This window comes from Collinsella sp. TF09-1AT (assembly GCF_003436895.1).
Taxonomy (GTDB): Bacteria; Actinomycetota; Coriobacteriia; order Coriobacteriales; family Coriobacteriaceae; genus Collinsella.
Genome location: NZ_QSRC01000001.1, coordinates 339,988 through 391,377, shown reverse-complemented (window position 1 = coordinate 391,377; position 51,390 = coordinate 339,988). Strand labels below are relative to the sequence as shown.

Below are 51,390 nucleotides of genomic sequence, written 5' to 3'. Positions count from 1 at the left end.
CCTATTTGCTCAATGTGTTCGGCTGAGATCGGAAATCAACCACCAAAATCAGAATCGGATGCCCAAAAAACCAAAATAACGTACTCTCATTTTAATGAACCCCAACAAGAACGGCATTTACATGAGCACCGTCACGCATCAATACGCCCTCATCGGGGACACGGTATTCCAATTCAAGGAAGCAGTCGTTCATGTATCTGAGCCGCACGGCCAAATCGTCATCTGCAGCAATGGCCCAGACATCCGTTACGCAACGCTCGAAGAATGGGAGAAAGCTGGCACATCTTTCGATAGACGGACGCAGGTCGAGGGTATCGTCACCAGTGCGAGTCCAGCGCGCGACAAACTCGAGCTCTTTCGCAATCTCTTTACTGGCCGCAAAGATGTTTACGCCCATGGGTACCGCAGAAAAGACGGGGGAATCGGCTATACGCCCGCTTGCGCAAACGAGTGGAAGTCAGGCATTTGTCCCAAAGCAAATCGTCAGAAAACCAAATGCGCTGAATGTGGCAACCGCGTCTTCCCCGAGTTGAGCGATACCGCGATCATCTCCCATTTCAAGGGCAGTGACGACAGACTCCGAGACGTCATAGGTCAATATGTTCTCGATAATGACAGCAACACAAAAGTCCTGGTCATCGACTTTGACGGAGCCGATTGGAAAGAAGCGACAAACGCCATTCGGCGTGTCGCAAAAAACCATGGAATCGATGCTGCGGTCGAGCGATCGAGATCAGGTAACGGCACACATGTCTGGTTTTTCTTCCTAGAGCTCACCAGCGCAAAGATCGCACGAGAATTTGGAAGCAGCCTTATCACCGAAGCAGCGGCGCTCAACAAGACAATCACCTTTGAAGCTTTTGACCGGATGCTGCCCGCGCAGTCCACCATTCCTGAGGGCGGCTTTGGAAATCTCATAGCACTGCCTTTTCAAGGAAAAGCGCAGCGAAAAGGGAACAGTGTATTTGTTGACGAGCAATTTGAGCCCTTTCCCGATCAATGGCTTTACCTTTCGCAAATTCAGCTGATTCCACATGCAACAGTGCAAAAACTGATTGAGAGCATCGACAATAAACCGCATGGAATATCTGCTGCAGTGGTGGGAAACACCGCCGCGCCACATTCTCAGAGGCCGCGAAAGCGGCTTCCGCTCACGCCGCAGGACTTCCCGTCATCGCTGTCCGTCACGCAGGCCGATATGCTCTATATCCCCGAAAAATCTCTGAGTCCCGCAGCTCAAATGGAAGTTCGCAGGCTTGCAACATTTGCCAACCCAGAATTCTTCCGCGCGCAATCTATGCATCAATCGGTATTCGGCAAACCGCGGTACATAGACCTCAGCGAACTTAGAGACAGCTGCGTCGCGATTCCCAGAGGCTGCAAGGCTCAGCTTGAGTGGCTGTTTCAAGAAGCCGGCGTTGCTGCCCACTATTCTGACAAGCGCAAGTCTGGCAATCCAATTGTGATGGCATTTAAAGGGACTCTTCGCCCTGAACAGCAAATTGCCGCCGAACAGATGCTCGGCTATGAAGACGGAATCATGTCTGCACCGACGGGTTTCGGCAAAACCGTCATCGGAGCCTATCTTATTGCTACCATCGGTCTTCCAACGCTCGTCATCGTTCCCAAGACTGCGCTCATTGCCCAATGGAAATCCCAGCTCGAACGGTTTATCGACATTACTGATAACAGAAAGCCAGTCCGAACCCCAAAAGGACGAATCAGTAAAAGGCAGCCGCCGCTCATTGGCCAAATCGGAGGAGGTAAAACCGCCATAAGCCATCTCATCGACATTGCTTCATTCCAGTCTCTGTCCAGCAAGGACCCCCAGACCGGAGAACCAATAGCCAAGGAGTTCGTTCGTGATTACGGCCTCGTCATCTGTGATGAATGTCACCATGCAGCCGCACCACAGCTTGAGCTTGTCCTCAAGTCCGCTCCAGCCAAATATGTATACGGCCTTTCTGCGACGCCCGAACGCTCGGACGGACTCACGCGAGCACTCTCAATGCTCTGCGGCCCGCTTCGCCATGTCATTGATCCAAAAACGCAAGCAATCCAACAGGGAATTCAGCGCGTTGTTAGGCCGCGTTTTACCGGAGTTCGACTACCCGCCTACAAACCAGGGGCGTCCTTTAATCAGGTTCTCGATCTCCTGTGTGCGCACACAGCGAGAAACGAAGCAATTGTCGACGATGCCCTCGATACCGCGTCAAACGGTCGACATTCGCTTGTGCTATCCAAAAGGAAAAAACATGCCGAAGAGCTATATAGGCTGCTTCAAAGCCGCGGACACGAACCCATACTCTTAACCGGAGAAATCGACGCCAAAGAAAGAAAGGCAATACTGAACAGCCTTCCCGGCTTCGAGCATGAGCATCGAATTATCATCGCAACCGAAGGCCTTCTGGGCGAGGGCTTCGACCTGTCTTACCTTGACACTCTGCTCATTGCCACACCGATATCTTGGGACGGCAGCATAACGCAGCAGGCAGGCAGACTACATAGAAGTCACGAGGGCAAGCAGCGGGTTGAGATATTCGACTATGTTGATTTGTCGATACCCATGCTCGCGCGTATGTACCAGAAGAGACTCAAGACCTATGCCAAGCTGGGGTATGAAGTCTTTGCAGCAAATGACAACAAACAGGCCGATCGAAACATCCTCGTTAGGTCGGCAACAGCCGTGGAGGCTTTAGCGGACGACATCGCAAGCGCAACGAAAAGCATTTTTATTGCCGCGCCCTACGCATCCGCCGCATGCCTCGCGAAGCTCGCCGCCGCGCTCACGAGCGCTATTGTCCGTGGGATTGCCCTTGAGATTTCAATTGCCTCGACTCCGCGCGATGACGTAAAAGCGATTTTTGCCGAGATGAACGTCGACTATTCCATCAAAGCCGAAGGGCGCCTGTGCGCGTCAGTAATTGACGAGGAAACCGTCTGGTACGGAGCTATTCCATTACTGGCTTTTCCTAAGAAAGAAGACTGCAGCATCCGTTTCAAAAGCAGCGAAGTTGCAGCCGAGCTTTTAAGCGAAATCCAGCGAAGAGGAGAACCGGAGGTCGCAGCCACGAACGGGACGTCCCCAGCTGTTGCGGTGGAATAGGAGCTGCCTTGCTCAATCGCTCGTGAATCAATTACTATTCCCTCGCGAATCATAAGCGAGCAATCAGCCGTGCGAACCCTGAAACAGTTCGTCATGCGAGCCCATTCTGACCAACCGGATCACAGGATTAGTCTTATGCGGCAAATAGAGAACGACCACGTCGACCAAGCCATCGGATAGATGGAAATCGATATGACCGTTGTAGTTGCCGCCCGGGTTTGAAAGCTCGTGGGCACCATATTCCGCGGGAAGCGAGCCGTGAGCCGCAAGCTCTGCAACTGCCGCCTTAAACTCGGTTTTTAGCTGCGGATGGATGCGCATCGTCCGTTTGTAATCCGCCTTAAACTGAGCCTCGATTTCAATCTCAAACATCGCTAGCCCTCATCGAGGAATGATATAAGCTCATCAGCGTTATTGAATGACGGGCTGTCGTCTGGCAGAATCCCCAATTCATGAGCCTCGGCGATCACCATGGCACGCCTCGTCGCCTCGTTGGGCACCTCCGCCCTTCCTACAATCTCAAAAGGAATCTTTCGCTGATTTACAAGCTGCCGAACGGCAAGATTGAGATAGGAATTGAGGCTGAGGCCGACCGAATCCAAGAACTCGGTCGCCTGCTCCTTGAGCCCCTCTTCGATGCGAACCGTCGTAGGCTTAACCGTTGCAGTAGACATACGCGACCTCCTCGCCCTCGTCTTTTGCATCAGTATACCCAATATAAATGGCAACCTGACGTTAGAAAGCATCAGATTGCCATGCATATTCATGTCGCGGTGGGCACGATTGCTCTACATCAACCCGCTGAGCGCAATGTCGACGGCTTCGTTGAGGTCGTCGGTAATGTGTACTAGATCCGGATCGAGCGGACTGATCATACCGGCGTCCATCACCGGGCCGTTGAGCCAGTCGAACAGGCCCTGCCAGTACTCGCTGCCCACCAGCACGAGCGGCATGCGCTTGACCTTGTGCGTCTGCACCAGCGTAAGGACCTCGAACATCTCGTCGAGCGTACCAAAACCGCCGGGGAACACGATGGCGCCCGAGCTGTATTTGACGAACATGGTCTTGCGCACAAAGAAGTAACGGAAGTCCATGCCCAAGTTCACGTATTTGTTGAGCCCGTGCTCGTGCGGGAGCTCGATCCCCAAGCCGACCGATTTGCCGTTGGCGCTCGCCGCTCCCCTATTGGCTGCCTCCATGATGCCGGGGCCGCCACCTGTGATGACCGCCACGCCACGTTGCGCGATCTTGCGCCCGACGGTACGTGCCGCTTTGTAGAGCGGATCGGTCTTGGGCGTGCGGGCGCTACCGAAGATGGTCACCGCAGGTCCGAGCTCGGCAAGCGCGCCAAAGCCGTCGACAAACTCGGCCTGAATGCGCAGCACGCGCCACGGATCGGCATGCAGCCAGTCGGTCGACTCCTCGGGTGCCAGCAGGTTGGCGTAGGTGTTGTCCTTAGGAATCATGGGGCCGCGCATGACCACGGGACCGCGGCGGTACGTCTCGTCGTAGGCAGGCTCGCCCTCGACGTTCTCATTTTTAATCATGCGTACTCCTATCGAGAAAAAGAAAACGGGCGGGGTCGACGCCATGCGCCAAACACCCGCCCGAACATCAACCATTCGGTATGGTACCCACGATGCATCAAGTGCTTGCAAGCCATCGGTCAGCGGTCGCGCAGCCGATGCCAGCGAATGCAATGCCCGGCGCCGGCCGCGAACAGCTCGTAAGCGAGCCCGGAGCTCTTAGTAATCCACCGCCGCAGGGCTGTTCATCCAGTCGCTCACAAACGCACCGTAACGGCCCTCGATAATGGCCTGACGAGCCTGCTGCATAAGGTTGAGCAAGTAGTAGATGTTGTGCATCGAGAGCAAAATGCCGCCGAGCATCTCCTTTTGCGTGACCATGTGGCGGATGAGCGCACGGCTGTAGCCGCCCGTGCATACCGGGCAGGTGCAGGTGGGATCGATGGGGCCGTCGTCGTGCGCAAAGCGGGCATTGCGGAAGTTGAGGCGACCCTCGCTCGAAAACGCCGTGCCCATGCGGCCGGTACGCGTCGGCAGCACGCAGTCGAACATGTCGATGCCCACGCCCACGCCGCGCACGAGGGTGGTGGGGTTGCCGACGCCCATCAGGTAGCGCGGCTTGTGCTTAGGCATGTACTCGGAAGCCAGCGGCGCCAGCGTCTCGAACATGGTCTCGTGGTCCTCGCCCACCGAGTAGCCGCCGATGCCATAACCCGGAAAATCGCCGCACTCCTCCAGATGGCGCAGCGAGCGAAGGCGCAGGTCCAGGTGCATACCGCCCTGAACGATGCCAAAGAGCGCCTGGTCATCGCGGGTGTGAGCCTTATAGCAGCGCTCGGCCCACATGCTCGACAGCTCAACGGCGCGCTCAACGTAGGCGCGCGTGGCGGGATAGCCCGGGCACTGGTCGAGCTGCATGCAGATGTCGGAGCCAAGCTTCATGGCGATTTCCATGTTGTCCTCGGGCGTCCAGAACACGTGGCGGCCGTCGTAATCGTTGACGATAAAGCGCACGCCCTCGTCGGTGAGCTTGACGGCGTCGTTGTGGCTGAACACCTGGAAGCCGCCCGAATCGGTGAGGATGGGACCATACCAGTTCATAAACTTGTGCAGTCCGCCCAGCTCGGCGATGGTGTCCTCGCCGGGACGCATAGACAGGTGGTAGGTGTTGGCGAGCACGATCTGCGCACCGAGCTGCTTGACGGTCTCGGTGGGGATGCCCTTGACGTTTGCCTTGGTGCCCACGGGCATAAAGATCGGTGTCTCGATGTCACCGTGCGGGGTGTGCAGCACACCGGCACGCGCGTGCGTCGTCGGATCCTCGGCGATCAGGTCGAATTTAAACAGGTTTTGATCCATAAACTGGAACTCCTTGGTTGCGGCTCATACGCAAACCATTATACGGGCAACCCGCAAGAAGCACCGACTCGACAGAAACTGGTGCATTAAACGACTAGTCGTTGGGGACGTTCTTAAACGACTAGCTGTTGGGGACAGTCTTCAGGGCAGCCTGACAAAGGAGTGCCCCAATCTGCCGGCACTCAGGGACTGTCCCCAAGTGCCGGCAAGAGCGTCCCTTTCGACTAGTCATTTAAGAACGTCCCCAACGACTACATCCAGCGAAAACCCGCCAAAGTGAGCAAGGTGCCTTCAAGCAAAATGGCGCCGCAGGTTGAGCATAAGTCAGCGAGCGGGCCGCATTTGAGGCAAGGTGACGTGAAACGAAAGGGCGCTGACCTTCTGGTCGCGCCCTTGAAGTTGAACGTCAGATTGTCCAAATGCGGCCCGCGCAGCGTCGAGCTGTTACGCAGTTTGGTAAAACCGCGTAACCCTACGGCCGCTGGCCCATGCCGCCCTCGAGGGTGACGGTCTCGCCGTTCATGTACTTAAAGTCGGGGCCGCAGAGCTGAACGACCACGCGGCCGATCTCCTTCTCGACGTCGCCGTAGTGGCCCGCCGGCGGCATGTGGACGTTGGCCTTGAACGCCTCGGGATAGGCATCCTGGAAGTTCTCGAGCGCAGCGGTCCAAGCAAGCGGGCACACGATGTTGACGTTGATGCCGTCGGGACCCCACTCATTGGCGGCGACGCGGGTCAGGCCGCGGATGCCCTCCTTGGCGGCAGCATAGCTGCACTGGCCATAGTTGCCAAACAGGCCGGCGCCCGAGGCAAAGTTGACCACGGAGCCCTTGGTCTCCTTCAGGTGCGGATAGGCCTTCTGCATGTACAGGTAGGTGGCATACAGGCCAGAGTAAATGGCCAGGTTGAACTGGTCCATAGTGTGGTCGGCGATGGTCACACCCGAAGCGCTGGCCTGAGCGTTGTTGACGACGGCGTCGATGCGACCGAACTCCTCAATCGCCTTGTCGATAACGTTCTGCACGACGGCCTCGTTGTCCTGACCAGCCGAGACATCGGCCTGAACAGGCAGCACCTTGACGCCGTACTCCGCCTCGAGAGACTCCTTGGCGGCCTCGAGCTTGGCAACGTTGCGGCCGGTAATGACGAGGTTTGCGCCCTCCTTGGCAAATGCGATATCGATGCCGTAGCCGATGGAGCCAGCGGAGCCGTCCTTAAGCGTGGCCTTGCCGCCGCCGGTGACGATTACGGTCTTACCAGTGAAAAGTCCCATATAAAGTCCTTTCAAATCGCGGCGGACACGCCCGCCGACTGCGCGCATCCAAATTCACGCGCCAAAAGCTGGAATGTAACTTTAGCGTGTTCAAGCGAAAATAAAAGACCGCGGTAGGCGAACGGCACCACGTCGTTCGGCGAAGGGATTGTCAAGTAAAAACTGGATAAAGCGGCCGAGTTATTGTTATCAGATCGAGCCATCGAACACGTTTTGAAACTTTGCTGCGGCGCGTGGGATGTCGGCGCGAAACTTTATCATAGGGTGACAAACAACGATGAGGAGCACATGCCTATGACAGACGAGCTGGACCCCCAGACTCAACAGCATATTGATGATTCAGCAGACGCCGTCGACGACTGCGATACTCCTACCTGCGTCGACGTCTCCACCGATGCGCACGCCGGTGCAGACAAGGCAACAGACACAGACGATACTGTCGAGCATGACGAAAGCGAGCAGCCGGAGCTGAGCCATGCCGAACCCGACACGGGACCCGCACCACAGGCGGCGGGCCCCATCGAGGTGTCTTCGGAAGAAGAGCTCGATGCCGTCATGGACTCCATGATGGATGCTGTCAAAGCGATGAAAGACGCCGTCGCCGATGCCGACGTGGACGCCGAGGAAGAGGAGGCCGCCGAGGCGGCCTCGACCTTCGTGCCCGGCGAGACTCCGGTCGCCGACCAGGGCAGCACCATGCCCTCGTTTCTGCAGCTCGAGCACCCCACGATTGGCGCCGACGCGGTCGATCCGCACGCAGCAGGCTTTTCTGTGGTCGAGGGCGGTACCGGCAATATCGCCGCGCCGCAGGCTGCCGATGCGGATGATGCCGACACCGCTCGCCCGACCGCCCCGCATTCCCCTGCCGCGAGCCGCGATCTGGGGACCGCTGTCTCGAACACTGCGAACGCCGTGGGCACCTTTATCGCCCAGGGCGCCTCGGCCATGCGTGAGATGAACGCCGCGAAAAAGGCACTTTCCGACGCCCGCGCCCACTTGGCCGAACTTGAGCAGCGCATTGCCGATCAGGCCGAGGAACTCGAGACGCGCCAGGATATCGCAGGCCGCTACGACCAGATCGTCGCCGACCAGCGCCAAGCGATTGCCACGGCCCAAAAGACTGCAGCGGCCGCTGAGATTGACCGTGATGCCCACGCCGCCAAGGCGACAGAGCTCAAGGGCCAGCTCGAACAAATGAAGACAGAGGATGACGCGACTGAACTCCGCTTGAAGGCCGCGCTCGACGCCGTGGAGGCCCGCGAGGCGAGCTCGCGCGAGACCGGCAACCGCCTCGTTCGACGTCTTGAGGATTCCAAGCGCATCCGCGACAAGGTGAAGACCGAGCGAGACGCCGGCATTGCGGCCGCACAACAAACCGTCGACGCCACGCGCGCCCAGCTCGAGACGCTGCGTCATGAGTATGCCGAGCTGCAACGCAATCCCTCGGCAAATCCCGCCAACTATACGGTGCGCACCAGCGAGCTCTCGATGCAGATCTCCGACACGGCAGATGCCCTGCGTAAAGCCGAAGAAGATGTCCCGCGTATCACCGCCGACCTTGAGCACTCGCTTGCCGCAGCCGAGCAGGCCGTCGAGCAGGCTCAAGCCCCTATCGCCGACGCAAAGCGCGCGCACCAAGCCGTGACGACCGAAGCCGATGCCGCGCGCGACGAGCTGCAGACGGCGAAAACGGCCGCCGCGACTCGTCAGCGCGAGCTGCGCGAGAAGATCACTGCCGAGGACAAGGCACGCCGTGACCAGGAGCAGACCATCGCCAATGCCCAAGCAGATGCCGCACATGCGCAGTCGATCATCGAACAGGCGACCGAGGTGCACGACCACCCAGAGATCACTGAGTCGCTTGCAGGATCCTTGGCCCGAGACAAAGCCGAGCACGCCGAGACCGAGCGAGAAGTCGCCCAGCTCGAGGCCGCCGAGGACGCGGTGCGCGAACGTACCCGCGACTCCCGCATCAAATTCACCGGCGCCATCGTCTGCATCGTCGCCGCAATCCTGGTGATCATCCTAGTCTGGCTGTTCGCAAGCAAGTAGGCAGGGCACCAAGTAGTCTTTGGGGACGTTCTTAAACGACCAGTCAAACAAGAACGTCCCCAACGACTAATCAATGATGAGAGTGGATAATCTCCCACTTTGAGCCCGCAGAAGGGCCAAAAACGGGAGATTATCCACTCTCATTCCGCAGGTACTCATTTAAGTACGTCCCCAATGAGTGCCACATTGACAGCCAAGGCAAGGCCGATGCTTTGGCAGCGTCAGGTGGTTACGCGGTTCGTAGAACCGCGTAACTAACAAATGAGCATCGCGTCGCCAAAGCTGAAGAAGCGGTAACGCTCCTCGATGGCGGCGGCGTAGGCATCCATGATCTGGTCGCGGGAGGCAAGCGCGCTCACGAGCATCATGAGCGTAGAGCGCGGCACGTGAAAGTTCGTGATCAGCGCGTCGACCACGTGATAGGTCGAGCCGGGCATGAGGTAGAGCTGTGTCGTCGCATTCTCGCGCACCACGATGTCACCGCGGCCGAGCGTGTCGGCGCCGTCCTCGCGGCCTTCAAAATAGCGCGCCGTCACAGCCGGATCGAACACCGGGGCATCCGCATCAAAGGCGCTTTCGAGCGAACGCACTGCGGTGGTGCCGACGGCGATCACACGATGACCCTCGGCCTTGGCCTTGTGCACGGCGTCGACAACCTCCTGCGACACGTGGTAGCGCTCGGTGTGCATGACGTGCTGCATGGGGTCGTCCTCCTCCACCAGACGGAAGGTATCGATGCCCACCTCGAGCTCGACAGCGGCGAACTTCGCACCCTTGGCCTCGATAGCAGCCATGAGCTCGGGGGTAAAGTGCAGGCCCGCCGTGGGGGCGGCAGCCGAGTGCTCCTCCTTCATGGCATAGACGGTCTGGTACTTCTCGGGATCGCCCTCGTAATCGGTAATGTAGGGCGGCAGCGGCACGTGGCCGGCAGCATGGATGGCCTCGTCGAGCGTGCGCGGGTCGCCGGCGGCATTGCAACCGGCCGGCTCAAATCGCACCAGGCGTCCGCCGCGGCTATCGGTAACAAAGTCGACGACCTCGGCCGTCAGCACCACGGGAGCCCCCTCGGGCGCATGGGCGCCACCGGCACGATACTCAATCTGAGCGCCGGGCTTCAGACGCTTGCCAGGCTTAACCAGGCACTCCCACACGTGACCCAGTGGATCCACGTCCTCGCGGCGCTTAAGCAGCAGCGTCTCGACCACGCCGCCCGAGCCCGCCTTGCGACCGATCAGACGGGCCGGCATCACGCGCGTCTGATTGATGACGAGTACGTCGCCCGGCTCGATATAGTCGATGATGTCACGGAAGATACGGTGCTCAACGGTACCGCCGTGCTCCAGCGGCGTTCCCGCCTCAGATCCCTTGCGATTCACCACCAGCAGGCGGCAGGAGTCACGCGGCTCGGCAGGAGCCTGGGCGATGAGCTCTTCGGGCAGGTTATAGTCAAAATCATCAGTACGCATAGACACGTCGGATTCTCCTTATATAGCTAAAGTCCGCTTACATCCTAGCAGGCTGCCAGCTCAAAAGAACTACTATTTGGAAGCTTTGCGCTCGTCACGGATGCGGGCGCGGTCCATGGCCGCCTCGACGGCCGAAAAGCGGCAGCCACAGTAGTTCTGCCGATACATGCCCAGCTCGCGCGAACGACGCGTGGCCTCGGGATAATACGGGCGAAAATCGCGAATCACCGGCGTGAGCCCGCGGGCGGCAGCCAGGCGCTCGAGCACATCATTGCACGTTTCGAACAGCTGATAGGGCGAGACAGCGAGCGTCGTGCCTACATATTCAAACCCGCGCTCCTGAGCCACACGGCATGCCTCGGCCAGGCGTAGGGCATAGCACGTGCGACAGCGACGGGGCCGATCGGCGCCCAGCGGGGCCACGCCGGCCTCCCAGCGCTCACGGTCCTCTCCGGCCTCGATAAGCTCGATGTCGCCGTCGGCACACCACCGGCGCAGCTCGTCCAGACGCCGCCGCCATTCATCGTGCGGCTGAATATTGGGGTTAGTCCAGCAGATCGTGGGCTCAAACCCCTCCTCGCGCAGCAGGCGAACCGGCTCAAGCGAGCACGGCGCGCAGCAAGCATGCAGCAACAACGGCTTCATGGACATCTCCTCCCAATCTTTGCCCAGGGTAGTCTTTTTGGGACGGGGCAATTTTGACTACTTTTGATGTAAAGCAGTTCCAAATATCTGCATCAACAGGAAAGTAGTCAAAATAGCCCCGTCCCAAAAAGACTACTTTGCGAAAAAGCGTACGCCAAAGGACGTGTCCTCGCAGGCGGCAATGCGGCGGTCGCGCAAAATGGTCCACACGTAATACCAGTCGCCCACACAGCCCGACAAATGCAGGCCAGCCGCCAGGTAGCACAGCAGCGGATAGCCCGAAAATGCTAACCCCAAGGCAAACGCCGCCGTCAGGATCACCGTGGGCGCCAGGCAAATGGCAATGTAGCGCCGGCGCGAATACACAACGCCCTCGGCACAGGCGTAGATCATCGCCGTCTCGCGATTCGCCCCAAAGGTCACATGCGCGCCCGCAGGCGCCAACAGCTTAAAAAACGCGGCGTGTAACAGCTCGTGCACGGCAAATGCCGCCGCCGAAACCGCAGCTAAGCCGACTATCCAGCCCACGACTCCCGTCCAGCCGCCCGCTTCAGCCGCATCCAAGTCCGCAGGCCCGCCCAGCAGCATAAACACCGGCACCAAGCACACGGCAAATACGCCAAGCACGGCCATCCCCCACACGAAGCAGGCGTGCAGAAAATCCTCGTCCTCAAACGCATGTATGTTGGAAATCTCATTCATAGCATCTTAGGATAGCGCCCCTGCCACGCACCTACCCGCATGTGCGATAATGTCGAACGATATGCACGAATTGACCACCGCGCCGCCAGGCCTTGCGCCAGCCGCGCTTTCACCTATGCGAAGGAGTCCCATGGCATCTAAATACTCCATGAACGACCGTCCCAGCTGGCCGCGCCGCGCCATCGTTACCGCTGGCGAGCCCTACGGCAACAAGGGCCTGCACTTTGGCCACGTCGGCGGCGTCTTTGTCCCGGCCGACTTCTTCGCCCGCTTCCTGCGCGACCGCCTGGGCCGCGAGAACGTCATCTTCACCTCGGGCACCGACTGCTACGGCTCGCCCATCATGGAGAGCTACCGCAAGCTCAAGGAGAACGAAGGCTACGACAAGTCCATCGCCGAGTACGTCGAGTCCAATCACTCCCGCCAGGCCGCGACCCTCAACAACTACAACATCAGCTGCGATATCTACGGCGGCTCGGGTCTTGAGCCTGCCGCGCAGATTCACAACGAGGTTACCGCCGAGATTATCGAGCGCCTGCACGAGCAGGGCACCATCTCCAAGCGCTCCACGCTGCAGTTCTACGACGCCAAGGCCGGCACGTTCCTCAACGGCCGCCAGGTGATCGGCCGCTGCCCCATTCAGGGCTGCAAGTCCGAGAAGGCCTATGCCGACGAGTGCGACCTGGGCCACCAGTTTGAGCCCGAGGAACTCATCGCGCCCAAGAGCCAGCTCACCGGCGAGGTGCCCGAGCTGCGCCCGGTCGACAACCTCTACTTTGACCTGCCGGCCTACCTCGACTTTATGAAGACCTATACCGCCAAGCTCGCCCAGAACCCGCAGGTTCGCTCCGTGGTCTCCAAGACCATGGAGGAATGGCTGCTGCCGGCTCAGCTCTACATTCAGAATAAGTTCCGCGAGGCCTTCGATGCCGTCGAGGATCAGCTTCCCGAGCACACCGTGCTGGAGCCCGAGGGCAACAAGAGCAGCTTTACCGTCACCTTCCCCAGCTGGAAGGAGCGCGACGATGCCCACGCAGTGCTCGCCAACGGTGGCGTGCGCTTCCGCAGCGGCAAGGCGCTCGTGCCCTTCCGCATCACCGGCAACATCGACTGGGGCGTTCCGGTGCCCGAGGTCGATGGCGTCTCCGACGTCACCTGCTGGTGCTGGCCCGAGAGCCTGTGGGCGCCCATCAGCTATACGCGTACCGTGCTCGCGCGCGATGCCAAAGCCGCCGGCGTGACCGAGGGCGTTGCCGCCCAGGATGCCGCCCTCATGGGCGAGCCAGCCGCCGATTCCACGCAGGTCCCCGTGCCCACCTACCAGCACAGCTCGCTCGACTGGCGCGACTGGTGGTGCTCTGACGACGCTCAGATCTACCAGTTCATCGGTCAGGACAACATCTACTTCTACTGCATCGCGCAGACCGCCATGTGGGAGGCCCTGGGTTGGGACCTCACGCAGAGCACCGTCAGTGCCTGCTACCACCTGCTCTACATGGGCAAAAAGGCCAGCTCGTCCTCGCAGACGCCTCCCCCGCCGGCAGACGATCTGCTCAACCACTACACCTGCGAGCAGATGCGCGCGCATTGGCTGTCGCTCGGCCTGTCCGAGAAGCCGGTGAGCTTTAGCCCCAAGGCATACGACACGCGCGTGACCGGCAAGGACAAGGACGGCAACGAGGTGCGCGCCTGCGACGACAAGCGCGTTATCGACCCGGCCCTTAAGGAGAGCGCGCTGCTGACCGGCGTGTTCAACCGCCTGGCCCGCAGCTGCTTCTACGGCGTTGCCGTCAAGGAAGGCGACGAGAGCCCCTATCGCAACGGCTGCATTCCTGCCGGCGCGGCCTCTGCCGCCGTGGTCGAGGCTGCCGAGCAGGCCGCCCTTGCCTTTGAGCAGGCCATGTACAAGTTCGAGACACACCGCGCGCTCGCCGTGTGCGACGACTACCTGCGTGCCGCCAACAAGCGCTGGAGCGACGCCTCCAAGGCCGCCAACAAGCTCGAGGGCGCCGAGGCCAACGCCGCCATGACGCAGGCCCTCATCGACGCCTTTACCGAGCTGCGCGTGGCGACCGTCCTCATGCACGGCATTGTGCCGGCCGGCTGCGAGCTCATCTGCGAGTACTTCGACGTCGACCCGGTCGCCTTCTTTAGCTGGGATAACATCTTTGCCTCCACGGACGAGTTCGTAGAGAGCCTGGGCGAGAAGCCCGGCGAGCACCGCGTGAAGCCGCTGCCCCCGCGCTTCGACTTCTTCAGCAAGCACGAGAGCCAGTACTAGACAACCGGCAAGGCGCAGTAGTCAATTTGGGACGGGGCTTTTTTAGCTACCCGTCCCATCCTTGGCTGCAGCGCTTGCCAAAACAGACGGGATAGCTAAAAAAGCCCCGTCCCAAATTGACTACTTGAGTGGAACAGGAAGGAAAGACGGATGTCCAAGCCGCGTCGTCGTAAGCAGAAAAAGCAGGTTAAGCCTGAGCTCAAGCTTAGGCAGTTTGCTGCCACCGAGCTTTCCGACCAGCTTGCCGCCCAACCCTCCGCCGTCGACCTGCCGCGCTTTATGGTCGACACGGTCGCCGGCGCCTATGCGCCCGCCGATGCCGACCTCATGATCGAAGGCTTTGGCGCCGCAGCCGCACGCCCGGTCACGCTGCGCGCCAACACGCTCAAGGCAACAGCCGAGGACATCGCTGCGGCGCTCGACGCAGCCGGCATCGCCCACAACCCCGTCGCCTGGTACCCAGACGCCTTTATCCTGCCCGAGGCTCAGGTATCCGATCTGTGGGACCTCGACATCTACCGCGACGGCAAAATCTATCTGCAGAGCCTGTCGTCCATGATGCCGCCGTTGGTCCTGGGCGCCCAGGCAGGCGAGGACATCCTGGACATGTGTGCGGCCCCCGGCGGCAAGACGACGCAGATCGCCGCCCTCACGCAGGGACAGGCACACCTCACCGCCTGTGAGATGAGCATCCCCCGCGCCGAAAAGCTCGAATCTAACCTCCATCGTCAGGGCGCCAAAAACGTGCCTGTCATGCGCATTGACGCGCGCGAGCTTGACGAGTTCTTCCGCTTTGACCGTATCCTGCTCGACGCCCCCTGCACCGGCACGGGCACCGTTATCAGCGACAACGAAAAGAGCCTACGCGGCCTCACCGAGCAGTTGCTCAACAAATGCGCCCGCTCGCAGCGCGCGCTTCTGGACCGCGCCTTGGGGGCCCTCAAACCGGGTGGCACGCTGGTCTATTCAACCTGTTCGATCTTGCCGCAGGAAAACGAGGATGCCCTGCAAGAGGCCCTCGACAAGCATATGGACTGCGAGCTCATCCCCCTCGACGGCACGCCAAGCGAAAGTGAGGCACGCCGCGCCCAGGAAGCTGGTGAGGAGCCACGTATCGAGTCCAACGCTCTCACCGAGGCCATCGCCGCCGGCCATGTCTCGTCCGTCGCCAACGGTATGCCCGGCACGCTCACCATTCCGCCTAGCCGCGACTTTGAGGGCTTCTACATTGCCCTGATCCGAAAACGCAGCTAGCGCACGAATCCAAAACTCAACAAGCTATCTCCGTGCGCGTTTGCCCCGCTGGTCGCGATGCTGTTTAAGCATCGCGCGCTCCTTGCGTTCGGCCCTTTTACCCTTAATGGCCGTGACCACAAAGTAGATGACCGCGGCGGCAACGATTGCGCCCACACACAGGCCAATCGAGCCCAACATTGCCGAGAATTCCATACCGCGTCACCTTTCTTTTGCATACGGGACTTTCAAGATAGCACCTCGATTCCCGCCACCACAGCTCCTTCACGTTCGCCGGCCCTTCGGTCTAACGGATGACGCGGCGGGGAAAAATCAACTCGTCAAACGATTTAGCAAGCACAGTGCTGCCGGCACCCTGCCGGCCGTCATCACATAGAATCGAGCCTCCATGGATACCCTCAACGATCTAAACGAGCGCGTCGACGCCTTCGTCGGCACCAGCTCCTTCGACACGCCCACCGCGACAAACGACCAAGCCCCAATCGATGTTCCCGCCGAGGTTCACGAGGACATCGTCGCCTCGGTCGATTTTTCCGAGGTTGAGCTTGCGGACGAATTTACCGAGCCCCAGGTAGCCGTAACTCCCAATGGCCTTTTGCCCATGGAGCCGCTGCCCATCGACGGGCGTCTGCGCAAGGCGGCCCTCCGCATGCCCGATGAGATCGAGGAGGCCAGCGGCTTTACGCTCTTTGGCCGCCGCATCAAGTCACTCATTTACACCACCGATGTCGCGGTTATCCGCAACTCCAATGCCGATGCTGTCTTTGCGGTCTACCCTTTCACGCCGCAGCCCGCCATTACGCAGGCGCTGCTGACCGTCGCCGAGTGCCCGGTCTTTGTAGGCGTGGGCGGTGGCACCACCACCGGCAAGCGCTCCGTGCAGATGGCAGCCGTCTCCGAGATGCAGGGCGCGGCGGGCTGCGTGGTCAACTCCCCCGCCACCGCCGAGATGGTCGAGCACATCACTAACATCGCCGACATCCCCGTCATCGCCACGGTCGTTCGTTGCGACGACGATGCTCACGCCAAAGTGCGCGCCGGCGCCAAGATCCTCAACATCGCAGCCGGTAAGAACACGCCGCAGGTCCTGCGCGAGCTGCGCGAGCACTATCCCAACCTGCCGCTCATCGCGCCGGGCGGCAAGACGCCCGAAAGCATTCGCGAGACCATCGCCGCCGGCGCCAACGCCATCATCTGGACGCCGCCTTCGGCACAACAGCTACAGACCGACATGATGCAGCGTTATCGCAAGATGAAAGAAGACGCCACGCCCGTTATTTCGCGCGAAAATGTACCCATTATTGATCAGGTCGCCGCCGCCGAGGTCAGTCAGGTCGAGAATATGAATCCCGACGTGCCAATTCCCGACGAGGTCATCGAGCGCGTCGCCTCGATCCACGAGCGCGTTGAGGAACGTCGCGCCAACCGCGGCCTCAAGCCGTCACTACACGGCTTTTTCTTCCGCGGAAAGAAACGCTAGCAAAACAACTTGGCCCGCCCCACAAACGTAAGGCGGGCCGTTTTCGTTTGAGCAATCATGCGGCGACGTGATGGGGCAAATTAATCCACGCGCTTGTCGCCCATAAAGAAGAGCGCCACCGTACCAGGCCCGGTGTGCGAACCAATCAGAGCACCGATACTGTTGATCTCAATCTTGCCTTTGAGCTGCGGAACCTGTTCCTCAATCAGAGCCGCAACTGCCTCGGCATCCTCTCGGCACGCCGAGTGCGACATGATGCACTTACCCGAATAATCCGCACCGTCCTGCACGTGTGCCAACATGGTCTTAGCCATCTCGGAAATCGCGCGCTTCTTAGTGCGTATCTTTTCACGTGGCGACAGCCTACCTTCGCAATCGACCGTCATAAGTGGGCAAATCTTAAGCGCCGTGCCGATGATCGCGCTCGCAGCCGAAATGCGACCGCCGCGCAGGTAGCTCGACAGATCGGTCGAGAAGAACCAGTGGTGCAGGTTGAGCTTGTGCTCCTCGATCCAGGCAGCCGTCTCATCGAGTGAAGCCCCGCTATCGCGCACGTCGGCGGCATATTCCAGCAACAGGCCAAAGCCCGAAGACGCCGCCAGCGAATCGATGACGCGCACCTTGCCGCCCTGAGGATAGCGATCCGCGAGCATCTGTGCCGCAACGCAGGCCGATCCATACGTGCCCGAAATACCCGACGACAACGTCAGGTGCAGCACGTCTTTACCCTCGGCAACAATCGGCTCCCAAAACTCCTCATACTCACCCACGCTCACCTGAGACGTCTTGGGCATGGCACCCGCGGCAATCTGGGCAAAAAACTCGTCCGGCGTAATTGACTGATACAGATCGTCCGTATAGACAACATCGTCGATCTCGTAATGAAAACACACGACAGGGATATTGCGCGACGCAAAGAACTCCCGAGTTCGGTCGGCGGCAGATTCACAGGTCAGGACAAAATCACTCATATGAGGCTCCTTACTCATTGCTGCGCAAATTATCGCACAGTGAGCCTACATACGGTACATATGTTCACTATTTACCAAATAGAGCCAGAGGTAGTGAACATCTTTACCGTCATCATCTCTATCGACCCCAGCGGCATGCGTCTGTAAAAACGACCCTACGTCTCCACCCAACCGCCATATCTACCTCAACTAAATCGATTTATCAAACCGTTCGGCCAACAATTCGGCCGCCTATCCCCAATCGAAACAAAAGCGGCGCATACTGATAAACATTTGACGCTGTTTATCAGTTTTACCAACCACATCGGAAGGTGTTTCATGGTCGCATTCGATCGCAATCCGCAAGACTTTAAGTATCTGCGCCTGCTGTCGAGACAGTTCCCCACCGAGCAATCCGCGTTCACCGAGATCATCAACCTCTCGGCCATCCTCAACCTACCCAAGGGCACCGAACATTTTATGAGCGACGTGCACGGCGAGTACGAAGCCTTTATGCACATCCTCAACAACTGCTCGGGCGTCGTGCGCGAGCATGTCGACGAGATCTTTGGCGAAACGCTCTCCTTTGACGAAAAGGGTGAGCTGTGCACGCTCATCTACTACCCGCGCGAGAAGATCAAGCTGGTCCGCAGCCAGCACGAGGATTCCCCCACCTGGTACAAGACAATGCTCGACCAGCTCATTATGGTCGCTCGCTCGCTTTCGAGCCGCTATACGCGCTCCAAGGTGCGTAAGGCCATCCCACGCGATTACGCCTATATCATCGACGAGTTGTTGCACACGCACCCGGACGAGAACAACTATCGCGTGCGCTATCACGAGCGCATCGTGGAGTCCATCCTGGAGACCGCCAGCGCCGACGACTTTATCGAGTCGCTTGCCTCGCTCATCAAGCGCCTGGCTGTCGACCACCTGCACCTGGTGGGCGATATCTTCGACCGTGGCGGCGGCGCTGCCAAGATTATGGACCGCCTGCTCACCTACCATTCACTCGACATCCAGTGGGGCAACCACGACCTGCTGTGGATGGGCGCCGCAGCCGGCGAGCCCGCCTGCATCGCCACGGTGCTGCGCAACAACCTGCGCTACGACAACTACGAAATCCTCGAGAACGACTACGGCATCTCGCTGCGTGAGCTCGTCGCCTTCGCCGACGCCACCTATACCGCCGACGAGTCCATCAGCCCGCTCATCAAAGCCATCAATGTGCTGCTCTTTAAGCTCGAGGGTCAGATTATCCAGCGCCACCCCGAGTTCGATATGGTCGACCGCCTGCTGCTCGACAAGATCGATCACGACACCGGCACGGTCACGCTCGCCGACGGCAGCGTATGGCAGCTCACGACCAATGACTTCCCCACCGTCGACCCGGCGGACCCCTATTCGCTCACGCCCCAAGAGCAGCACATCATCGACAAGCTCGTGTCCGAGTTTGTCACCGCCGATCACCTGCATCGCCATATCGATTTCCTCTATTCCCACGGCTCGATGTACAAGGTCGCCAACGGGAATCTGCTGTTCCACGGCTGCGTACCGCTCAACGAAGACGGCACCTTTGGCAGCATGAACTGTCTGGGCACCTGGCACGCCGGCCGCGATTATTTTGATTTTTGCGACCATATCGCCCGCCGCGCCTGGCGCGTGGGCGACCGCGATGCTCTCGACTGGATGTGGTACCTGTGGATTGGCTTTAATTCGCCCGCCAGCGGACGCCTGGTGCGTACCTTTGAGCGCGCCTATATCGCCGATAAGAGCACCTGGGTCGAGCCGATGGACCCGTACTTTACGCTTACCAAGTCGCCCTCGGTCTGCGACGACATCATGCGCGAGTTTGGTGTCGCGCCCATGGCATGTTCGCCGACCGGTCACATCATCAACGGCCACACGCCCGTTAAAACCACCAAGGGCGAGCAGCCCATCCGCGCCAACGGCAAGCTGCTGGTCATCGACGGCGGTTTCTGTCGCGCCTACCATCCCAAAACGGGCATCGCCGGCTACACGCTCATCTCGAGCTCGCGAGGATGCCGCCTCAAGTCGCACCAGGCCTTTACCACCGTTGCCGAGGCGCTCACCCGCAACATCGATATCGAAAGCGAGACCAACCGCTTTGACGAGGCCGACCGTCGCCGCATGGTGAGCGACACCGATACCGGCGCCAAGATCCGCAGCCAGATCCAGGACCTACGCCAACTGCTCGATGCATATAGAAACGGTGCTATCGAGAAGCGCGCCTAGCCCCGCTTGCGGGGATTGGCTAAACTTGCTGAGTTTGTCATCCCCGCGGCGCAGCGGCGCCACCCTAAGGCAGGTACCATGCAAAAGCTCCTTGCGCAGATCATGAAGTTTGGCGTCGTCGGCGTCATTGCCACCGTCATCGACTTTGGCATCATGAATCTGCTCCACTACGGTCTGGGCCTTAACATCCTGATCGCCAACACCAGCGGCTTTATCGTCTCGCTCATCTTTAACTACGTTGCGAGCATGAAGTACGTGTTTGCACACAAGGAGGGCATGAGCCGCCGCCGCGAGTTCATCATCTTTGTCGTGCTGTCCGTTATTGGCCTGGCGCTCAACGACGGCATGGTGCTGGCCCTCAACGCCGGTCTGGGCCTCGAGGCCAATATCGCCAAGATTTGCGCTACCGCACTGGTCATGGTCTACAACTTTGTAACGCGCAAGATCTTCCTGGAGGGCGAGGAGACAAAATAGCTCCACACCCCTGCAGCATTACGGCGCCCACGGACAACGCGCACTCAGCGCAGTATCGTCCGTGGGCGCCGCTCGTTTACGGGCAATTTTTCAACGTTTGCGGATTAGCTCTTGAAAATTTGGCGAGTTCGTATAGTTCTTGGCAAAGACCTTACGTTTCCCTTGCAAAAGCTCTAAAGTATCCCTGCTCGATTCATCAACGCATTGGATGTGATTACGTGCGCAAGGCGCTGGCACAACCTCATACCAAGCAGTTCCTCAAGTTCGCTGTCGTGGGTCTTATCTCCTTTGGCATCGACTGGGGTATGCTCATTGCGCTCGTCGAGCTTTTCCACCTCGACTTTTTGATGAGCACCACGGTTTCGTTCATCACGTCCGTCGTGGTCAACTACTGGCTCAGCATGAAGTACGTGTTCGACCATCGCGAGGGCATGAGCCGCAAGCGCGAGTTCACGATCTTCACCATCCTGTCGGTGATCGGTCTGGGCCTCAACGACCTGTACATGTTTGTGGGTGTCACGTTTTTGAGCATCGGCTACCAGGCTATGAAGGCCATCGCAACGTTCCTCGTCACCTGGTACAACTACTTTAGCCGTCGCTTCTTCCTTGAGGGCGCACGGTCGTAGTCGATTCACTATTTGCTTGAATGTATAACCGGTTGGAATTCCTATTCCAACCGGTTTTTTATTTGTCGAGGTCCCCGGCAACCCAGTCCAATTCGCATGAAAAACGGGCGGCCCGGATGTTTGTCCGAACCGCCCGTCTGGCGCGCTATGTCGAGGCCCCTAGCCTGTTACGTAATACCAAACCACGTTGTCACCGTTGGAGAGAACGTAGTTGCTGCAGGCCGTCATAGGCGTTGCACCGTTGACGGAGTACATCCAGCCGCTCGTACCGCCGTACTGTTTCTCGGCCAGACCACCAATCGCGGAGACATACGTGCCGTACGACGAGCCATGTGCGTTGACAGAAAGGCCCAGCGCGCACAGGGCATCGTAGGCCGTAGCGCCCTCGTTAAAGGTGAAGGTGCCACCAGAAGACACAGGATTGCCCACGGCGCTTGATGTGACCGAAACCGTCACCGTAACGTAGTTGGACTCCTGCGAGCCGCTCTGGCCGCCCGAGGAGGCGTTTCCACCATTAGAGGATGAGGCTCCATTAGACGACTGGCCACCGCCCGAAGAAGCACCACCAGACACCTTGGAAGTATCGCCGGCTCCCGTATTCTGGGCAGCGGATTTATCGCCAGACTTCTTGCCGTCCTGGTCCTCGGACTTCTTGCTATCCGAGTTTTTGTCCGATTCCTTGTCCGAAGACTCGGAATCGTCCTTGCCGTCGTTCGAACCCTTGAACTCATCTTTTGCGTCATTCGATGACTTGGAATCCTTGGAACTGGCCTCGCCCGAAGTCGTAGTCGAGCCAGACGCCTTGGTGTCCTTGGTGACGACGCTCTCCCCCGTCACGGTCTGAATGATCCAGTCGATGGACCAGGCACCGCTTGTGGAAGGATGGACGAAACCCAGCGAGACGACGATCAGAATGGTGCATGCAGCAGTCAGAACGCCGAGGAGCGCCTTGCGACGAGAGGTGGACGCCGCCGAAGCGGCGCCCTTTTGCTTTGGATCATCGAGCTGGATAAACGAGGAGTCGGGCTGTTGCCCGCTGGTCTCCTTGGGCTTATCGGGCATTACCGTCACCCTTGCCGCGCTTGGTCAGCACGAAGACGGCGATGAGCGCGAGGCCAATCACGCCGGCGGCGATGCCAACGATGGCGAGCGGATTGGTGCCAGTCTCCTGCTCGGAAGCACTAGAGGACTTCTTAGCAGTGGTCGTGGAAACAGCACCCGTATCGGACTTGGAATCGGACTTCTTGTCGGACTTGTTGTCCTTGGTCTCGGTCTTGGTCGACACCGTCGTCTTGGTCGTCGGCTTATGACCCGGGGCGATAGCGCCGCCCTTCGAGCCGGAGCCAGAACCCGCGCCAGCGCCAGCGCCGGAACCAGTACCGGTACCAGAACCGCTGCCGCCATTGGAACCAGCGCCGCCATTACCGCCAGGGTTGGTGGCATTCTTTGTCCACTTGGCATACAGCGTCAGGTCGGCCGTCACCGGCGTGCTAAAGTCATACGCCTGCATGCAAGCCTCATCGGCATACCAACCGCCGAAAGTGTAGCCGTCGCGCGTCGGATCGGCCGGCTTGACCAGCTTGCCATCGGCCGTAGCAACAAACTTAGTATCGCAAACAGACCCGCCGTTGGAATTAAAGGCAACCGTCCAAGACTCGACAGCTCCAAGCTTAAACAACGTGCCCGAATCATTGATGTAGTACAGGTTGCCAGATGCATCGGCAATGACCGGAGAGTCGCAGTGCTGGTAATGGCCAGCTGCATCATAAATCTGCGTCGCCTCTGCATCGCCGAGCGTATAGCGATACACGCCACCACCAGCAGAGTAGTTGACGTAATCCTTGCTATCCGCGCTGTTAACAGTGAAGTACACATAGGTCTTGCCGCCCCGAACGCTCACCAGCGGAGTAGCAGCAATACCGTTGAGGCCAGCCGGCAGCGCCTTGCCGTCGGCAGCAGCGACCATCGTGGTCTTACCCGTCTTCAGGTTATAGAGAACCAGAGCAGAGCCAGTAGCCGTCTGTCCGCCGACAATCAGATTGTCACCAGACACCGCAGGGGCGCTCAGATTATTCGTAAGGCCCAGATCAACCGTATTCTGTTCACTCAGCACGCCCTTCGCCGAAAGCGAAATCACATGGAGCTTTCCGTCGTGCGTCATCTGATAGAAGGTCGAACCATTGGACGGATCGGCAATGCAATCGGCATTTGCGACAGCGCTGAGCTTCATGGTCGAAACGACATCGCCCGTCGTCTTATCAATGCACTTAAGCGTACCCGCGCTCGTAGGAACGATGGCATACTTGTCCGTCAAAGCCGCACCAGTCCAGTAATAGCCCTCGGCAGGGTCGATGTTCTGCCAAGAAACTTCGCCCGTGGCAATCTTAATGCGCGCAAAGGAGCCGTTGCCGTAGGTCGCGTTGTAATTCTCGTCATACGAAATATCGACCGAGCCTACATAGACGTACTCGCCGTCCGAAACGACGGTGCAGGAGCTCTGCGTCAAGTCCGTCAAACCAGGCGTCAGCCACTTGCAGATCAGCTTGTCTGCAGTAATCGCCTGGACCGCACCGCCGTTGAGCGGAACGATGATAAGGCCATTGGTATAGATCGGACGAGAGGTATAGCTCACCTTGGAGGCAAGCGGCGCAGAGGCAACCTTTTTGCCCGTGGACGAATCGATCTTAATGAGCTCGTTCTCGGTCGCGATGTACACAAAGCCGTTAGCGATGACAGGCTCGCTGCAGTTGGCATACTGCTGACCAGACTCGGCCTTCCAATCGAAGGCCCACTTAAGACAGGCGGCCTGCGCAGGCGTCTTGGCATCCGTTACGGACGTACCGTTGCCGCTGTTGCCGTAGCCGGCCCACTCGGCATCCCAATCAGGAGTCGTCGCATTCGGATCCACGACAATCTTGTCGGGATCGGGCATGGGCGAATCGTCGGTGGTATAGGCAAGCGTAACCTTATCGCCGCTCTTGAGCGTAATCTGGTTGGCGCAGAGTAAGGAGGACTCTCCATTGATATACAGGTGCCAGTATTTTTTGGTCGCAGCATCCCAGGCATACGGCTTGTGATCGAACGGCGAGTTGATGGAATTGAGGAACCAGTACTCACCACTCTGGGAGCCGTTGTACGTAACGCGCTTGGCCTTCAGAACCGCCTCAACAAGGTTCTGGGCAGTAGAGCCTTCGGGCAAAGAAACATTGCTTGCCGAGCCCCAGCGAGTATTGTTGCCGTTGACATCGGGGCCGATAACATCGACAGACCCAAGAACCTGACCGGGAAGGGCATCGGCGTCAGCACCATACATAAAGGTGACGGCGTCACCCTCTGTGAGTTCATAGTTGCCGGCACCGACCGTGGCGGACTTGCCATTTAACTTGCCATTTACATAAAACTGCCAATAACTGCCGGTCGCAGGATCATACTCATAGGTCTTATCGTCAAGCGGCGATTTAATTCCGCTGAGGTACCAGCCCCAAGACTCTTCTCTGGTAACAAGCTCAAGACCAGTCTGCTCCAACAGGTCCTTGGCAGTAGAGCCCGCCTTGAGACTCGTCAGGCCCGTCGAAGCCCAGACCTGCTGCTTGCCGTCCTTGTCCTTACCGAGGACCTGAACGGAAGCATGGACAGAATCGGAGGGCAACTGGTCGCCCCAGCCACCGTAGAACCACGTAACGGTATCGCCAGCATGAATGGTGACATTGTCTGCCGTGTAGTCGCTCGACTTGCCGTTGATGAACAGCTGCCAATAGGTCGAATAATCGAGCGGCGTACCCAGCTCAACGCCGTTGTACTTAAGACTCAGAATGAAGGAGCCCGCAGCAACGGCGTCGATGCCATTCGCCTCGAGCGCGACCTTCGTAAGGTCAAGTGCGCTCGAGCCGGACGTCACCACATACTGCGCGTTGTCGACCCAGGTCTGAGTCTTGCCCCGGGCATCGCGACCAATGACGGTCACATTTGCGGCAACCTGGTCCTTAACGACAGGGGACGCGCTACCAGCCGTATAGGCAAACTCAATCTTCTGCCCCTGGGTGAGCTTAACGCTGCTCGCGCCAACCGAGGAAGACGCGCCGTCGACGAACAGCTGCCAGTAGGCATGAGTCGCCGAATCGAAGGCAAGCGTGCGGTCACCTGCCGGGGACGTGATGCTTTTGAGGTAGAAACCGTATGCCGTGTTCGGTTCGTAATCCGCTTTAAAGCCCGTCTTCTGCTGCAGCTTAACGAAGGCATCCGCAGCCGTCGCGCCCTCGTCGAGCTTGAGCTGCGTAGGCGCCACCCAGGTCCGAGCCTTGCCGTCGGCATCGGTGCCGATAATTGAGAACGAGACCTCGACTTGCTTCTTGGCGACATTGCCGGTTTCTGTCGGGTTCTCTGTCTGGACGGCAGCCGCGGCGGCAGATCCTGCTTGGCCAGCGGGCGCCGTCGAAGACTGCTCGCTCGTGGCAGGGCTCTCCCCCGTCGCCGAGCCTTCGTCGCCAGCTGCTGCCTCTGTTGTGGCGGCACTAGCTGCAGGCGCGCTCCCGGAATCCGAAACCTCGGCCTTGCCCTGGTCGGCAGTACCGCCCGCGGCCCCCGCGCCCTCACTCGGCGTCGCAGCCTGAGCCACAGCCTCGGCAATGCCCTCGGCGCCCTCGGCCCACAGCTGAGCCGGCGTGGTGCCAAAGACCATCGCGAAGGCCAGGAATGCCACCAGGCCGCGCTTGGCTACACCGCGTGCAATCGCGCCACGGCGATGCAACGAGGCGCGCTCGCGCTCGTCCTCAAACATATCCATTTGTCCCCCATTGTCTGTACTTGAAGCGTTGCCTTGAGGCTGCCCCACGTCATCGCGCATGTTGCGCTCGAGTACCCCCATCGGGGTCCCCCTTCCCTCCAGAGCCCTATGCACACCGACGGCATGAGCCGCGGTCGCGTGCAAGATGGGAGGCGATCCGACTTAACCTTAACGGCTCAGGCGCGCCGTCCGATCTGCGACGCGAACATCCCGAGCCAAGAGGAATTACGGTTACTGGTACAGCCGGGGACTTGCACCCCGATTCTCCCAAACGCGCAGGCAAACCGCGCATTCGTGCGTCTCCGCACCACCATCTAGGCCATCTATTATTACTGTCAATATGCTATCACGCAAAAGGGCCTCGCACGCAGGCGAAGCCCAAGGTAAAAGCTATTGTTTGCGATAGGAAAATGCGGTGACAGTCGCAGCCTCTAGTGCTTGCCGCCGTGACTGTTGAGCCAGATATTGCGGCCCAGCATAAGCGCCAGCACCAGCGCGCTCACGTAGCCCATAAAGCCAATGACCGGGATACCAAACACAACCGGCTCGATGCGTGCGTAGTACACCACCGACGAACCGATAAACAGACCGGCGATCACAATTGCCATCGACATGCGGTCGATAATTCCACCCAGCTGTCGCAGCGCCTTATCGCTGCTCATGATCTGCGTGTTCACCTTAAGCTGGCCGCGCGTGAGCATGCGCGAAGCCAGCCCCAGGTACTCAGCCGCCTCGAGTGAGCCCTTCGCCGCGCGATAGCTGCTCGCGGCAAGATCGCGCCCCATGTCGCGCACGCGCGCATAGGTGCTTTTCTCGTTTTTAATATGCGTCTGGATGATCTGGATCATGTTGACGTTGGGCATGTACTCGGTCAGCAAACCCTCGAGCGTCACCATGCCGCGCGCGAACATCGTCACCACGCTCGGCAGCTCAACGTCATTCTTACGCGCGAGGTTTAACAGCGAGGTCAAAAACTCGCCGATATCCAGATCCTTCAGGTCAAGGCCCGCAAAGTCAGCCACGATAAAGTCAAGATCGGACAAAAACGCTGAATGATCGAGCTCGGCTGAATCGCCGCGCGTCACGGCAAAGCGCATAAGCGAATCCTTGAGCTTGGGCACGTCGCCCTCGGCCACGGCGAAAATCATGTCCTTGACGATACCGCGGTCGTGGCTCGACATACGCCCGACCATGCCCAAGTCGATAAAGTAAACGATGCCGTCCTTGAGGATGATGTTTCCCGCATGCGGGTCGGCATGGAAAAAGCCGTCATCGAGCACCTGCGTCGAGTAGTCCTCGACAATCGCGGCACCGATCTTTTCCAAGTCATAGCCCTCGGCCACCAAGCGTTCAGGATCGGCGATCGAAATGCCGTCGACGTAGTCCATAACCACCACGTGCTCGGTGCACAGGTCCAGATAGGATTTAGGGCACGTCACGCCATGAACGCTCTTGTGGAACTCGTAGAAGTCGTTGAGGTTTTTGGCCTCGGCCAAAAAGTTGGTCTCTTCGCGAAACGAGGTCCACAGCTCCTCGACCACGCCGTGCAGGTCCACAAACTGATCGGTGTTGACGAACTTGGAAACGATACGCACCACCGAGCGGATGATATCGATGTCCTGTGCCATAACCTGCTGCGCACCTGGGCGCTGAACCTTGACGGCCACGTCCTCGCCCGTCACCAGACGAGCGCGGTGCACCTGCGCGAGCGATGCGCTACCAAGCGGATTTGGGTCGATCGCATCGAACATCTCCCCCAGGCGCAGGCCGTATTCTTCTTCCAGACAACTGAGTACGACCTCGTACGGCACCGGCTCCACGTCAGAGCGCAGACGACGCAGCTCGTCGCAAAAGCGTTGCGGCAGAATCTCGGACCGGTTGGCCAGAATCTGCCCCATCTTAACGAACATGGGGCCGAGTTCCTCGAGCAGGCGGCGCAAACGAACCGGCGTGAGGTTATCCCACACGCGGTACTTTTTGACCAGGCGAACAATCTGCCCGATGCGCTCGCGGCGACCCGCCGGCGTGAGCTGGTATTCCTCATCCGGCGCCATCGCCTCGGGCTCCTCGGGGACCATATCGACAGCGCGCGGCTTCTTGCGAGCGCCCGAGACGGCGGCATCGACCTCATCGACAACCGCCGCCTCGTCACCCAAGGGATCTAGATTGTTGTAATCGGTGGTGGAATCTGCCATCTGCGCTGCTACTCGGCCTCTTCGGTATCCTTCGCATCGTCGGGCTCAACGGACTCGACGGGCACCGAGGTCACGTTGTCCTCGACCGAATCGACGATGTCGCGCACATGGGCCAGGAAGGCCGTGCGCTCGGGAGCGGTCATAACGCGGACGCGAGCCAGAATGAGTTCGTCGAGCACGCGCTGGGCAGCGGTCTCGCCCTGCATGCCCAGACGCTCGGTCAGGTCGGAGATAGTGCCACCAGCCTGCTCGAACATGTCGGACACGCTGCGGGCGATATCGGGGGCGCCTGCGTCCTTGCGCACCTGCTCACCCTTGGTATTAAGGTCGTCGAGAACCTTCTTGCTGCCCTCGACGGCAACGGCGGCGGCGCCGAAGCCCACGTTGATGGCACCGTTAACAAGCTGATCGAGTTTCATAACCATGGTTGGCTCCAATCACAAACAACTGCATTGGCGTTCTTGTACCCAAGATTGAGCGAAAGCGACAAAGCGTTTTAGTGCTATACGATCGACGGGAAATCCCTACCTCACGTTGTCGTTCATCGCGAAAGAGTTCTTCATGGCGCAGCTCGTGGTGTAGAGCACCTTGCCCAGCAGAGCATCGGTCTCCACCCGCACACGCTCGGCAAACTCCTCGTTGGCGCGGGCGAGCTCGGCGGGCACCTCGGCCTCGGGCAGCGCGGCTACGGCAGCGTCAACGTCGTGGATCTGCTTGTGGCCCATGCCGCCGACCTTCTCCTGATAATCCTCGACCGCGCGACCGCACTCATGGAAGCGAACATCGGCCAAGGCACCGATCAGGCGATTTGCCCAATAGAAATTCTCGGACGTCACACGAGCCTGTGTGTCGGCATAGTACTTGGGCATGGTCTCGACGTTGGCGTACAGCGGCACAAGCGCGTTAAACGAGTTGGAGCCAAACGCCATCCACTGCACGGCGCGATACGCCGGCTGCGCATAGGGGCGCAGCTGCAGCACGGCGAGCTGGCTGTTGCGGTTGATGCCGATGGGTCGATAGGCGCCGCGCGTGGCGGGCGTACCCTTGCTGCCGTAGCAGTCGTACTCCGTGCCCTGGTAGTGGCTGGAGAGCACGTACTTGATGTCCTCGATGGTCACCTTGCGCTCGGGCACGCGGCTCCAGGGGATGTCGTCGCTCTCGGGCGTGTAATCGGCCTCGGGACCGTCCCACACATCGCTGGGGTTGAGGCAGCGCTGCATGTACCAGGCGCGTGGCGTGTTGTAGACGTGGTCGCTGTCACTGTGCGAGCCAAAGGCCTCGCGCGGGTTGAAGACCGCGGCGGGACCGTCGCCCTCGACGCCCAGCGTTAGGTCCAGATGCCACTCGGCCATCCAGGAACGCAGGTCGGCAGAGCACATATAATCTGCCTGGTCGCCCTCGGCGTCGTCCAGGTCAAAGCTGTCGATACCCAGCTGGTTGGGCATGGTCACATAGGCGTCGTCGGGCACGCGCTTGGCGATCCAGTGGTGCCCGCCGATGGTCTCGAGCCACCAAATCTCGTCAACGTCACTAAAGGCGATGCCGTTGTTCTCGTAGGTACCGTAGCGCTCGAGCAGCTCGCCCAGAATGCGCACGCCGTCGCGGGCAGACTTGGCGTACGGCAGCACCAGGGTCACCATGTCCTCCTCACCCAGACCGCCGGGCTGCGCCGGAACATAGCCGTCCTCGCCCTCGTTGTCCTTGGCGGGCACGTAGTCCACGAGCGGATCGGCGCCGCGGACGCGCTCGTTGGTGGTAAGCGTCTCGGTTGCGGACATGCCAACATTGAGCTCGTTGAAGCCGGCCTCGGCCCAAATGCCATGACCCGGGACGACGTCGGGGACGCTCGTGTAACGCATGGGATTGTCGGGCAGCTCAACGGTCAAGTGGCTCAGGACACTCGTGTAGACACGCGGCTGCTCGTCGGAATGCACCACGCGCATGCGCTTCGGCTCAAACACCCCGTTGGACGAGTCCTCGTTGCGGGCGACCAGCGTCGACCCGTCGTAGCTCGCGTTCTTACCAACTAAAATCGTTGTGCACGGCATGCGCATCCTCCTTGAGCGAAGAAATCAAACGGTAACAGTGTATCGCTTCGGCGCAAAAAGGGCGAAACCGCGACCCCTCGAGACCCCCCTCGAGACCCCTGTGGTCAAAAAATGCCAAATATGAGTACTGTCACCAATTTAGTAGCAGCAAATTTCCTTGTAATAGGTGCCGAAGATCCCCATTTGTCCAAAAATAAGACAACGTTATTCCCCATAGGTTCAATAAAATGGGCTTCCTAGCGAGAATGAATATCGCTAGGAAGCCCAAAAGACATAAAACATATGTGACTATCTTGGCAACAGTACTCATATTTGACGTTTTTTGACCACGTGGTATATCGCTAACCCCTCAAACAGCCCAAAACGCCTATTTCGATGCGCGCTCCGCCGCCTCGATCACGTGCTTGGCGAGAATCGCGGTGGTCACAGCCCCCACGCCGCCCGGCACCGGAGTAATTGCGCCAACAACCGGCTCAGCAGCATCAAAATCCACGTCGCCGACCAGCTTGCCGGCGGCCTCGTCCCAGTTAATACCCACATCGATGATCGTCTGGCCTTCGCGAACCGCATCCGCGCCAATCGTGCGCGCGCGTCCAACGGCCGCAACCACAATATCAGGTGCACGGCACTCGGCAGCCAAGTCAAGCGTATGCGTATGGCACGTCGTCACGGTAGCGTTGCGAGCCGTAAGCATGGCGGCAACGGGACGGCCAATCACCAGCGACCGACCGACGACCGCGACTTTGGCCCCATCCAGCTCAACGCCGTAATGGTCCAGCAACGCCAACACGGCCTCGGCCGTGCAGGGAGCAAAGCCCTCGCCCCGCCCCGAAAGCGTGGTAAGCAGCGACGCCGGCGTCATAGAGTCAACATCCTTGGCGGGATCGAGCGCCGCGGCAACTGCATCCTCGTCAAGACCGGCAGGCAGCGGGCGGAACAGCAGACAGCCATGAGCAGTGGGGTTGGCATTGATGTCCTTAATAGCCGCCAGTAGCTCGTCTTGCGAGACATCGGCAGGCAGCAACACGCGACGAGCCTCGATGCCCACCTTTTCGCAGCGCTTGAGTGCACCGCGCTCGTAGGACAGATCGTCCTCGCGCTCGCCTACACGGACAATGGCCAGCGTCGGGACGATACCCCGTTCGCGCAGGGCGGCGCAGCGAGCAGCAAGCTCCTCGGTCAATGCACGGGCAACGGGAGCACCCTTAAGCAGCTCTGCCATGGCTATCCCCTCTTCCTGGCGGCATCGGCAGCACGGCGTGCCAGCGCATCGGCGCGCGGCAGCCACGTATCCAGCAGTTCATCGCACGCCGCCTCGAGCTCCTCGGCGCGGGCGCGGTCCTTCATAGACGTGGTGTTGGCAAAGAGCGTCAGGCTCGCGCCCTGCATGGCGGCGCGGCAGAACACGGCACCGCACGCCACGTCGGACAGCAACTGGCGCGAGCCCTTGTCCGCCATGTCCTCGAGCAGCGCCAGCGCACGACCACAGGCGTCCATAATGCGGTACGGTGGCATGGCCGCCACGTGCAACGCGTCCTGAATCGCCGCAGGTCGAGCCGGGTTCTCGCGCGGAATACCGTACGCAGCGGACACCTGGCCGTACGCACGAACGTCCTCGGCGACCAGACCCACAAGTTCCTGTGCCAAATCATCAGCCTGGGCAAACGCGCGCGTCAGGTCATCCGCACGATCAGCAAGCGCGGGATTAGTCGCACCGTAGCGGGCAACCATTCCGCACAGCGAGGCGCCCAGCGCGCCCACAAAGGCGCTCGCACTGCCGCCGCCGGGCACCGGCTCGCGTGCGGCAAGCGCTTCGGCAAACTCTCGACAGGTTTTATCCATCATCTCTTGGCTCATGCGCACGCACCTTCAAGTCATATACATCGGTCGGGCGGCAACCGCCAACCAACCGCATCGAACACGTAATGGTGCTAAGTCTAGCCCATAAGCACATGAGCGTCAGCGCACCTGGCCATCGCGGATTTCTATGACACACGATAGGCGGCAGCGACGCAAACATGGGACACATGGCCCACGTTTCGGGACCCTCGGACGGCGGCAACTGGGGCATACATATAGATAAGGAACCCCATGCTGGGGCAACGCTCGCCACGGCGCCGGACAAAGAACGGAGGAATCACCGCACAGCAAATAAAGCCATCATGTGCATGCGCAACCGCCGATTGGCGAACCGCTGCACACGATGCCCCTAACAGACAAGGAGGACGCCACCATGAAGAAAAAGACCCTATCAATCCTTTCCCTTTGCATCGCCCTCTTTGCCGCATTTGCCCTTGTCGGCTGCGACGGGAGCGCATCGGGCGGGGGCGGCAGCGCCGCCAAGAGCGAAAGCAAGGAAAAAGCCCCCGTTGCCAAGAAGACCGACTTTATCTGGTTTAAGGTCGAGATGCCCGAGGGCGTCGGCGTAAGCGACTCCGCCGGCAAGAATGCAGATAGGATTCAGCTCACCTTCCCCGAAGATGAGAACGCCTCGGGCGATCGCTTTATCCCCGTTTGGAAAAAAGCGCTGACAGCTGAGGAGTCCCACGCCGACCAGGCAGAAAAGAAGGGGAATACGTTCCAGTGGAAGGATGGCGGATCCGTCGAGTATAACGGCAGGACATGGCTCGTCGGAACGTACGAGGACAACAGTGGCATCTCAACACTCCTCTTTACCGACGTTGAACCGGGAAGCGTCTACGTCCTTATCTCAAACTTCGAACTGCACAAGAAAGAAGCCGAGGCACTCCTCAACTCCATCGAGTTCCCCGATGACATGGCGGAGGCGGTTTCCGAGGCACGCGAAGTCGAGATTTCGAGCATCGAGATCAAGCATTAGGGGCTCGCACGCAGCATCGCATGCGCAGTCATTACATGATCGGACGCCCAGCCGGGGGAGGATCGGATCAGCCGGTCCTCCCCTACTTATATCGCGACATATTGCCACTTGTCGGCGCAAATCCGGCCCCAAGAATGGGATATGTGGCCCACCCGAACGAGCCGCTCGCGCGTACAGTAAAGACAGGTAATCCATGGGCGGTTACAGACCGAGGAGGACACGACCATGAAAAAGAAGGCCTTTGCGATTCTCACCCTCTGCATCAGTCTCTTTGCCGCAGTTGCCCTGGCAGGCTGTGGTGGAAGTGGCGGCGCTGCCGGCAGCGGTGGGGGCGGCGGCGCAGAAAAGCCGGCCGTGGATATGAGGACCGACTTCATCTGGTTTAAGGTCGAGGTCCCCGAGGGCGTCGAGATCACCGACGTCGCAGGCGATACCGCCGACAGGGCCCAGTTTAAGTTCACCGAGAGCGAGCACGCCAGCGACCGCTTCATCCCTGTCTTCGACTCTGACAAGAACGCCGACGAGCTGTTCGACTACGAGGCAAAGTGGAAGACCAACTTTGAGTGGACCGAGAATGACCCCGTCAAGTACAACGGTAAGACTTGGCGCAACGCTTCCTATACACACTCGGGCGGCGTGACGACTGAGTACTTCACCGAAGCAGGCGGCGGCAGCGTCTACGTGAGCATCGACAACGTCGAGGAGCACAAGGACGCCGTCGAGACTATGATGAAGTCTCTGGAATTTGCCGACGACATCGCCAAGGCAAAGACCGAGGCCATGGACGTCAAGCTCGAGGATATCGAGATCAAGCGCTAAAGCTCCAACGGCATGCAGCAGCGCCGTTTTAGCTCAGCCGGGATGCAAGGTGCGACTCCTTGCATCCCGGCTTTTTGTGTTCGAAAGCGCCCGGTCACATCACCATGTTCAACGCATTCACAAACTCCTGAGCTTGGAAGCGGCTGCTCAGGCTAAAGACACAAGCAGTCAACAACCTGTTGCGCAGGAAAACGTCGCGGCCCTTGACCCTGTTGACCCCCGTGATGTCCTTAAGATAGACAATCTCGGTGTGCTTGCCGCCGAGAACGCCCTTCTTAAGCACCTCAAGGCGATTCGGGTAGATCTTAACGTCTTTAAACCTACCCGAACCTTTGTCCTGGAATAGCAGCGTATTGTTGTCCATGCGCGTCACTCCCGTGGGGCTCGCTAAAACTGTCTCTATGGTCACATTTTTAGTCACCGCAAACCCTTTTCGCGGTCGCGCACGGAGCACCAAATCGTGTCCGCACGAGCAAATAAACTAATACCGCAAGGACTATAAGCCGTTATCCAAGGATGGTGAAATAAAACAAGGGATTAGCAATGGCTAAGATTTAAGTCTAAAACCCTTAGTAAGTGCTAATATATAGTTATTGAAAGAGGCTGAGATGCAGAGACGCGAATTAATCCGTATCCTCGAAGAAGCCGGCTTCATCTCGAAAGGAGGCACCAATCACGAGAAGTTCGTCAAAGGCGACAAGCTCGTGCTCGTGAAACGCCATCGAGAGATCGAGGAGCAAATTGCCAAAAGAATCCTAAGGCAGGCAGGGCTTCGATAGCTCATCCTCATCACATTTCGCATCGCTTTTTAAAGGAGGTCTTACATGGTTTACATATGGGAATTCGAGTTCTTTGATTCGGACGGCGTTGTCGACGCTGTGCCATGTGGCTCGCTGGGCGGAGGTGGAACGTTCGGATCCGACCTAAACGACGCTGTCGAAAGCGCCGCTGATTTTCTCGCATGCATGGTCGATGACCACCTAATGGGCGGCGTTGACCTGCCTGCGCCGGACTTTGGCCACGAGCCGCAGCACGGTGGCAAGATTATTGCCGTGGCCGTCAGTCGCGAACTCAACGATATCCCCGCCGTCACCGCAGCGGATGCCGCGCGCATGCTTGGCGTTAGCTCGGCAAGAGTATCGCAACTGATAAATGCTGGACTGTTGGATTCATGGAAGGATGGCACCAAGCGCATGGTGTCCAAAGCTTCCATCGAGGCACGACTCGCCGACGCTCCAAAGGCAGGACGCCCAAAAGAAATGCCTGTTGCCGTGTAAAGAGACGTCTAGGCATACCATTTTGGCATATTGACTATTGAGTTCTCTCGATTCGCGACGCACTGCGTCGCGAATCGAACTGAACATATTGCCGCAGGTAGCCGCGCATCCTCAATCCAAAGTACGAGAGGCGTTTCCCATGACAGACAGACCGAAGACAACGCTACGCGACTGTATTTACGGGCTTGCCGTCGGCGACGCGTTGGGCGTTCCCTACGAGTTCAGGCCCCGCGGCACGTTCGAATGCACGGACATGATCGGCTACGGCACGCATGGGCAGCCCGCCGGCACTTGGAGCGACGACACATCTATGACGCTTGCCGCCTGCGACTCGATTAGGGAGCTCGGGCATATCGACACCGCAGACATGCGCGACAAGTTCGTAAGCTGGATTGCCCGTGGCGAGTATACGATTGACGGCGTTTTCGATTACGGTGGTACGACCGCCTGCGCCTTGCACACCGGCAAAGGTGGCTCCGGCGAGCGCGACAATGGCAACGGATCGCTCATGCGCATCGCTCCCCTGGCGTTCACCGATGCGACGGACGAAGAGGTCAGAAAGGTCTCCGCGATTACGCACGCCCACAGAACGTCAACCGACGCATGCATCATATATGTCGAGCTGATGAGGGATGTGATGAACGACGTGCTCCCCTCGTGGGCACTCCATCTGAAAGGCGTGCCCGAGCACGAAATCAGGTCCGGCGGCTTCGTGCGCGACACGCTTAAGGCAGCCACTTGGTGCTTCGTCAACACTAACAGCTACGAAGATTGCGTGCTTGCCGCCGTCAACCTGGGCGACGACACCGACACCACCGCAGCCGTCGCCGGCGCCCTCGCCGGCACGGCCTACGGTCTCAAAGCCATCCCACAGGAGTGGGTCGACGCCCTACGCGGAAAAGAGCTGATTGAGAGCTGCCTGTTTTAGGGCGCCATTCAAGAAATAAGGCAGGAGGCGTCATGGAGAGGAAGATCGCAAATATAGACGAGTTCCAAGTGGACGAAAACGGGATTCCGCTATTTCCAGCAGGACTGAAGGAAGAAGCCAACCTCTATGTCCTCCCCGACGAGCGTTACCTCCCCTGCGGGGTCTACAGGACCGAAGATGGCGGCTCACTCATTTATGAGACATCCCGGCTCAGCTTCTTCGGGCAGATGCTTGCTCAATTCACAGAGAGCTAGAGGCTTGATTGCCCGTTAGATCGACACTGTTCCAAACCATGGGATGGGCAGGATGTCCCCCACCGCGGCCTGTGAGGTGAAATCTTGACCGCCGCGGAATCCGCCTGCGGGCAACGCTCCGATCTCCGATTGGGGTGAAGCCTATGAACTTGTTTCTTGAAATCCTGCGCCTCTCGATGTATGTGACCGGCATTGCCCGGAACCTCTACTCGATCTGGTGGGAATATAAGCAGTAACGGATAGCGAAGGGAGTCATGAAAAGGGCCGGTTGCAGCCGGCCCTTTAGACATTAGCACCTGCGTTGCCCGCGTCTCCGAAGTTTGAGTAGCTGAGGAGCGGGTTCCGCGGCACATCCTGATTTTACCCAGTGAGACGGCTCCTTTGCAGTCGCTCCACCGTTTATTTACATCTGCCATCACGGGCGGGGTGTTGCGCACTCTCGCGAGCCAACCGGCACCACTCCCCTACTTACCAAAGATCGCAGCGAACAAGCCCTTGCGTTTGGGCTTCTCCTCTCGGTAAGAGCCCTCGGCAGCTGCCGCCACCTGACGCGGTTGCTCGCCGCCTCCGCGGCGTACGATCTGGTATAGGAACGGCGATTTAACGTATTTGACCTCGATGGGCGTGGCGTGCACGGTACTCTCACCGGACAGATGCAGGCTCGGGTTGAGCGGTGCGACAATATGCGTCTCGCGCTTGTCGCTAAACACCACCGCCGCCGTACGACCCGTCTGGCCGTTCACGGCGATGCGCACCTGCTCGTCGTCGCGGCTGTCCGTCGCCGGGCGATCGACAAAGTAGACCGGCACCATAATCAGGCCGTCCTTGTGCTTGCGGGTCTTGCGCGCCCAGGCACGGATGCTCTTTTTATTGAGGTCCAAGAACGCCTCGGCATCGTTGCCGGCAATGTCGAGCGCCAGCTTGTCAATGACCACCTGGTCCTTGGTGGACGCATCGACGGAGACAATCCGGAAGTCGCCTTCTTGCATGGCCGGGTCAAACGGCCCAACCTTGGCAAAGTCCCACGGCTCCAGAATGCCCATAAGGCGAACGTCCAGGTAGTTTGCCCTGGGATATGCCCAGTCGAGCACCTCGTAGTACACCAGGGTTTCCTTGTTCAGGCCCTTGCCCGGGAAGGACGCCATCATGCGAAGATCCGCAAGTGCCATGGGGAAGTAGAAGAGCATCATATCGTTTTGGATCGCATCTTCCACATCGTGGCCGGCAAAGGCATCTGGGTATTGGCGTACCAGCTCAAGCGCATTGGCACGCGCCTGCTGCGGCGTTATCTCGCAGGGAATACCCTGCTCGGGCACATATTCCGCACCAACGCCCATGGTCAGACGCTTGCTAAACGTCCCCGGCTTGAGCAGGTCAGCGACACCGATTTTATTGCCGCACGAAGGGCACTCGAACACGCGCTGGGTTGACTCACCCTCAAAGGACGCTCCGCAGAAGGGGCAAGGAATACTCACATGCGTGGCATCTTGGAACTCCTGCGCCGTGCCGCGATCCTCCCACAGCAGATGTTCCAGGACCGACTGATTGCGCCAGTGCGAATTAAAGAAATACCAGTCCGGGTCCTCCGGGCGCTCGAGCTGCGAGACGTGCGTGAGCTTAAGCAGCCCATCGACAACCGTCAGCGGCGCATGGCGAATGCCCAAGGCGCTTTTGGGCTCTCCCGCATCGGCCTGCCACGGAATGACCGCACCGCAATAGGCGCACTCAAAGCTGCGCTTAGCCTGGTGTGAGTACATGGGGCCGCCGCAGTTTTGGCATTTAATAGCAAACATCTCATCCATGGAAACGTCCTCCTTTGCACAGGGGCTGTCGACATTAAGTATGTCGAGTAAACAGTCACATGCCCATACCCATGTGGCCCAAAATGGACCACCCAGGCAGACGAGAAGACTCGCTCGTTAGCACCGGCAGACTATTGCTGCATTTTCTGATCATCGGTGCACGGCGCCCCCGCGCGAGCTACACTATCCCCTTAAACATGATTGTGAGGACGATCGCCATGCTATTTGTTCATCGACTGGTACATAAACTTGTTCCCGGCAGCGAGGGCGAGCCGGTCGATGCTGGCACCCGCACCAACGCGGGCTTTGCCGCAAGCCTCATCTGCATTGGCCTCAACATCACCCTGTGCCTGGCCAAGGGCATCGCGGGCCTGCTCGCCGGTTCCGTCTCCCTCATCGCCGACGCTTTCAACAACCTCTCCGATGCCTCGAGCAACATCGTGAGCCTGTTTGGGTTCCGCCTTGCCAGCCGCCCGGCAGACGAAGGCCACCCCTATGGCCACGGCCGCTATGAGTACCTAGCCGGCCTATTCGTAGCCGTCCTGGTTTGCGCCGTCGGCATCAACCTGATCCTCGAGTCGGTCACTAAGATCATCAAGCCTTCCCCCACCGCATATTCGGTGCTCTCCTTAGCCGCCCTCGTCTTGTCCATGCTCGTTAAGCTCTGGATGGCCGCGTTCAACCGCGCACTGGGCAACCGAATCGATTCCGAGACGCTCATCGCCACAGCACAGGACTCCAAAAACGATGTCATCACCTCGGGCGCGGTCTTGACGGCAGCACTTATTTCGCAAACGACCGGCTTTGACCTCGATGGCTGGGCAGGCCTGGGCGTGGGCATCTTCATCTGCATCAGCGGCATGGGCCTCGTGCGCAACGCCATCAGTCCACTGTTGGGACAGGCACCCAGCCCTAAGCTTGTTCAAGCGATTCGCAACAAGATCATGTCGTATCCGCAGGTCCTGGGCACGCACGACCTCATGGTGCACGACTACGGTCCCGGCCGCCAGTTTGCCAGCGCCCACGTGGAGATGCCCGGCGAGGGCGACGCGTTTGAGCACCACGAGATCCTGGACACCATCGAGCACGACATCAAGCGCCAGATGGGCATCGACATCACGCTGCACTGCGACCCCATCGCCACCACAGGCGACGACCTGCGCGGCTGGGTCAAGCGCGGCGTCATGCAGATCGATCCCGCGCTCTCCATCCACGACCTGCACGAGCACGACGGGTTCGTTTCGTTTGACCTGGTGCGTCCCGACGGCTTTGACATATCCGACGAGGAGCTGCTGGAGCTCGTCACGCGCATCGTGCACGAGCGCCGGCCCGATGTCTCGTGCGTCGTCACATTTGACTCGGGCTTTAGCTCGCCCGAGCGTCCGGCAGAGCAGCTGTAACCGACAGCAAAACGGGACGTAGGACCGCCGACCAACGCGCCTACGCGCCGGTCGCGCGATCCTGCGCCCCGTTTTTGTTTGCACTGCTCAGGCTCTAGCTGCTCGACCGCTAGTTCCCCTGCGCACCCGAAATGCCGTTTTGCAGGGCATCCCAGGCGTTCGTTGCCATATCGCCCAGGTTCTGCGCGGTATCGCCGAGGTTCTGAGCCGTGTCGCCCAATTGCTGGGCCTTATCTCCCAGCTCCTGCGCCTTGTTGCTCAGGTCCTCCAGCATGTTGGAGCTCGAGCTGTCGGTGCCGCTTTGGCCGTCGAACGAGTTGCCCGAGCTGTTCTTATGCGTGAGTTGAATTTCAAGGTTACCGTTGTCGTTATAGTAGGCAGAAGTAACGACCCAGTTGGCATCGACGACGGGCGTTGAGCCATCATCAGTCAGAACCACGGCGTTCGAAAGATCGGCCCCGCGCGACTTGAGGAGCTTCTTGGCGTTGGACCAGTACTGACCCGGGATATCGCTCAGGTCGACGGTGCCGGACTGGGTAGTCTCGGCCTGCTCGGCCGTGGTATCAGTCGTGGCGCCCCGCTTGTTGAGCACGCCCGACACGATGGCGAACACAACCGACAGGGCAAAGAAGATCGCCAGCACGATCAGGATTTTCTTGATCACGCTCGACGAACGCGACGGCTCCTTCTCCTCGTCCTCGCCATATTGCGGAATCGACTTGGGGTACTCGCGATACGGCTCCCGCGACTCGTAGCGAGGCTGCGCCGTGCGAGGCATATACGTCGTCTGCTGAGGCTGCGAAATGGGATTCTGCGGCAGGTCATCATAGGGATTCGGCGTCGAGGCGGCATAAGAATCCTGCGGCGCGTAATCAAACGGGTCCGGAGCTGCGTTGCCATAGGGGCCATGCGAAGATGCAGCGTAAGAATCCTGCGCCGTGTCGCCATAGTCCATAACCCGGGTGGGCTCGGCAGAAGGCTGCGTCGCGGCGGGGTCGGTATAGCCGGGGTTGGGAACAACGCGGGTCGCATCGGCGCTATCGCCAGCCTGCGCGGAACCGTAGCCGCCCATCACGGTTGTCTTGTCCTGATCCATGCAACGATTCCTTTCCGTCGCCTGTAAGCATCAAGTTATCCATGCATTCTACCCGCGCAAAAGCCTATGATGGGCAGAGCCCGTCGGTATCTACAAGACAAGCGCGGCCAGAAACAAAAGCCCCGCCGGGCCTTGGTAGGCGCGGCGGGGCGGGCAAGCGGCTATGAGCAGCAGGCTTAGAACAGGCCGGTGATGTTGCCGTCGTTGTCGACGTCGATGTTCTCGGCCGCGGGAACCTTGGGCAGACCCGGCATGGTCAGAACGCTGCCGGTCAGCGCGACCACAAAGTGGGCACCGGCGGAAACCTTGAGCTCGCGCACCGTGATGCGGAAGCCCTCAGGAGCGCCCAGCGCCTTGGCGTTGTCGCTAAAGCTGTACTGGGTCTTGGCAACGCACACCGGCAGGTTGCCAAAGCCGTTCTCGCGCAGCTCGGCGAGCTGGCGCTTGGCAGCCGGCGTAAAGTCGACGCCATCGGCGCGGTAGACCTTAGTGGCGACAGCCTCCAGGGCGTCGGCCACATCGGCACCGTCCTCGTAGGCAAACTTGAGCTCGCTCGGCTGCTCAATCAGGCGCATGACCTCATCGGCCAGATCGAGCGCGCCCTCGCCGCCCTTGGCCCAAACTTCGGACAGCTTCACGTTGACACCCAGCTTCTGGCACTCGGACTCGATGAGCGCAAGCTCGGCCTCGGTGTCCGTCGGGAAGCGGTTGATGGCGACCACACAGGGCAGACCGTAGACGTTCTGGATGTTGTTGACGTGGCGCAGCAGGTTGGGCATGCCGGCCTTGAGGGCCTCGAGGTTCTCCTCGTTGAGGTCGGCCTTGGCAACACCGCCGTTGTACTTAAGGGCGCGAGCAGTCGCGACGACCACGACGGCGTTGGGACGAACGCCCGTCATGCGGCACTTGATGTCCAGGAATTTCTCGGCACCCAGATCGGCACCAAAGCCGGCCTCGGTAATGGCGACATCGCCAAAACGCATAGCCATACGCGTGGCCATGATGGAGTTGCAGCCGTGGGCGATATTGGCGAAGGGACCGCCGTGGACAAACGCGGGCGTACCCTCGAGCGTCTGCACCAGATTGGGCTTGAGCGCATCCTTGAGCAGTGCGGCCATAGCTCCCTGGGCCTTAAGGTCGCGTGCGCGGACGGGCTCGCCGGCAAAGCTGTAGCCGACGACGATCTCGCCCAGGCGCTCCTTGAGGTCGCTGATGCTCGTAGACAGGCACAGAATTGCCATGACCTCTGAGGCGACGGTGATATCGAAGCCGTCCTCGCGCGGCACACCCTGGGCCTTACCGCCAATGCCGTCGATGACGTGGCGCAGCTGACGGTCGTTCATATCGACGACGCGCTTCCAAGTGATACGTTTAACATCGATACCGAGCTGATTGCCCTGCTGGATGTGGTTATCAAGCATGGCTGCCAGCAGGTTGTTGGCGGCACCGATGGCATGGAAGTCGCCGGTAAAGTGCAGGTTGATGTCCTCCATGGGGATGACCTGGGCCCAACCGCCACCGGCGGCACCGCCCTTCACGCCAAACACGGGACCGAGCGAAGGCTCGCGCAGGGCCACGGCGCTCTTGACGCCGCGACGACGCAGGCCGTCGGCCAGACCGATGGTCGTGGTGGTCTTGCCCTCGCCCGCAGGCGTTGGGTTGATAGCGGTCACGAGGACGAGCTTGGCCTGGTGATCAGTCGGCTCGTTGAGCAGTGAATAGTCGACCTTTGCCTTGTCGAAGCCGTACGGAATAAGGTGCTTAACGTCGACGCCGGCGTTCTTGGCCACCTCGGTAATAGGCAGCGGCGTGACAGAACGTGCGATTTCGATGTCAGTAGGCATGGGCGGTCCTTTCGTTACCGAATGAGAAAAAGACCAATTCAGCATAGCACGGGCGCGCAATAGTAAACACCCATAACCGATGAACGGCGATTTGTTTACCCGATGCCCAGCGATAGCCCAACAGCCCGCCATAACAAAGCGCCCTAAACGGTAGGTTCAATCCCCAGGTGCTCAAAGGTACGAAGCGTTGCCTGGCGGCCCTGGGGCGTGCGAATCATCAACCCGCACTGCAGCAGATAAGGCTCATAGACATCCTCGAGCGTGCCTGGGTCCTCGCCCACCGCGCTGGCAAGGGTCGTAAGACCCACGGCGCGACCGGAGAACGTCTTGGCGAGTGTCTCCAAAATGCGAATATCCATCCAGTCCAAGCCAAGCTCGTCGATCTCGAAAAACTCGAGCGCCTGACGGCAGATATCGAGCTCGATGGGGCCGTTGCCGCGCACCTGCGCGTAGTCGCGCACGCGCTTGAGCAGACGGTTGGCAAGACGCGGCGTACCACGCGAACGCGAGCCGATCTCGAGCGCGCTGGGATGGTCGATCGTCACACCTAGAATGGTCGCCGAGCGTGTCACGATCTGAGCGAGCTCCTCGACCGTGTAGTAGTCCAGGCGATATGAAATGCCAAAGCGGTCGCGCAACGGGCCGGTCAACATGCCTGAGCGGGTCGTTGCCGCTACCAGCGTAAACTTGGGGATATCCAGGCGAATCGAGCGCGCCGCCGGACCCTTGCCAATCACGATATCGAGGGCAAAGTCCTCCATCGCGGGGTACATGACCTCCTCGACCGAACGGTTGAGGCGGTGGATCTCGTCGATAAACAGCACATCACCCGGCTGCAAGTTAGTCAGGATGGCCGCCAGGTCGCCCGTGCGCGCGATGGCCGGACCGCTCGTCGTCTTAATCTGAGCGCCCAGCTCGTTGGCGATAACCGTAGCCAGCGTGGTCTTGCCCAGACCCGGAGGGCCCGAGAAGATCACGTGGTCGAGCGTCTCGCCGCGGCTCTGCGCGGCCTCAATCAGCACGCGAAGGCTCTGCTTGATATGCTCCTGACCGCAGTAGTCATCCAAGCGCTGGGGACGCAGGGTACGATCGACATCGAGGTCCTCGGGCGTCAGCTCCGAGCCCACCATGCGCTCACCGTGCGCCATGAATGCCGCCGGCGAGTTGCCGGGCGTCGCCCACAGGTCCTGAGAGTCATCGGCTTCCCACATCACGCATCCATTCCAAGTCGCTTAAGCGCCGCGCCGAGCAGATCCTCGACACGCATATTCTGCCCATCATACCCGCTCAGGGCAACATCGGTCTCCTGCGGGCTAAAGCCCATGGAGAGAAGCGCCGCGCGAGCGTCATCAATCGCCGAGGGAGCGGCGGCGGGCACCGGCATTGCGACCTGGCCGGGAATCACGTCGACCGGCACAAAGCCCTTGTCCTTGGCAAAGGTGCTCTTGAGCTCCAAGATGAGGCGCTGGGCGGTCTTTTTGCCCACGCCGGGCACCTTGGCCATGCCCTTGTCGTCCTCGGCCATCACCAGCGAATACAGCTGCCCCACGGTATAGGTGGAAAGCACGGCGAGCGCCAAGCGCGGGCCAACGCCCGAGACGGACACGAGCCGGTCGAACATCGTGCGCTCGTCCTTGGAGGAAAAACCGAAAAGTGTCATGGCGTCCTCGCGCACCTGCATACGCGTGTAGAGGCGGACCTCGCCGCCGGGCGTCGGCAACGTGGCCGCGGTGCTGCCCGAGATGCCGAGCTCAAAGCCCACACCCGACACATCGACGACAGCAGAGCTCATCGTGGCTTCGACAAGCGTTCCATGGAGCTGGGAAATCATCAGTATCCGGTTCCTCTCTGTTGATAGAACTCGCCACCGGTAAGCGCCCGGGTTCGGCTGAGGTTTACATGGCAGATGGCGCAGGCCAGGGCATCGGCGGCATGGTCGGGATGCGGGTCGTGGTCGAGCTGCGTGAGCGTGCGTACCATGTAGGCGACCTGCCGCTTGTCCGCGGCGCCGGTGCCCACCACAGCCTGTTTGATCTGCATGGGCGTGTACTCGCCAATCTCGAGCGCGCACTCCGAAAGCGCCACGAGCGCAGCACCGCGGGCATGCGCCGTGGGGATGGCCGAGCGGACGTTAGCGCCAAAGTAGATGCTCTCGATAGCAGCGGTATCGGGACGGTAGCGTTCGACGACATCCTTAAGATCGCGGGCGATATGCGACAGGCGCACCGCGAGCGGACTTCCAGCACTGGTCTCGATGCAGCCATAGGCACGGCAGCGAACCTCGCCACGCCGCTCCTCGATAATCCCCCAACCCGTATGGGCCAAACCGGGGTCGATACCCAAGATAACCAAGCCAGCCTCCCCTCGCCAAAAGCACGGCGCAAGGCAAGGCCTCGCGCATCATTCACGAACGTCTGTTCTAGAATAACACAACGGGGTCAAGATGCTTAGTTGAAGTATCGGGGTTGGGAGCGAATCCCATCCCCAGTTTAGTTCTGCGAGAAGAATGGGAACTGTCGGGGATCAACCGGCGGATGCGGCATCGGGCCACCCTGGGGACCACCTTGCGAGCCGCCCTGACCGCCCATCATCTTATCGATGGCGTCCTGAACCTCGCCCTCGAACTTCTTCATTCCCTCGTGCAAACGACGCTGACCGTCCTCAGAGCGCAGCTCCTCCATCTGCTCGGGCGAAATACCCAGTAGCTCGCCCAGTATGCCCATCATCTCGCCGCGCATACGCTCACTCGTATCCTCGTCAGCAAAACGGCGCACCTCGGCGCGTGCCAGCGAATCAACCGTCATACGCTCCTTGCCGTTAAGCCCCAGGTCGGACCACGCGAGCATGTACGGCCACGAGCGCTCGGCAAACGAGCGGGACGAGACGATCGGTGCCGTCGGCAACATGCGGCGGGCAGCCTCACCCTGTCGAACGAGCATCAGCAGCAGCGAGCAGGCCTCAGGCTTGCCAGCGGCCATCGGGATATCGTCGAAAGATCGATTGCGGTCCACGTGCGCCTCGAGCGCGCCATCGACCTCACCCGGCTCAAGCCCGCCGAGCAGCTGTGCCGCGCGGTCGAGCATATCGACCGGACCGTCAAGCGTCGAGAGCGCCTGCGCCAGCACTCGCTCCATACAATCTTCCACCGCGTTGAGCGTCACGAGCTCTTGGGGCACCACGGCAGACGTGCGGTTGCGCACACGCGTCACAAACTCAAGCGTCGACAGGTACACATCGCCAAAAGGCGCGTAATCGCCCTGATAGCCGCCGCAAAGCGCCGGCGCCGCCAGCGCGTACTCGGTCTTGGAAAGCGGGCTCAGCGCCATCGCACCCAGCTCGAGCGCCGTGTCCTCCAGCATGAGGCCCAGCGTGCGCGAGCGCAGACGCTCGGCATCGCCCGCCGACACGTCGCGATCGAGCACACGCGCCGCATCCGGCGCATCGCGCTCGACAGTGCGAATGTGCAGACGCTCGGCGATGGCGCGGACGGCGGCACAGCGGGCAGCCTCCACCTCCTCCTGCGCCGGCGTAAAAATACGGTTGCGCCCCAGCACCAGGCCAATCACATTACGCGGGCCCAGAGCGTCGACGGCCAGCGCCGCCAGCAGGGACGACGGCAAGTCACCCTCGAGTGCCAGCACAGCACGCGACGCACCGTGGGCTCGGGCGTTGTCGCGCACGGCGAGCACCAGCGCCTGCCACAGCCACTCCTCGGAACGGAACTCGGGCAGTTCGTGATCTTCCAGGGCATCGAGCATCACGCCGCGCTGAATCTCCTGAACCAGCAGGCTCTCCTCAAAACACGGCGCCTGGGCCACCACGCGACCGCAGTCGTCGAGCACAAACGAACCGCCGGTATACACCGACTCGTCATAGGCACCGACCGGCGCCATGCAGGCAAACCACACGCTGCGCTTGGATGCGATCTTGCGGTAGGCGCCGCTGCGAACGGCGGCAATGGCGGCAGTCTCGCGGTCGGTCATGTCAAACGCGTTGAATTGGAAATACGCAATGAGGTCGACGCCAGTCGGCAGCATCTCGAGTTCGCGGTCCAAGTCAAAAATCACGGCGATGCGCACGCCGTCCACGTCGAACACCGGCGGCGCCCAACGTGTATCGTTGTTCTCGCCACGCTGCAGGGCAATGCTCGAACGCGCCGGCACCACATGACCGTCCTTAAGCATCATGTAGTCGAGCAGCGGCTGGCCCTCAAACGAAACCGCCGCGGGCACGATGCAGATCATATCGAGCTCTTGGATACGCCCGGCAACACCGGTCAGACCCGTCAGCACGTCGTGCTCAAAGTCGGCAGCGCCCACCAGGCCGCCGGGCAGGGCTCCCATAAAGAGCGGAGCTGGCACGCACAGCACGCGCGCGCCGCGCTCATGAGCCAGGCGCGCCTGGTCCTCGATGCGACCGCAAATGCCCTCAATATCACCCAGGCGCATATCGATCTGTGCAAGTGCGAGCTTCATGGCTCAGCCCTTTCCGTCGTAAACCATCGTTGTCGTAGTAAAAGCGCCGGCCGCATGATGCAGTCGGCGCTCGCATGTGCATATGCTAGCTATGATACCCCGAGCGGGGGCGCGCTCCTAGAACGTCGCGGACCACAGCCCATGCAGGTTGCAATAGGCATAGACGGTACCGGTCTTGGAGCCGCCGGCAAAAAACGTCGCGGGCTTCATGCCGGGCTCAAGGTAATGGACCTCCAGGCGGCCTTCGGCCTCAAGGGCAATCCACTCGATGTAGTGCTCGGGCAGCATGGGGTGCTCCGTCGAGCCAACGCGTGCGCGAATCACGTGACCGTCACGCTCGGTCTCGACGACGGGCACGTGCTTCTCGTGCGCCGCGTCCTCGGTGTTCGCGGTCAGCTCCGTGCAGCCGGCAGGGGTTGCAACGTCGTTGCCGAGAGCGGCGATGAGCTTACCGTCGGGGTCCTTAAAGAATTTTGCCATGATGTTCTCCTTTGCTGATGTGCCAATATTCCTGATGGTTCTTATGCCCAAATGCAGACAAACCATCCACGGCATAGCAAATGAACACATAACGGATCAGGCAAGCGGTCGGGCCAAAATGCGTCGACCGTCCTGCCCACTCCAGCAGTCCCACCCCGCGCGCAGCTAGCGCCCGTCGCCGCCGAGCAGTGTCAGAACATCTTCGCGGGTAAACAGCGCCGACGAGATGCCGTCGCCGCCGAGCACGCTGTTGACCAGATCGCGCTTGGACTCCTGCATCTGCATAATGCGTTCCTCGATCGTGTCCTTGGCGATGAGCTTGTACACGGTCACGGTGTGTTGCTGGCCAATACGATGCGCGCGGTCGGTCGCCTGATCCTGTGCGGCCACGTTCCACCACGGGTCGTAGTGAATGACCACGTCGGCCGCCGTCAGGTTAAGGCCCACGCCGCCCGCCTTGAGCGAAATCAAAAAGACCGGAACCTCGCCCGCTTGGAACTGTGCGACCATCTTGGCGCGGCTCTCCTTAGACGAAGCGCCCGTGAGCTTAAGGAAAGCGATGTCCTCCTTGGCCAAGCGCTTACCGATGATATCGAGCATGCCCGTAAACTGGCTGAACAACAGGATGCGATGCCCGCCGTCGAGGGCGCCGTACACGAGCTCCATGCACGTATCGAGTTTGGCGCTCCCCGCCTTGTAATCCTCGTAGTGTAGACGCGGGTCGCAGCAGATCTGGCGCAGCTTGGTAAGCTCGGCGAGCACCTTGAGCTTGTCTTTCTTAAACTCGGATGCTTCGCGATGCTGCACCTGCTGGGCGATGCGGTCCTGGTTGGCCAGGTAGAGCTTGCGCTGCTCGCCGGTGAGCTGCGCCATGACCGTATCCTCGATCTTCTCGGGCAGGTCGGCCACCACGTCTTCCTTTACGCGACGCAGCACAAACGGCGATACGAGCGCCTGCAGGCGGGCGGCGCTGTCGCCCTCGGCATGCTCGACGGGACTCTCAAAGCGCTTGGCAAACGACTCGCGCGTGCCCAGCAGGCCCGGCATCAAAAAGTCGAAGATGCTCCAGAGCTCGGATAGGCGATTTTCGATGGGCGTGCCCGTCAGGGCAAAGCGCACGCCGGCCGGCAGGCGCTTTGCGGCGCGTGCCACCTGGGTGAGCGGGTTTTTAATGTACTGGGCCTCGTCGAGCACCACGCGGGCAAAATCCTGCCCGGCGTACTCGTCGATATCGCGGCGCATAAGGTCATACGACGTCACGACCACGTTATGCTCTGCCACGCCGGCAATCTGCACGCGGCGCTGCGCCTTGGCGCCCACGATGGCGCACACATCGAGCGAGGGCGCAAAGCGCTCCAGCTCGGCAGTCCAGTTGTACACGAGTGAGGCCGGGCATACCACGAGCGTGGGCTTGGTGTCCCCCGCCTCCACGCGCGCCAGGATATGCGCGATCATCTGGAGCGTTTTGCCCAGGCCCATGTCGTCGGCCAAGATGCCGCCGAGGCCCAGGTGTTCGAGCGAGCCGAGCCACTGATAGCCGTCGACCTGATAGCCGCGCAGCGTGGCCTTGAGCGAGGCGGGCACCGTAAAGTCCATCTTGCCGAGCGTGTCCAGGCGCTCGACGGTACGACGGAACGCGGCGTCGCGATCGGCCTCGAGCGCCGGCGTGTGCGCAAGCATGCTATCGACAAACAGGGTACTCGACGCGGGAAGCGACACACCGTCGAGCAGGTCGACAGCATCGACACCCAGGTCCTCGGCGAGGCCATACGCGGCTCGGGCTCCCTCGTCCAGGCGAATGATGTCGCCGGACGTAAGGCGCGCAAACGTTTGATGACGCTTGTACGAATCGAGATAGACGGCAAGGTCTGCCGCCGAAAGCCCGCTCGCGCCCAACTCGACGTCGAGCAAGTTGCTCTTAACGGTGGCGCGCACCGAAAGTTTGGGTGCAGGGCGCACCGAGATCTGGCGCAGGCGGTCGCTGAGCATAACCTCGCCCAACTCGGACAGGGCAGACAGGCCCTCGGTCAGCAGGCAGAACAAGCTCTCGTCATCGCGCTCCTCAAACGCCAGGCCGCCCTCGTAGAAATCGAAGTACAGGGCCGCCGTGTCCATAACGCGAAACTCCGCCACCTCGTCGCGCGGCGGAACGCCCGGGCGGCGCTCTTCGAAGGGGCTGCCCGGAGCGCCCAGGCTAAAGAGATCTGCCGACCAGTCGCCGTAGGTAACCGTAATTATGCAGGTCACGAGCCCATCGTCGACGCCAATCTCAAAATGGAAGCTCGCCTCGGGTGCCACGGCATCAAGGGCGGCGGGAGCGGTCAGGTCGGTGTAGTCGCGCAAGATCGGCAGCGCCATGCGGCAGAACTCGCCCACCTGGTCGGCGGCGACATGGGCCGGCGTGCGGCAGGGCAACAAGCGCGACAGGAACGACGCCGCGTGTTGGGCAAACGCCGCGTCGGTACGGCGCGCGCGGCGTGTGTCGACCAGGTAGGCAACGTTGTCCGAGGCGAAGCAATACATATCGGCCGGCAGGCGCAGGTCATAGCTACCTCCCGCCGCCGGAGCAATCTTTGCGGCGAGGAGCGGTGGGCGGCAAGTCGGGGCTTCGTCTTCTCCCTGCGGCGACGGCTCGACCGCCACCTCGTAGGAGCGATGCGTCGTCGTCCCCCGCGACCAGGCAGGCTCAAAGGAAATGGTCCTACCGCGCAGCAGGTCCAGCACGGACACGATGGAATACTCGGATAGCGGCAACTGACGCTCGGTGACAAAACCGCTGCGGGCAAAGTCGTACGACGCCGAGCGCGAACTCGTGATGTCGCTCAGGTAGGCAACCGTCATCGTGACAAGGTCGAGCAACTTTGTCGACACGTCATCGAAGGCCTCGGGCACATGGGCAAACGTAAGCTTCTTGCCGTAAGAAAATGTGCCGCCGCGCACATAGGCATCGGCCATGCCGTCGATATCCTTAACCACATAGGACACCGAACCGCAGCGGATGCGAAACTCGAGCGCCCAGCTAAAGCGCTCGCCAAACAGCGGATTGTAGTACGGCACCAACGAGGGCTCCAGTACCGCTTTGGGAGCATCGGGATCAATGGCGCCGGCGAGCTTGCGACGCATGACCACGAGCTCGTCCATGCGCGCTTCCGACAGATCGGAGAGCGCCGCCATAAGGCTCGGGCTCGTGGGAACGGGCGCCGGGAAGGGAAAGTTAGGGTTGACCGCAGATGCGGTGGGCGCGGGGCGGGCGGACTGCTTGGATTGTGCGGGCGGTACCGTAGTCGTGCGAACCGGCGTGCGCAAGCCCTCGACGGGCTCGGCGCCACTGGCATCCAGATACGCCAACGCCGTGGCGATAGCGTGTTTGCACATGCCGGAATAGCGAAAGGCGGCCGGGCAATCGCAGTCGTAGTCGACAACCTCGTGCTCGTCCATGTCGAGCGCCACGTGCGTCTTGTACAGGTCGCCGCGCGAGCCGCGCACCGAGCCCTCGACCGTCACGTTTTTGGAGAAGCGCGAGCCGCTGTCCTCGATTGACAGCACGGCACCGTTGAGCATGAGCGAACGCCCCTTCATAAAGGTGCCGCTCAACGCCGCCTCTTTGCGAAGCGCCTGTACAAACGTCCCCTGTGCCATCGCTTCCTCCAATCCACACAGGGTAGCTAATTTGGGACGGGGCTATTTTAGCTACCCCCAT

At 60.1% G+C, this 51,390-nt stretch carries 42 protein-coding genes; 15 read left to right on the top strand and 27 right to left on the bottom strand.

The genetic code is table 11. The features are described 5' to 3' along the window. Positions 1 to 121: 121 nt before the first annotated feature. The gene (locus tag DXC90_RS01695; RefSeq protein ID WP_158550196.1) at positions 122 to 3,106 is read left to right on the top strand and encodes a DEAD/DEAH box helicase family protein; all 2,985 of its coding nucleotides are present in this window, start codon (positions 122 to 124) and stop codon (positions 3,104 to 3,106) included. A 63-nt stretch (positions 3,107 to 3,169) separates the two neighbouring features. Here the strand turns inward: DXC90_RS01695 and DXC90_RS01690 are convergent, their stop codons facing one another. From DXC90_RS01690 to DXC90_RS01670, 5 genes are all read right to left on the bottom strand, one after another. Further along, positions 3,170 to 3,478, bottom strand: a complete 309-nt coding sequence (locus DXC90_RS01690; protein WP_117734477.1) for a type II toxin-antitoxin system YafQ family toxin — start codon at positions 3,476 to 3,478, stop codon at positions 3,170 to 3,172. Between the two features lie 2 nt (positions 3,479 to 3,480). After that, entirely contained in the window at positions 3,481 to 3,780 is a 300-nt protein-coding gene (locus DXC90_RS01685; RefSeq protein WP_117734476.1) for a type II toxin-antitoxin system RelB/DinJ family antitoxin, read from the bottom strand. 114 nt (positions 3,781 to 3,894) lie between these two features. Beyond that, positions 3,895 to 4,653, bottom strand: a complete 759-nt coding sequence (locus DXC90_RS01680) for a TIGR00730 family Rossman fold protein (RefSeq protein ID WP_117734475.1) — start codon at positions 4,651 to 4,653, stop codon at positions 3,895 to 3,897. A gap of 198 nt (positions 4,654 to 4,851) precedes the next feature. Then, the gene (gene tgt / locus DXC90_RS01675) at positions 4,852 to 5,991 is read right to left on the bottom strand and encodes a tRNA guanosine(34) transglycosylase Tgt (RefSeq protein ID WP_117734474.1); all 1,140 of its coding nucleotides are present in this window, start codon (positions 5,989 to 5,991) and stop codon (positions 4,852 to 4,854) included. A 472-nt stretch (positions 5,992 to 6,463) separates the two neighbouring features. Next, a complete protein-coding gene (locus DXC90_RS01670) occupies positions 6,464 to 7,264 on the bottom strand; it encodes an SDR family NAD(P)-dependent oxidoreductase (protein WP_035137314.1) in 801 nt (266 codons plus the stop codon). Positions 7,265 to 7,558: 294 nt separating this feature from the next. On the opposite strand from DXC90_RS01670, the gene DXC90_RS01665 reads away from it, so the two are divergent. Then, the gene (locus DXC90_RS01665) at positions 7,559 to 9,316 is read left to right on the top strand and encodes a hypothetical protein (RefSeq protein WP_117734473.1); all 1,758 of its coding nucleotides are present in this window, start codon (positions 7,559 to 7,561) and stop codon (positions 9,314 to 9,316) included. Between the two features lie 254 nt (positions 9,317 to 9,570). On the opposite strand, the gene queA is transcribed toward DXC90_RS01665, so the two are convergent. The 3 genes from queA to DXC90_RS01650 form a co-directional block, all read right to left on the bottom strand. Next, positions 9,571 to 10,782, bottom strand: a complete 1,212-nt coding sequence (gene queA / locus DXC90_RS01660) for a tRNA preQ1(34) S-adenosylmethionine ribosyltransferase-isomerase QueA (RefSeq protein WP_117734472.1) — start codon at positions 10,780 to 10,782, stop codon at positions 9,571 to 9,573. A 72-nt stretch (positions 10,783 to 10,854) separates the two neighbouring features. Continuing rightward, complete coding sequence (locus tag DXC90_RS01655) at positions 10,855 to 11,427, bottom strand: epoxyqueuosine reductase QueH (protein ID WP_117734471.1); 573 nt, start codon at positions 11,425 to 11,427, stop codon at positions 10,855 to 10,857. 132 nt (positions 11,428 to 11,559) lie between these two features. Further along, entirely contained in the window at positions 11,560 to 12,129 is a 570-nt protein-coding gene (locus DXC90_RS01650; RefSeq protein ID WP_117734470.1) for a DUF3267 domain-containing protein, read from the bottom strand. 130 nt (positions 12,130 to 12,259) lie between these two features. Here DXC90_RS01650 and DXC90_RS01645 point away from each other — a divergent pair, with 130 nt between their 5' ends. Beyond that, complete coding sequence (locus DXC90_RS01645; protein ID WP_117734469.1) at positions 12,260 to 14,410, top strand: class I tRNA ligase family protein; 2,151 nt, start codon at positions 12,260 to 12,262, stop codon at positions 14,408 to 14,410. Positions 14,411 to 14,560: 150 nt separating this feature from the next. Then, positions 14,561 to 15,664 carry an RsmB/NOP family class I SAM-dependent RNA methyltransferase gene (locus DXC90_RS01640; RefSeq protein ID WP_117734468.1) on the top strand — a complete coding sequence of 368 codons (1,104 nt, stop codon included), beginning with the start codon at positions 14,561 to 14,563 and terminating at the stop codon, positions 15,662 to 15,664. Between the two features lie 24 nt (positions 15,665 to 15,688). On the opposite strand, the gene DXC90_RS09480 is transcribed toward DXC90_RS01640, so the two are convergent. Beyond that, complete coding sequence (locus DXC90_RS09480) at positions 15,689 to 15,859, bottom strand: hypothetical protein (RefSeq protein ID WP_158550195.1); 171 nt, start codon at positions 15,857 to 15,859, stop codon at positions 15,689 to 15,691. Positions 15,860 to 16,052: 193 nt separating this feature from the next. Between DXC90_RS09480 and DXC90_RS01635 the strand changes: the two genes are divergently transcribed. Continuing rightward, complete coding sequence (locus DXC90_RS01635; protein WP_117734467.1) at positions 16,053 to 17,144, top strand: hypothetical protein; 1,092 nt, start codon at positions 16,053 to 16,055, stop codon at positions 17,142 to 17,144. An 80-nt stretch (positions 17,145 to 17,224) separates the two neighbouring features. Here the strand turns inward: DXC90_RS01635 and DXC90_RS01630 are convergent, their stop codons facing one another. Further along, positions 17,225 to 18,115 (bottom strand): DegV family protein, encoded by an 891-nt coding sequence (locus tag DXC90_RS01630; protein WP_117734466.1) that lies wholly within the window; start codon positions 18,113 to 18,115, stop codon positions 17,225 to 17,227. 318 nt (positions 18,116 to 18,433) lie between these two features. Here DXC90_RS01630 and DXC90_RS01625 point away from each other — a divergent pair, with 318 nt between their 5' ends. The 3 genes from DXC90_RS01625 to DXC90_RS01615 all read left to right on the top strand — a co-directional run bounded on the left by DXC90_RS01625 (position 18,434) and on the right by DXC90_RS01615 (position 21,450). Continuing rightward, positions 18,434 to 20,350, top strand: coding sequence for a fructose-1,6-bisphosphatase (locus tag DXC90_RS01625; protein WP_117734465.1), 1,917 nt, complete (start codon positions 18,434 to 18,436; stop codon positions 20,348 to 20,350). A 78-nt stretch (positions 20,351 to 20,428) separates the two neighbouring features. Beyond that, the gene (locus DXC90_RS01620) at positions 20,429 to 20,824 is read left to right on the top strand and encodes a GtrA family protein (protein WP_117734464.1); all 396 of its coding nucleotides are present in this window, start codon (positions 20,429 to 20,431) and stop codon (positions 20,822 to 20,824) included. A 218-nt stretch (positions 20,825 to 21,042) separates the two neighbouring features. Then, positions 21,043 to 21,450: a GtrA family protein gene (locus DXC90_RS01615; protein ID WP_022095123.1), complete on the top strand. Its 408-nt coding sequence runs from the start codon at positions 21,043 to 21,045 to the stop codon at positions 21,448 to 21,450. Between the two features lie 159 nt (positions 21,451 to 21,609). On the opposite strand, the gene DXC90_RS01610 is transcribed toward DXC90_RS01615, so the two are convergent. The 7 genes from DXC90_RS01610 to DXC90_RS01580 all read right to left on the bottom strand — a co-directional run bounded on the left by DXC90_RS01610 (position 21,610) and on the right by DXC90_RS01580 (position 32,333). Beyond that, positions 21,610 to 22,512 (bottom strand): DUF4430 domain-containing protein, encoded by a 903-nt coding sequence (locus DXC90_RS01610; protein ID WP_117734463.1) that lies wholly within the window; start codon positions 22,510 to 22,512, stop codon positions 21,610 to 21,612. Next, positions 22,502 to 26,233 (bottom strand): DUF4430 domain-containing protein, encoded by a 3,732-nt coding sequence (locus DXC90_RS01605; protein ID WP_158550194.1) that lies wholly within the window; start codon positions 26,231 to 26,233, stop codon positions 22,502 to 22,504. Before DXC90_RS01605 ends, DXC90_RS01610 begins: the two co-directional genes overlap by 11 nt. Positions 26,234 to 26,664: 431 nt before the next feature. Next, on the bottom strand, positions 26,665 to 28,428 hold the full coding sequence (locus DXC90_RS01600; RefSeq protein ID WP_117734461.1) for an AarF/ABC1/UbiB kinase family protein: 1,764 nt from the start codon (positions 28,426 to 28,428) through the stop codon (positions 26,665 to 26,667). Positions 28,429 to 28,436: 8 nt separating this feature from the next. Beyond that, positions 28,437 to 28,853: a hypothetical protein gene (locus DXC90_RS01595; protein ID WP_055250902.1), complete on the bottom strand. Its 417-nt coding sequence runs from the start codon at positions 28,851 to 28,853 to the stop codon at positions 28,437 to 28,439. Between the two features lie 99 nt (positions 28,854 to 28,952). Then, positions 28,953 to 30,476 carry a C69 family dipeptidase gene (locus DXC90_RS01590; RefSeq protein WP_117734460.1) on the bottom strand — a complete coding sequence of 508 codons (1,524 nt, stop codon included), beginning with the start codon at positions 30,474 to 30,476 and terminating at the stop codon, positions 28,953 to 28,955. 367 nt (positions 30,477 to 30,843) lie between these two features. Beyond that, the gene (locus DXC90_RS01585) at positions 30,844 to 31,698 is read right to left on the bottom strand and encodes a bifunctional 5,10-methylenetetrahydrofolate dehydrogenase/5,10-methenyltetrahydrofolate cyclohydrolase (protein WP_117734459.1); all 855 of its coding nucleotides are present in this window, start codon (positions 31,696 to 31,698) and stop codon (positions 30,844 to 30,846) included. 2 nt (positions 31,699 to 31,700) lie between these two features. Next, positions 31,701 to 32,333, bottom strand: a complete 633-nt coding sequence (locus DXC90_RS01580) for a cyclodeaminase/cyclohydrolase family protein (RefSeq protein ID WP_117734458.1) — start codon at positions 32,331 to 32,333, stop codon at positions 31,701 to 31,703. Positions 32,334 to 32,709: 376 nt separating this feature from the next. Here DXC90_RS01580 and DXC90_RS01575 point away from each other — a divergent pair, with 376 nt between their 5' ends. Both DXC90_RS01575 and DXC90_RS01570 read left to right on the top strand, forming a co-directional pair. Further along, positions 32,710 to 33,315: a hypothetical protein gene (locus DXC90_RS01575; protein ID WP_117734457.1), complete on the top strand. Its 606-nt coding sequence runs from the start codon at positions 32,710 to 32,712 to the stop codon at positions 33,313 to 33,315. Between the two features lie 225 nt (positions 33,316 to 33,540). Next, a complete protein-coding gene (locus DXC90_RS01570) occupies positions 33,541 to 34,134 on the top strand; it encodes a hypothetical protein (RefSeq protein WP_117734456.1) in 594 nt (197 codons plus the stop codon). Between the two features lie 94 nt (positions 34,135 to 34,228). On the opposite strand, the gene DXC90_RS01565 is transcribed toward DXC90_RS01570, so the two are convergent. Continuing rightward, entirely contained in the window at positions 34,229 to 34,498 is a 270-nt protein-coding gene (locus DXC90_RS01565) for a hypothetical protein (protein WP_147326596.1), read from the bottom strand. Positions 34,499 to 34,742: 244 nt separating this feature from the next. Here DXC90_RS01565 and DXC90_RS01560 point away from each other — a divergent pair, with 244 nt between their 5' ends. From DXC90_RS01560 to DXC90_RS01545, 4 genes are all read left to right on the top strand, one after another. Then, a complete protein-coding gene (locus tag DXC90_RS01560) occupies positions 34,743 to 34,913 on the top strand; it encodes a type II toxin-antitoxin system HicA family toxin (protein WP_117734454.1) in 171 nt (56 codons plus the stop codon). Positions 34,914 to 34,958: 45 nt separating this feature from the next. Beyond that, positions 34,959 to 35,411: a helix-turn-helix domain-containing protein gene (locus tag DXC90_RS01555; RefSeq protein WP_117734453.1), complete on the top strand. Its 453-nt coding sequence runs from the start codon at positions 34,959 to 34,961 to the stop codon at positions 35,409 to 35,411. 139 nt (positions 35,412 to 35,550) lie between these two features. After that, on the top strand, positions 35,551 to 36,339 hold the full coding sequence (locus DXC90_RS01550; RefSeq protein ID WP_117734452.1) for an ADP-ribosylglycohydrolase family protein: 789 nt from the start codon (positions 35,551 to 35,553) through the stop codon (positions 36,337 to 36,339). A gap of 32 nt (positions 36,340 to 36,371) precedes the next feature. Continuing rightward, entirely contained in the window at positions 36,372 to 36,593 is a 222-nt protein-coding gene (locus tag DXC90_RS01545) for a hypothetical protein (RefSeq protein ID WP_117734451.1), read from the top strand. A 464-nt stretch (positions 36,594 to 37,057) separates the two neighbouring features. Here the strand turns inward: DXC90_RS01545 and DXC90_RS01540 are convergent, their stop codons facing one another. Next, a complete protein-coding gene (locus DXC90_RS01540; protein WP_117734450.1) occupies positions 37,058 to 38,395 on the bottom strand; it encodes a hypothetical protein in 1,338 nt (445 codons plus the stop codon). Positions 38,396 to 38,613: 218 nt separating this feature from the next. Between DXC90_RS01540 and DXC90_RS01535 the strand changes: the two genes are divergently transcribed. After that, complete coding sequence (locus DXC90_RS01535) at positions 38,614 to 39,795, top strand: cation diffusion facilitator family transporter (protein ID WP_117734449.1); 1,182 nt, start codon at positions 38,614 to 38,616, stop codon at positions 39,793 to 39,795. Positions 39,796 to 39,904: 109 nt separating this feature from the next. Here DXC90_RS01535 and DXC90_RS01530 read toward each other — a convergent pair whose 3' ends face one another. From DXC90_RS01530 to DXC90_RS01495, 8 genes are all read right to left on the bottom strand, one after another. Next, complete coding sequence (locus tag DXC90_RS01530) at positions 39,905 to 40,891, bottom strand: hypothetical protein (RefSeq protein WP_117734448.1); 987 nt, start codon at positions 40,889 to 40,891, stop codon at positions 39,905 to 39,907. A gap of 176 nt (positions 40,892 to 41,067) precedes the next feature. After that, positions 41,068 to 42,735, bottom strand: coding sequence for a formate--tetrahydrofolate ligase (locus tag DXC90_RS01525; protein WP_117734447.1), 1,668 nt, complete (start codon positions 42,733 to 42,735; stop codon positions 41,068 to 41,070). Positions 42,736 to 42,878: 143 nt separating this feature from the next. After that, positions 42,879 to 43,946 carry a Holliday junction branch migration DNA helicase RuvB gene (gene ruvB, locus DXC90_RS01520; RefSeq protein ID WP_117734446.1) on the bottom strand — a complete coding sequence of 356 codons (1,068 nt, stop codon included), beginning with the start codon at positions 43,944 to 43,946 and terminating at the stop codon, positions 42,879 to 42,881. Then, a complete protein-coding gene (ruvA, locus tag DXC90_RS01515) occupies positions 43,946 to 44,566 on the bottom strand; it encodes a Holliday junction branch migration protein RuvA (RefSeq protein ID WP_055310211.1) in 621 nt (206 codons plus the stop codon). Before ruvA ends, ruvB begins: the two co-directional genes overlap by 1 nt. Continuing rightward, positions 44,566 to 45,087 (bottom strand): crossover junction endodeoxyribonuclease RuvC, encoded by a 522-nt coding sequence (gene ruvC / locus DXC90_RS01510; protein WP_055310210.1) that lies wholly within the window; start codon positions 45,085 to 45,087, stop codon positions 44,566 to 44,568. The genes ruvA and ruvC overlap by 1 nt, the downstream gene beginning before the upstream one ends. Positions 45,088 to 45,224: 137 nt before the next feature. Next, positions 45,225 to 47,210 carry a hypothetical protein gene (locus tag DXC90_RS01505; RefSeq protein WP_117734445.1) on the bottom strand — a complete coding sequence of 662 codons (1,986 nt, stop codon included), beginning with the start codon at positions 47,208 to 47,210 and terminating at the stop codon, positions 45,225 to 45,227. A 117-nt stretch (positions 47,211 to 47,327) separates the two neighbouring features. After that, entirely contained in the window at positions 47,328 to 47,690 is a 363-nt protein-coding gene (locus DXC90_RS01500) for a desulfoferrodoxin family protein (protein WP_117734444.1), read from the bottom strand. A 165-nt stretch (positions 47,691 to 47,855) separates the two neighbouring features. Continuing rightward, positions 47,856 to 51,329: an SNF2-related protein gene (locus DXC90_RS01495; protein ID WP_117734443.1), complete on the bottom strand. Its 3,474-nt coding sequence runs from the start codon at positions 51,327 to 51,329 to the stop codon at positions 47,856 to 47,858. Positions 51,330 to 51,390: the final 61 nt, after the last annotated feature.

Bases quoted from the DNA above. Each gene is read 5' to 3' on its own strand.
- DXC90_RS01695 (WP_158550196.1), top strand. From the start codon at position 122: ATGAGCACCGTCACGCATCAATACGCCCTCATCGGGGACACGGTATTC.
- DXC90_RS01690 (WP_117734477.1), bottom strand. From the start codon at position 3,478: ATGTTTGAGATTGAAATCGAGGCTCAGTTTAAGGCGGATTACAAACGG.
- DXC90_RS01685 (WP_117734476.1), bottom strand. From the start codon at position 3,780: ATGTCTACTGCAACGGTTAAGCCTACGACGGTTCGCATCGAAGAGGGG.
- DXC90_RS01680 (WP_117734475.1), bottom strand. From the start codon at position 4,653: ATGATTAAAAATGAGAACGTCGAGGGCGAGCCTGCCTACGACGAGACG.
- tgt (WP_117734474.1), bottom strand. From the start codon at position 5,991: ATGGATCAAAACCTGTTTAAATTCGACCTGATCGCCGAGGATCCGACG.
- DXC90_RS01670 (WP_035137314.1), bottom strand. From the start codon at position 7,264: ATGGGACTTTTCACTGGTAAGACCGTAATCGTCACCGGCGGCGGCAAG.
- DXC90_RS01665 (WP_117734473.1), top strand. From the start codon at position 7,559: ATGACAGACGAGCTGGACCCCCAGACTCAACAGCATATTGATGATTCA.
- queA (WP_117734472.1), bottom strand. From the start codon at position 10,782: ATGCGTACTGATGATTTTGACTATAACCTGCCCGAAGAGCTCATCGCC.
- DXC90_RS01655 (WP_117734471.1), bottom strand. From the start codon at position 11,427: ATGAAGCCGTTGTTGCTGCATGCTTGCTGCGCGCCGTGCTCGCTTGAG.
- DXC90_RS01650 (WP_117734470.1), bottom strand. From the start codon at position 12,129: ATGAATGAGATTTCCAACATACATGCGTTTGAGGACGAGGATTTTCTG.
- DXC90_RS01645 (WP_117734469.1), top strand. From the start codon at position 12,260: ATGGCATCTAAATACTCCATGAACGACCGTCCCAGCTGGCCGCGCCGC.
- DXC90_RS01640 (WP_117734468.1), top strand. From the start codon at position 14,561: ATGTCCAAGCCGCGTCGTCGTAAGCAGAAAAAGCAGGTTAAGCCTGAG.
- DXC90_RS09480 (WP_158550195.1), bottom strand. From the start codon at position 15,859: ATGGAATTCTCGGCAATGTTGGGCTCGATTGGCCTGTGTGTGGGCGCA.
- DXC90_RS01635 (WP_117734467.1), top strand. From the start codon at position 16,053: ATGGATACCCTCAACGATCTAAACGAGCGCGTCGACGCCTTCGTCGGC.
- DXC90_RS01630 (WP_117734466.1), bottom strand. From the start codon at position 18,115: ATGAGTGATTTTGTCCTGACCTGTGAATCTGCCGCCGACCGAACTCGG.
- DXC90_RS01625 (WP_117734465.1), top strand. From the start codon at position 18,434: ATGGTCGCATTCGATCGCAATCCGCAAGACTTTAAGTATCTGCGCCTG.
- DXC90_RS01620 (WP_117734464.1), top strand. From the start codon at position 20,429: ATGCAAAAGCTCCTTGCGCAGATCATGAAGTTTGGCGTCGTCGGCGTC.
- DXC90_RS01610 (WP_117734463.1), bottom strand. From the start codon at position 22,512: ATGCCCGATAAGCCCAAGGAGACCAGCGGGCAACAGCCCGACTCCTCG.
- DXC90_RS01605 (WP_158550194.1), bottom strand. From the start codon at position 26,233: ATGGATATGTTTGAGGACGAGCGCGAGCGCGCCTCGTTGCATCGCCGT.
- DXC90_RS01600 (WP_117734461.1), bottom strand. From the start codon at position 28,428: ATGGCAGATTCCACCACCGATTACAACAATCTAGATCCCTTGGGTGAC.
- DXC90_RS01595 (WP_055250902.1), bottom strand. From the start codon at position 28,853: ATGGTTATGAAACTCGATCAGCTTGTTAACGGTGCCATCAACGTGGGC.
- DXC90_RS01590 (WP_117734460.1), bottom strand. From the start codon at position 30,476: ATGCCGTGCACAACGATTTTAGTTGGTAAGAACGCGAGCTACGACGGG.
- DXC90_RS01585 (WP_117734459.1), bottom strand. From the start codon at position 31,698: ATGGCAGAGCTGCTTAAGGGTGCTCCCGTTGCCCGTGCATTGACCGAG.
- DXC90_RS01580 (WP_117734458.1), bottom strand. From the start codon at position 32,333: ATGAGCCAAGAGATGATGGATAAAACCTGTCGAGAGTTTGCCGAAGCG.
- DXC90_RS01575 (WP_117734457.1), top strand. From the start codon at position 32,710: ATGAAGAAAAAGACCCTATCAATCCTTTCCCTTTGCATCGCCCTCTTT.
- DXC90_RS01570 (WP_117734456.1), top strand. From the start codon at position 33,541: ATGAAAAAGAAGGCCTTTGCGATTCTCACCCTCTGCATCAGTCTCTTT.
- DXC90_RS01565 (WP_147326596.1), bottom strand. From the start codon at position 34,498: ATGGACAACAATACGCTGCTATTCCAGGACAAAGGTTCGGGTAGGTTT.
- DXC90_RS01560 (WP_117734454.1), top strand. From the start codon at position 34,743: ATGCAGAGACGCGAATTAATCCGTATCCTCGAAGAAGCCGGCTTCATC.
- DXC90_RS01555 (WP_117734453.1), top strand. From the start codon at position 34,959: ATGGTTTACATATGGGAATTCGAGTTCTTTGATTCGGACGGCGTTGTC.
- DXC90_RS01550 (WP_117734452.1), top strand. From the start codon at position 35,551: ATGACAGACAGACCGAAGACAACGCTACGCGACTGTATTTACGGGCTT.
- DXC90_RS01545 (WP_117734451.1), top strand. From the start codon at position 36,372: ATGGAGAGGAAGATCGCAAATATAGACGAGTTCCAAGTGGACGAAAAC.
- DXC90_RS01540 (WP_117734450.1), bottom strand. From the start codon at position 38,395: ATGGATGAGATGTTTGCTATTAAATGCCAAAACTGCGGCGGCCCCATG.
- DXC90_RS01535 (WP_117734449.1), top strand. From the start codon at position 38,614: ATGCTATTTGTTCATCGACTGGTACATAAACTTGTTCCCGGCAGCGAG.
- DXC90_RS01530 (WP_117734448.1), bottom strand. From the start codon at position 40,891: ATGGATCAGGACAAGACAACCGTGATGGGCGGCTACGGTTCCGCGCAG.
- DXC90_RS01525 (WP_117734447.1), bottom strand. From the start codon at position 42,735: ATGCCTACTGACATCGAAATCGCACGTTCTGTCACGCCGCTGCCTATT.
- ruvB (WP_117734446.1), bottom strand. From the start codon at position 43,946: ATGTGGGAAGCCGATGACTCTCAGGACCTGTGGGCGACGCCCGGCAAC.
- ruvA (WP_055310211.1), bottom strand. From the start codon at position 44,566: ATGATTTCCCAGCTCCATGGAACGCTTGTCGAAGCCACGATGAGCTCT.
- DXC90_RS01505 (WP_117734445.1), bottom strand. From the start codon at position 47,210: ATGAAGCTCGCACTTGCACAGATCGATATGCGCCTGGGTGATATTGAG.
- DXC90_RS01500 (WP_117734444.1), bottom strand. From the start codon at position 47,690: ATGGCAAAATTCTTTAAGGACCCCGACGGTAAGCTCATCGCCGCTCTC.
- DXC90_RS01495 (WP_117734443.1), bottom strand. From the start codon at position 51,329: ATGGCACAGGGGACGTTTGTACAGGCGCTTCGCAAAGAGGCGGCGTTG.